Raw genomic sequence first — 57,671 nt, 5'->3', positions numbered from 1 at the left:
CCTGCGAACACGCGGAGTCGTTCCGGCATACGACGGGTGGCCGCGGTATCGGTGTTAAGCGGTCGGCGCGGGGGTTTATGCGGGATGAAAAGCGGGGGCCGACGACGAGGCTCCTACGCCACCCGAACCGTCCGCGTCGCCCGAACCGGCATCAGCGGCAGGTCCGGAAAGACGACCTCGACGACGAACTCCAGCTCGTCGGCGTCCGGCGGTCCGAACACGCCGACGGGGACCGTCGTCTCCCCGTCGAGGTACGTCGTCGTCGCGGTCATCTCCACGTCGTTGACGGTGACCCGGATCCCCGCGCGGGCGCTCCCGGAGACGGCGGCGACGGCGACCTCGCACATCTCGTTTTCGCCGACTGCGACGGCCTCGGGGAACTCTCCCCAGTCGACGTCGACGCGGGGGCAATCGCGGGCGGCGTCGACGATTCGGTCCGCCACGGAGCCGCTCATGCCGGCGTTCTCGAGTTCGCTCGCGCCGGCGTCGACGACGGCTGCGGGGGAGGTGAGCCCGGCGTCCGCGAGCCGCTCGGCGCGGCCGGAGCCGACCCCGTCGATCGCGGTGAGCGCGACGGCCTCGCGGGAGACGCCGTGCTCGACGCGCGCCTCGACCCGGCACGCGAGGTTGGCGGCGCGGGGACCGGCGAAGCGGTCGAGGAACTCCGAGAGCGCGGCGAGCAGCCGGAGCGCGTTCTGCCGGATCACCCACGCGTCCGAGCGCAGGTCCGAGGGGATCGAGTCGGCCATCCCGGCCAGCAGGATGGCGAACACCTTGCGGTGGCCGTCCTCCAACTCGGTGTCGCGGCCGTCGAGGATCCGGTCGATCGCGTCCGACTCGGCCGAGCGCGCCGAGACCGAGTCGAACTCGCCGGCCGACGCGACGGTCTCCAACACGGAATCGACCGTCAGCGTCTCGCGGTCGGCGAGCCGCCGGAATCGGCGGGCCGTGTCCAAGCGCAGGTAGTACTTCGAGGCGAGGCGACCGAGCGCCGTCGGCTCGATCGCGAGGTCGTCGTCGGCCGCGACGAACCCGTCCTCGACGAGCGAGTCGAGGGTGTCGCGGACGCGGTCCCGGAGGGTGGCAAACGCGTACTCGTCGGGCTTCGACTCGGCCCGGACGTAGTAGAAGGTGGTCTCTAACCACGCCATCACGTCCTCGAGGCCGCGGATGGTGCCCATCGCGATCTCGGCGTTGAGGTGCGATTCGAGGTCCGCCGCGAGCCGGGACTCGATCTCTTTGCCCTCCTTCAGCAGCGCACGGTACCTGTCGGCGTCTCCGCGGTCACAGACCACCCAGCCGTACCCCACGTCGTCGTAGCCGGGACGGCCCGCGCGCCCGAGCATCTGGAGCACGTCGAGCGGCGAGATGTCGGTCTCGCCCTCCAGCGGGTCGTGGTACTTGGTGTCGCGGATCACGACGCAGCGCGCCGGGAGGTTCACCCCCCACGCGAGCGTCGACGTCGAGAAGAGGAGCTTGATCTTCCCCTGCTTGAACCACTCCTCGACGCGGTCGCGGTCCTCCTTCCCGAGCCCCGCGTGGTGGAACCCGACGCCGTCGGTGACCGACTGGCGAAGCGTGTCGTTGGTGAGCTCTTTCGCCTCGTTGTGGAAGTCGTAGTCGCCCCGCGAGTCGATCGGGATGTCGCGCTCGGTGATCTCGTCGCGCGCCTTCTTGGCCGCCTGCACCGTGTCCTGCCGCGAGGAGACGAACACGAGCGCCTGCCCGTCCTCCCGCACGTGCGGCTCGGCCAGGTCGAGCGCGCGGTAGAGCCGCCGGTACTTGTCGGCGAAGGCGTTCGAGCCGTGCGAGTACGTCTTCACGCCGGTCTCCAGATCGACCGGACGGTACTCCTCGCCGAACTCGTAGGTCGTCTCCGCGGGCGCGTCGAGCCACTCGGCCACGTCCGCGACGTTCGGCATCGTCGCCGAGAGCGCGACGACGCGGGGGTCCTGCAGGCGGCGGAGCCGCGAGACGGTCACTTCGAGCACCGCGCCGCGCTTCTCGCTGTCGAGTAAGTGGACCTCGTCGATGACGACGCAGTCCACGTCGGTGATAAAGGAGTAGCGCCCGGAGTCGTGCTTTCGGGTGGCGCTGTCGGCCTTCTCCGGGGTCGTCACGAGCACGTCCGCGCGCTCGGCGCGGCGGGGGTTGAGGTCGCGCTCGCCGGAGACGACGTACACGGAGTAGCCGAGCTCCTCGAACCGCTCCCACTCGCTCTCCTTCTCGTTGGTGAGCGCGCGAAGCGGCGCGACGAAGAGCGCGGTCCCGCCCTCCGAGAGGGTCTTGCAGATCGCGAGCTCGGCGAGCGCGGTCTTCCCGGAGGCCGTCGGCGCCGACGCGACCACGTTGTGGTCTGTCTCTAGGACGCCCGGCAGCGCCTCGCGTTGCATCCGGTTGAACTCCTCGAACCCGAAGGCGTCGGCGAACTCCGGCACCGCGTCCGCGACCTTCACGCCGCACCACGCCCGTGGGCGACTCGACGGCGACCGAGAGTCGTTCGCATCACGTCGAACCGGGGGCTTCGAGAGCAAAGGCGTTTCTCATGCGGTCCGCGCGGCCGCGGCCGACGTAGGCGGCGCCGAACCGCCCCGCCGACCCCGAGCGTTTACGTGACAGCGGGTCGACCGCCCGGTATGTTACCGTCGTCGCCGGCCGTCATCGGTGCCGCCGCCGTGGTCGCCCTGCTCGTCCTGCTGGTGCTCGTGCGCCGCCTGCGCGCTCCGTCCTCGGACGCGCGCGAGTCGAAGCGCGCCCACGACGCCGCCCAGGAGCGCGAACCCCCGGTCGAGATCGGCGAGACGTACGAGTTCGGCGTCACCGAGCTCACCGAACACCACTCGGGCGAGGAGGTCGCCGTCGGCAAGGTCGAGGGGTTCGTCGTCTTCACCGAGGACATCCCCCGCGACGTGGGGAAAGGCGACGTGATCCGCGCGAAGGTGCTCTCGTTCAACGAGGGTCGCACCTCCGCCGACGCGACGTTCGTGACCAAGGCGTAGGCTACACCCGTCTCGCGCCGGTCGTCCCGTGCCGATCGCCTCACGCGGGACTCGCGGAGAAAAGCCGCCGTAGTGACGGCGCGCTCGCCGTCGACGCCTCAGTCGTTGGCCTGAACGTACCCGTCGATCGCCGATCCGATATGCCACACGGGTTCGAGGAACAGCATGAAGATCCCGATTCCGACGAACACCAGCATGACGGAGATCAGCATGTAGATCACGAAGCCGCCGAGCCAGTAGAGACCGCGGCCTTTCATCCCGCCGATGATATGTCCGACTCCAGGGATGAGAAAGGAGATAAGCGCTACTATTATCGGACTTCCAGTGTCATTTTCAGCTGACATGTACTTCAACCGTTAATTCAGAGTATTATAAATCCACATTGTTCAGAATGTATAAACTATGCACCGTTACAGCCGTCGATCTGCCCCACTGATTTCATCTGTACGATATTATTGAGACCGAATCAGGTGCGAAGCTGCGCGAGTACGAGCGGTCGATGGCGATAACCTCCGCTCCGAACATGAGGTTCATACGTGATGGCGACGAAGTGATTTCGTAATGGCCCAGGCCGGGAATCAGGACCTCACGGAGCGGTTCATTCAGTTCTACCGCAACTACTACCGCGAGGAGATCGGCACTCTCGCGCAGCGATACCCCAACGAACAGCGCTCGCTGTACGTCGAGTACGACGACCTCTACCAGTTCGACCGCGACCTCGCCGAGGACTTCCGCACGAAGCCGGAGCAGATGCGCGAGTACGCCGAGGAGGCGCTGCGGCTCTACGACCTCCCCGCGGACGTCAGTCTCGGCCGCGCGCACGTCCGGATCGAGAACCTCCCCGAGAGCATCGACATTCGCGGCATTCGCGTCCACGACGACCACATCGGCAAGCTCGTCTCGATCAAGGGGATCGTCCGCAAGGCGACCGACGTGCGCCCGAAGGTGACCGAGGCCGCCTTCGAGTGCCAGCGCTGCGGCACGATGACGTACATCCCCCAGAGCGACGGCGGCTTTCAGGAGCCCCACGAGTGTCAGGGCTGTGAGCGACAGGGCCCGTTCCGCGTCAACTTCGACCAGTCGGAGTTCATCGACTCCCAGAAGCTCCGCATCCAGGAGTCGCCCGAGGGGCTCCGCGGCGGCGAGACGCCCCAGAGCATCGACGTCGACATCGTCGACGACATCACCGGCGAGGTGAGCCCCGGCGACCACGTCACCTGCGTCGGCGTCCTCCACATCGAACAGGTCGAGCAGGGCAACGAGAAGTCCGCCATCTTCGACCTCTACATGGACGGCGTCTCCATCGGCATCGAGGACGAGGAGTTCGAGGACATGGACATCACCGAGGCGGACAAACGCGAGATCATCGAGCTCTCCAACCGCGAGGACATCTACGAGGCGATGGTTAATTCCATCGCGCCCGCCATCTACGGCTACGAGGAGGAGAAGCTCGCGATGATCCTCCAGCTCTTCTCCGGCGTCACCAAGCACCTCCCCGACGGCTCGCGCATTCGGGGCGACTTGCACATGCTCCTGATCGGCGACCCCGGTACTGGAAAGTCGCAGATGATCAGTTATGTCGAGAATATTGCTCCAAGATCAGTTTATACGTCCGGAAAAGGATCATCCGCTGCAGGCCTCACCGCCGCTGCTGTAAGAGATGATTTCGGAGACGGTCAGCAGTGGTCGCTGGAAGCGGGCGCGCTCGTCCTCGCGGACAAGGGGATCGCCGCGGTCGACGAGCTCGACAAGATGGATTGCGTCACTGGCGACACCCTCGTCACGCTCGCGGACGGACGCGTGGAGCGCATCGACGAGCTGGCGCGGGAGGCCGCCGAGGACGGCGAGATTGAGGAGCTCTCGAACGGCCGTCACATCCGCGATGTCGACCTCACGGTCTGGTCGATGGACGAGGACGGGCAGTTGGTCGAGCGTCCCGTCTCCGCGGTTCACGAGTACGACGCGCCCTCGGAGCTGACCCGCGTGACCATGGAGACCGGCGAGTCGCTGCGCGCGACGGCGGATCACCCGTTCTTCGTCCTCGACGACGGGGAACGAGTCGAACGCGAGGCGGCCGCGCTCGACGACGGCGACTGGGTGTACGTCCCCCGGGAGATTCCGACAAAGGCCGCGGACGGGGCGGGAGCGGTGGCGGCTCCGAGCGGTGGCGTCGACGCCGGGGTTCCCGGCGAAGACAAAGGGGTTTCTCCCGCGATGGCGAGCGTCCTCGGCTACCTCTCCGGGGACGGGAACGTCTACTACGACCGCGACGAGGGCGTCTACGGCGTTCGGTTCACCAACGCCGCCGCCGATCTGTTGGACGACTTCGAGCGAGCGGCGCGGGAGGCGTTCGACGCGGAGCCGACGCGCCCGCCGAGCGAGAAGCGAGACGGCGGCGTCGAGACGGTTCGCGTTCACGGAAAAGAACACGCCGACGCCGTCCTCGACGCGGGGATGAACCTCGGCCGGTACGACGAGAAGTGCTTCCCGACCGCGGTCTCGACGGGGAACCGGGCGGCGAAGGCCGCGTTTGTCCGCGCGCTGGCCGACAGCGAGGCCCACGTCGACGAGTCGGCGGGGAACGTCCGCGTGGCTTCCGCGAGCCGGGACCTGCTGCGGGGCACGCGCAACCTCCTCTTGCAGTTCGGCGTGTCGAGCCAGCTACAGCGTCGCGCCCGCGACGGCGGTCGAGACGTGTACTACCTCACCGTGACCGATTCGGAGTCGCTGGCCGCGTTCCGACGGTACGTCGGCTTCACGGCCGCCCGGAAGGCCGAGGCGCTCGACCGCGTCGTCGAGGCCGCGGACGGCGACCGCACGATCCTCGACGTGATCCCGGAGGTCGACGAGGTGCTTGCGGAGTATCGCGAGTCGCTCCGGCTCCATCAGAGCGAGTGCGGACTCGACGCCGGAACGTACTGCGACTTCGAAAACGGAGCGGCGAACGCGTCGCTTCACCGCGCGGAACGGGTCCTCGCCGCCTTCGAGGAGCGGCTGGAGGCGGCAACCGAGGACCGTCGCGTGCTCGACGACGACCCGTCGTGGGAACTCCTCGCCGAGATGCGCGATCGGTACCACGTCTCACAGTCCGAGATCGCCGAGGGGACGACGCTGTCACAACAGCAGATCTCCCGTCTGTGGGGCGGGCGCGACGACGTTCGACGAACGGTCGCCGAGCGGTTCCGAGACGTCCTCGCGGAGGTCACCGAGACCGACCTCGACGACCTCCGCGAGTTCGTGCGCGGAGACGTGAAGTGGCGACGTGTCGAGTCGGTCGAAACCGTGCCGCCGGAGTCGACCGAACACCGCAGTGAGGTACTCCGACAGCGGCTGGCGGACGTTATCGGCGGATCGATCGAGACGGTCGAACGACGGGCTCGCGACCTCCTCGAACGGGGGCCGGTCGGGGACACGCGGGAGGAACTGGCGGCGGCGCTCGACGCGTACGGCGTCAGCCAGACGGCCGTCGCCTCGTCGCTCGACGTGGATCAGGCGACCGTCTCGCGCTGGCTCTCCGGAACCGTCGAGACGGACCGGATCGACGACCTCCGGGAGGCGGTCGCAGAGGAACTGAGGGCCGTCGAGGACGAACTACGGTCGATTCTGTCCCGGATCGACGACGGTCGGCGCCCGAAGGTCTACGACCTGACCGTCGACGACACGCACAACTTCGTCGCGAACGGGCTCGTCGTCCACAACTCGTCGGACCGCTCCGCGATGCACGAGGGGCTCGAACAGCAGAAGATCTCCGTCTCGAAGGCGGGGATCAACGCCACCCTCAAGGCACGCTGTTCGCTGCTCGGCGCAGCGAACCCCAAGTACGGCCGGTTCGACCAGTACGAGCCGATCGGCGAGCAGATCGACCTCGAACCCGCGCTCATCTCGCGGTTCGACCTGATCTTCACGGTGACGGACAGCCCGGACCCGGAACACGACTCCCGGCTGGCCCAACACATCATCAAGACGAACTACGCCGGCGAGCTGAACACCCAGCGCGAGGAGCTGGCGAGCTCGGAGTTCACCTCGGACCAGGTCGCGGAGGTGACTCAGGAGGTCGCGCCGGAGATCGACGCCGAGCTGCTCCGGAAGTACATCGCCCACGCGAAGCGCTCCTGCTACCCGACGATGACGGAGGAGGCGAAGGAGCTCATCGAGGAGTTCTACGTCGACCTGCGCTCGAAGGGGGCCGACGAGGACGCTCCCGTCCCGGTCACGGCCCGGAAGCTGGAGGCGATGGTGCGGCTCTCGGAGGCGAGCGCGCGGGTCCGGCTCTCGGACACCGTCGAGCGCGAGGACGCCGACCGCGCGACCGACATCGTCGAGTCGTGTCTCAAGGACATCGGCGTCGACCCGGAGACGGGGCAGTTCGACGCCGACGTGGTCGAGACGGGGACCTCGAAGAGCCAGCGCGACCGCATCAAGAACATCAAGGGGCTCATCGCCGACATCGAAGAGGAGTTCGAGGAGGGCGCGCCCGTCGACGAGGTGCTCGACCGCGCCGGCGAGATCGGGATGGATCCCGGCAAGGCCGAACAGGAGATCGAGAAGCTTCGCACGAAGGGCGAAGTGTACGAGCCCAAGCAGGGCCACCTCCGGACGACGTAGATGGACCGCATCTCCGCCATCCGGAACGTCGAGGACGCGCTTCGCGCGTTCGAGAACGGCGACGCCGACCTCGCCGACACCGAGCGGCGCGTGGCGGCGGTCCTCCGGACGTACGCCACCGAGTTCGACGGCGACGACGACGTGTTCCGCGCGGTCGGCGAGGAGCCGGTCGACGGGACGGTCGTGGTCGCCCCCTCGGAGCCGGCCGCCCGCGAACGGCTCCTCGCGGCGAACGGACTCGACCCGGGCGACGGTGATGGTCCGGGCGACGCTGACGGCCCGGCCTTCGAGATCGAGCGCGTCTGAGTGGGGCGGAGTCGCCGAACGCGGCGTCGACCGCGTCGGAAAACGATGGACTGCACCGGCTTCGCTGAATGCGACTGAAACGTTCCGGTCCGGAACCGCTAAATGGCGAAACCGATCAGCCGCGTCCGTGCTGCTGGTCGTGACGTATTCGTCGGCGGCCCGCACCGGCCTCCGGAACCTGTGCCGCCGCCACGAGGGGGCGGTCGCGCGGCGGTTCGGCCGGGCGGCCCTGCTCGACGGGACGGTGTACGCCGCGTTCCTCGCGCTCCGCCTGCGCGAGTCGCACGGCGGAGACGTACAGATCGAGCGGACGGAGCCGTTCAACGAGTTCGTCGCGCTCGACGAGCCGGTCCGCGAGGCGGCGAGGGCGTACGCGAACCGCGACGCGAAGTCGACGCCGTACGCCGCGTTCGCCGCCGGGACGGACCACCCGGACCCCGACTCGATGCGGGGCGACGACCTGTGAGCGGGACGGACGGGCGGCGCGATCGGACGGAGGCAGACGAAACGCCCGGGAGCGACGGGATCGTCGCTACCGCTCCCGAGCCGGCGATCCCCGAACCGGCCGCCGTGATCGGTCGCGTTCCGACTGGGGCGGGACTTCGGCGCGAGCTCGCGGCGGCGGCTCGGACGCTCGGGTTGTCGTCGTCGATCGGCGACGAGCTGATAGAGATTCGGGACTCCATCGCGGCGATCGAGGTCGAACCGGTCGACCTCGACGCGGCCCGGCGCCGAGTCGCGGCCGCGAGCGGCGAGGAAGAGCGACTGAAAGAGCGCGTCGCGGCCCTCCGCGGGGGCGTGCGAGCGCGACGGGAGATCGAGTCTGAGACCGACGGGGTCCGGGCAGAGACCGACGAGGCCCTCGGCGATCTGGAGTCGGCGGCCGCGGAGCTGTCGGCCGCACAGAGCGATCGAATTGCGGCCGAGCAGGCGCTCGAACGCGCCCGCGAGCGGGCCTCCGACGCCCGGGACGCCCGGGAGCGACGCCTCGAACTCCGGGACCGGCTGCGGAACCGACGCCGGGACGCCCGTCGCGAGCTCGCGCGGGAGGTGTATTCGGAGTTCCGCGACGCGTTGGCGGTCGTTCCGGGCGCCGCTCCGACCGACGCCGGCGCGGAACCCGGGGCGTACGACGGGCCGTCCCTCGCGGCGTCGCTCGCGGCGGTCCGGATCGCGGACCTCGACGGGACGGTCGCGCTCGGTTCGGAGGCAGTCAGGTGGATCGCCGACCGCGGCGGCGCGGCACCCCAGGCTGTGATCGACGCGCCGGTGGTCCGACCGTGCAGACCGCCGCGAGGCTGACGGCGGTCGGTCGGAGCGAACGGCGGTTCAAAACGAGAGGTGGGAGGTCGACCCCGGTCCGTCGTCGCCGTCGTTCACGCCGCCGTCGTGCAGGTAGTCGTAGTGCTCGTCGGTGAGGAGGACGGCGTCGCCTTCGACCGTGATGTCGACGCCGGGAAGCGTGGTGCCCGACGCCTCTCCGTTGTCGCAGTCGCCGGAGCAGGCGTCGAACATCGACCCGTGTCGCGGACAGATGATCTCGCCGTCGCGGATCGCCGCGCCGCGGCCCGTGTCGAGGCGCTGGTCCTCGTGCGTGCAGTTGTTGACCCACGCCCTGACGCCGGGGTCCTCCTCGCAGGGGACGAGGATGACCTCCGTCTCGTTTCCGAAGGCGTCCTCGGCGGTGAAGCGGTACGACCCGCCCTCCGGGACCGCGGAGCGGTCGGCGATCGCGGTGGCGTCCGACATGGGATCGCGGTAGGGGCGTCCGGTCGAAAAGCCTGCCGACCGGTTCGGCCTCGGAGTCGGGTTGGTTCGACGAACTTTCTCCGTTCGATGGGTTTTATGCGGTCGTGCCGCGTGGATCCGGTGTGAGTCAGTTCGACCGGACCGCCGGCGCGGACGCGGGTGCGGAGACCGACGCGGCCGCGGATCTCGACGACGCCGACCGCGACCTGACTGCCGCCCTCCGGACCGAGTCCCGCGTGCTCCCCGCGGAGGTGTTCGCCACCCTCGGCAACGACACGCGCGTCGACATCCTGCGCGCCCTCCTCGAACTCGGCGCCGACGAGGATCCGGTGAGCTTCACCGACCTCTTCGAGCGGGTCGACATCGACGACAGCGCCAACTTCAACTACCACCTCCGGCAGCTCACCGGCCACTTCGTCAAGCGGAGCGACGACGGCTACGAGTTCCGGTACCCCGGCCGGAAGGTCGTCAGCGCCATCTTCACCGGGACCCTCACCGAGCGCGCGCAGGTCGGGTTCTTCCCGGTCGAGGGGTCGTGTTACGACTGCGACGGCGACCTCCACGGCTGGTACGTCGACGACACGCTCACCGTGGGGTGTGCCGACTGCGGCGCCATTCAGGTGAGCTACCCGTTCCCCTCGGGGGGGCTCGACGACCGCACGACCGACGAGCTGTTGCAGGCGTTCCACCACTACGTCCGCCACCACTACTGTCTGGCCGCTGACGGCGTCTGCCCCGAGTGCACCGGCGCGGTCGAGACGACGCTCGTCCGAGACCCCGACGAGGAGGACCTCGACCTCGCCGTCGAACACGTCTGCCGGCGGTGTAACTACCGACTGCGGTCGACGGTGGGCGTCACCCTGCTGGACCACGCCGAGACGCTGCTGTTCTTCTCCGAGCGCGGCGTCGACCTCAACACCGAGCCGTTCTGGACGTTCGACTGGTGCGTGAGCGACGAGCGGACGACGGTCGTCTCAGAGGACCCGCTTCGGGTGCGCCTCTCGCTCCCCTGCGGGGGCGACGAGCTCCGGGTGGTCGTCGACGAATCGGTGACCGTGGTGGAGACGACGCTGGTCGACTGAAGCGCCCCCGGACGGGCCGTCGCGCTCGCCTACTCGTCGACCGTCAGAACTATTCGTCGACCATCGGCGCCGGCACCCCGTCGTCGCCGCCGTCGAGCTCAAACGCGCGCCGCAGCTCCGCGATCCGGTCGCGGATGTCGGCCGCCAGCTCGAACTCCAGGTTGCTCGCGGCCTCGTCCATCCGCTCTTCGAGCGCCTCGATCTGGGCTTTCGCCTCGGCTTCGCTCTCCACGTCGCCGACGCTGACCGACGAGGTGTCCGTCTTCGCGCCTGGGAGGTTCGTCTCACCGACCGGTTTGTCGATGGTGGTCGCCTCGTAGCCGTGCTCGGCGTTGTACTCCAGTTGGATCTCGCGGCGCCGCTGGGTCTCCTCGATGGCCGCCTCCATCGAGTCGGTCACCCGGTCGGCGTAGAGGACGACTTCGCCGTTGACGTTGCGCGCGGCCCGCCCCATCGTCTGCACGAGGGTCGTCGTCGACCGGAGGAACCCCTCCTGGTCGGCGTCGAGGATCGCGACGAGGCTCACCTCCGGAATGTCGAGCCCCTCGCGGAGCAGGTTGATACCGACGAGCACGTCGATGTTGCCTAAGCGGAGGTCGCGGATGATCTCGTGGCGCTCGAGCGTGTCCGTCTCGTCGTGCATGTACGACACGTCGATCCCGGCCTCCTCGAAGTACTCCGTGAGGTCCTCGGCCATCCGCTTGGTGAGCGTGGTGACCAGGACGCGCTCGTCGCGCTCGATCCGGTCGTGGACCCGCTCTAAGAGGTCCTCGACCTGTCCCGTCGCCTCCGTCACCTCCACCTTCGGGTCGACGAGGTGAGTCGGGCGGACGATCTGCTCGACGATCCGGTCGGAGGTCTCGCGCTCGTAGTCGCCCGGCGTCGCCGAGACGTAGAGTGTGCGATCGGTCTTCGCCTCGAACTCGTCGAACGTCAGGGGGCGGTTGTCGTAGGCGGTCGGGAGCCGGAACCCGTTCTCGACGAGCGAGTCCTTCCGCGACTTGTCGCCCTCGTACTGGCCCTTGATCTGGGGGATCGTCTGGTGGGACTCGTCGACGACGGTGAGGAAGTCGTCCGGGAAGTAGTCCAGCAGGGTGTAGGGGGCGTCGCCGGACTCGCGGTCGTCCATGTGGACCGAGTAGTTCTCGATCCCGGAGCAGTAGCCGGCCTCGCGGAGCATCTCCAGGTCGAAGGTGGTTCGCTCCTCGATGCGCTGGGCCGCCACGAGGTCGCCCTGCCGCTCGAAGTAGCTCACCCGCTTCTCCATCAGGTCCTCGATCTCCGCGATCGCCTGCTCCAGTTGGTCGTCCGGGATCGAGTAGTGCTCCGCGGGGTGGAGCATGACGGCGGGCTCCTCCGAGACGACCTCGCCTTTCATCGGGTCGACCTTGATCATCCGGTCGATCTCCTCGCCCCACAGCTCCACTCGGACCGCGTACCGCCCGTACATCGGGTAGATCTCGACGGTGTCGCCGCGGACGCGGAAGGTCCCCTGCGTGAAGTCCACGTCGTTGCGCTCGTAGTTCAGGTCGACGAGGTCAGCGAGCAGCTGCTCGCGGCCCACCTCCTCCCCGACCTCCAACCGGAGCGCCATGTCCCGGTAGTTCTGGGGATCGCCCAGCCCGTAGATGGCGGAGACCGAGGCGACCACGATCACGTCGTCGCGCGTCAGGAGCGAGCGCGTCGCGGAGTGGCGCAGGCGGTCGATCTCCTCGTTGATCGACATCTCCTTGTCGATGAACGTGTCCGTCTGCTCGACGTACGCCTCCGGCTGGTAGTAGTCGTAGTACGAGACGAAGTACTCCACCGCGTTGTCCGGGAACAGCTCGCGGAACTCCTCGTACAGCTGGGCCGCGAGCGTCTTGTTGTGGGCCAACACGAGCGTCGGCTGGTCGAGCTCCTCGGCGACCCACGAGACGGTGTTCGTCTTCCCGGAGCCGGTGACCCCGAGCAGGGTCTGCTTGTCGGCGCCCGACTCGTATCCCTCGACGAGCTTCTCGATCGCCTCGGGCTGGTCGCCCGCGGGCTCGAACGGGGCGTCGACGCGGAGGGGACGGTCGACGGTCGGGCGGTCCTCCGAGAGGGGGGAGTCGGCGTCGCTCACGATACCCGTGGTTGGTCGGCGAGACACTTGAGCGGCGCGGATAGGGGGATTACAGCGAGGCATTCGGTCCGGTGTGGACGCTCGCAGGGATCACACTGATGACTCGCCCGACAGAAATCCGCCCGTGTCCCTCGCGTTCCCGCCCATCGTCGTGCTCGGGATGGCCCTCCTCCTGTTCGTCTTGATGGCGACCGGCGTCTGGATCAACTTCGACGCGCACGCTCGCGGAAGCGACTATCCGGCCTTCTGGGGCGTGGTCGCGCCGCTTTCGGGCGTCGTGTTACTGTACTACCTGCTGTGGTGGCGTCGCGGACGATCGCGCGAGCATCCGCCGTCTCGATGGGAGCGCTCCGCCGCCGCCGTCGCAGTCGCCGGAATCGGCGGGCTGATCGTGGGGAGCCTCGTGTCGCCGCCCGACCCGATCGCACAGATGATCGTCTGGCCATTCGCGTTCGTCTGCTGTCTCCCCGTCGCGTACTGGCTGGTTCGGACGAGGTTGGGCGCGACAGAGGGGTAATCCGCCGATCCGTTGGACTCGGGGTCTCTCGAAGTCTCAGCCGCTCGGCTAGACGTTGAGACTTATAAACTACTGACCGACACGAACTGCCCCGAAGCCCCAGTCGCGAGGCGGGCGCACGTTCGCTGCGGTCCTCGTCGGTCGCTCGCGCTGCTCGCTCCCTTCCTTGCGGTCCTTGCGTCACCTGCGCCCGCCTCGCGACTGCCCCTTCGAGTCCCACCCGCACCGCACTACCCCGCACCTCACACCTCCCCAGCCTCGCGGTTCGCGCTCTCCGAGCGCTCACCGCGTCCCTCGCGCGGCGCTCTCGCCGGCGGCTTCGCCGCCGGCTGTCAGAGGGACCGAAGGTCCCTCGCTACTCGCGGCCTACCGGCCGCTCGGAGGCGCGCGCCTCCGCACGAGGTCATTTATAAGTGGTCTCGTGTCGACGTCCGCCGCCGCTGTCCGGACGAAAACGTTTCCCCCTCCCCGCGCGACGCTCTCCGTATGCGCATCGCCGTCCCCAACAAGGGCCGCCTGCACGATCCGACGCTCTCGCTCTTAGAGCGCGCGGGGCTCCACGTCGAGGAGACCGCCGACCGCCAGCTGTACGCCGACACCGTCGACCCCGACGTGACGGTGCTGTTCGCCCGGGCGGCCGACATCCCCGAGTACGTCCGCGACGGGGCCGCCGACGTGGGGATCACGGGGCTCGATCAGGCCGCGGAGTCCGGCGGTGTCGCTGACTCCGCGAGCGCGGCCGAAGAGGGTGACCTCGTCGACCTCCTGGATCTGGGATACGGCTCGTGTAAGCTCGTCCTCGCGGCGCCGGAGGACGGCGACATCGAGAGCGTCGCGGACCTCGCCGGCGGGACGATCGCCACCGAGTTCCCGGCGGTCACCCGCGACTACCTCGACCGCGTGGGGGTCGACGCCGACGTGGTCACCGTAACGGGCGCGACGGAGCTGACCCCCCACGTCGACATGGCCGACGCCATCGTCGACATCACCTCGACGGGGACGACCCTGAAGGTGAACCGGCTCGCCGTGATCGACGACGTGCTCGACTCCTCGGTGCGGCTGTTCGCCCGATCCGACGTGGTCGACGACCCGAAGGTCGAGCAGGTGCTGACCGCCTTCGAGTCCGTCCTCGCGGCCGACGGTCGGCGGTACCTGATGATGAACGCCCCCAAGGAGCGGCTCGACGAGGTGAAAGACGTGATCCCCGGGCTCGGCGGCCCGACGGTGATGAACGTCGAGGCCGACGAGGACGGCAACGGCATGGTCGCGGTCCACGCCGTCGTCGAGGAGCGCGACGTGTTCGCGACGATCTCGGAGCTGAAGTCGGTCGGCGCGACCGGCATCCTCGTCACGGAGATCGAGCGACTCGTCGAGTGAGGCCGGAAGAAAGCGAGATGGAGAGCGAGAGCACGCTACGCGTCGCCGATCAGCCGATCCTTCTCGGCGCGCGTGAGCGATTTGATCGCGTGTTCACGCGACATCGCGGCCGACTTCGAGTCGAACGACTCGACGTGGCGCAGGGTCACGGGAGTCCGCCCGCGGGTGTACTTGGCGCCCTCGCCGGCGTCGTGTTCGGCGACGCGCCGCTCCACGTCGGTGGTGTAGCCGGTGTAGAGCGTGCCGTCGGCGCACTCGATGACGTAGACGTGATGGGACGAGTCTTGGCTCGGCGTCGACACGCCACCGGATCGGGTCGACCGAAACGAATAGCTGCCGGTCTCGACGCGGCTCGGTGGATCGGCTTCGCGGCGGGATCGGCGAGTCAGTCTCCGGTGCCGGCGCGTTCCCGGGAGACCTCGGCGATCCCGGCGTTCGCAGAGCAGTCCGGACAGGCGTTGAGGTCGCCGTGCTCGTCTGCGAACACGCGTGCGAAACGGTCCGAGACGTGCGACCCGCAGTGGTCACATCGTGGCATTCGGTACCGGTGTTCACCGGCGGCCGATGTAGGTGTTCGACGAACAAATACCCTTTCTCACCCCCGTCAGCTTCCGGAAAAGTGCTTATAAATGCCTGCGTCCAGTCGGGCGTCGGACTCGGCGGTCAGTCGCGCCCGGCCGCGTCGACCGCGCGGGCGATCAGGCCCGCCTGCGCGCCGGCGACGAAGCCGGCGTCGACGTTCACCGTCGTGAGCACCGAGCAGGACTGGAGCGCGCCCTCCAGGGCCGCGACTCCCTCGCCGCCGACGCCGTAGCCGGTCGAGACCGGGAGCGCGATCACCGGCGCGGCGACGAGCCCCGCGACGACGGTGGGGAGCGCCCCCTCGCGGCCGGCGGCGACCACGACCACGTCGGCCTCCCGGATGCGGTCGCGCTGATCCAGAATCCGGTCGAGGTTCGCGACCCCCACGTCGTCGATCCGATCGATCGTCGCGCCGATCTCGCGGGCGACGACCGCCGCCTCGCCCGCGACCGCCGCGTCCGCGGTGCCGGCGGCGACGACCGCGACGGTCGCGTCCAGATCCGGCCCCTCGAAGTCGCCGGCGTGGACGACGATCGTGCCGGTCCGCTCGTCGTGGTCGACGGTCGCGTCGAGCGCGTCGGCGGTGTCGAGTTCGAGGTCCGCCATCGCCGTCTCGATCGCGGCCGCGTCGTCCGCGTCCGTCCGGGTAACGAGCGCACGGCCGGTCGTCTCCACCGCGGTCGCCGTCAGCGCGGCGACCTCCGCCGGCGTCTTCCCCTCCGCGAGGATCGCTTCGGGGATCCCGCGTCTCCCCTCGCGGGCGGCGTCGAACCGCCCGGCCGCCGTCGTCGCGTAGCCCGCGAGCCGTGACTCCGCCTCCGCGACGCCGATCTCCCCGGCGTCGAGCGCCTCGAGCGTGTCGCGCATGGCCGATCGTGGGGGCCGAGCGGTGTCGTACCTATCGATCTCGACCGGATTCGGTCGCCGACCGTCTCCTGTTCTCACAAAGTTTATAAGGGAGCCCTCCGGGACACCGCCGCGAACCGCCGGCACGGCGTCCCTCGCGGTCGAATTCAGGAACTCTTATTAACGGTCGACGGATATCGTCGAGCGCATGGCAGACCTTATTGTCAAAGCGGCCGTCAAGGAAGCCCTGGACGACAAGAACGTCGCTTCGGACTTCTACGACGCGCTGGACGACGAAGTGGACGAGCTGCTCGAAGACGCCGCGCGCCGCGCCGAGGCCAACGACCGGAAGACGGTCCAGCCTCGCGACCTCTAAGACGGACGCGCTTTCAGCCCTTCATTTTTTGAGCGACCGCCGACCGGCGAGCGACGCGTCCGTCGGGCGGGCGTCGAGCGGCGGTCAGCGCTTGGCGACCCGAACGCCCGATTCGGTCCCGACGTGGACCTCGTCCGCGAGCCCGACGAAGATCCCGTGTTCGACGACCCCGGGCGTCGCCGACAGCGTCCGCGCCAGCGCGGCCGGATCGCCGATCTCGCCGAAGGCGCAGTCGAGCACGAGGTTCCCGTTGTCCGTGACGACCGGCCCGTCCTTCCGCTCCGCGCGCCGGAGGGTCGGCTCGCCGCCGGCCGCCCGCACCGCCTCGGCGACCGCGGAGCGACCGGCGGGGAGCACCTCGACCGGGACGGACCGGTCGAGGACCGGGACCTCCTTCGAGGGGTCGGCGACGACGAGGAAGCGGTCAGCGGCGGCGTCGACCAGCTTCTCGCGGGCGTGGGCGGCGCCGCCCCCCTTTATCAGGGGGCCGACCCCGGCCGCCGGTTCGTCGCTCCCCGTTCCCTCGCTCCCCGTTCCCTCGCTCCCCGTTCCCTCGCTCCCCGTTCCCTCGCTCTCCTCCCCGCCGACCGCGACCTGATCCGCCCCATCGATCGCGACGTCGATCCCGGGCGCGTCGGGTCCCACCGCCTCGTCGAGGTCGAGCAGGGGGATCCCGCAGTCGGTCGCGAGTTCGCGGCTCGCGAAGGAGGTGGCGACGCCTCTGACGTCGAGCCCCGAGTCGATCCGGTCCCCGAGCCGCCGGATCGCGTGGGCCGCCGTCGACCCGGTCCCCAGTCCGACCACGTCGCCGTCGGTCACCGCCTCGGCCGCCGACTCGCCGGCGCGTCGCTTCATCGCGTCGCTCCCGCCGCTCGTCTTCATGCAGTCGAGTGCGTACGGAGCCGTTGAAAAGGCGTCGGGGTCCGAGGCCGATCGGGTGGTGACGCGTCGGGCTACTCCAGCCGGTCTAACACCGCTTCGGCCTCGTAGGCCAAGGAGAGCTCCCGCGAGCGCCCGCGTCCCTCCACGTCGGCGTACTCCGCGTCGATCACGCCGAGCTGGTCGAGCTTGTTGATGATCTCCGAGTAGCGGGTGTAGCCGAGGTCCGTCTCGTCGTGGAACGACTCGTACACGGTTCCGGCGCGCTCGCCGTCGTTCTCGGCGAGCACGCGGACGAGGGCGCGCTCGGACTCCGAGAGCCCGCGGAGCGACCGGGAGAGGTGGACGTGCTTGGACTTGTCGTACGCCGACTCCACGTCCTCCTCGGCGATCGTCTTCGAGGCGCGCATCTCCGCGTTGAGCCCGGCCCGACGGAGGAGATCGATCCCGACCCGGAGGTCGCCGCTCTCGGCTGTGAGGTCGGCGACGCGCTCCAGTTCGGCGTCGCCGATGACGCCGTCGTGGAACCCGCGCTTCGCGCGCTCGTGGAGGATGTCGTAGATCTCGGTGGCGTCGTAGACGGGGAAGTACACCTCCTCGGGGCGGAACACCGACTGCACGCGGGTGTCGAGGTCGTCGATCACGTCGAGCCCCAGATCCGAGGAGACGACGATGACGCCGATCTTCGCGCCCGAGTGCGCCTCGTGGGCGCGCAACAGCGAGTAGAGGGTGTCCGACGCCTCGTTCTCGTAGAAGAGGTAGTTTACGTCGTCTAGGGCGACGACGAGCACGTCGTCTTCCTCAACGAGCCGGTCGGTGATCTGCCCGAACAGCTTCTTGAAGGAGATCCCGGAGGAGGGGGGCTCGTAGTCGAATATCCCCTCGAACAGCCGCGAGAACACCGCGTACCGCGTCGAGTCCACCTGGCAGTTGACGCGGACCGTTCGCACGTCGGTGCGGGCGCCGAGCTCGCCGAACAGCTTCTGGACCGCGGTGGTCTTCCCGGTACCCGGCGGGCCGCGCACCATCGTGTTGAGCGGCCGGGAGCCGCGGACGGCGGGGCGGAGCGCGTACTTCAGGCTCTCCAGCTGGCTCTCGCGGTGGCGGAACGTCTCGGGGACGTGGTCGATCTCGAACACCGACTCGTCGCGGAACACCGACTCGTCCCACGAGAGCATGTCGCCGCCGGCGTCCCCGGTCATGTGAACACCACGACAGGCCGCCCACTTAACCGTTGCCCGCCGGGAGGGTGAAACTGAAACTTGTCGCCTGCGACGCTCACGCCACGGGTATCGGCGACCGATCGTTCACTCTCGGGACGGTGGTCTCGGTGCGTTTTCGGGCCTCCTCGCTGCGGTTTCTCCGCCCTGCTCTCGTCACTCCCGGTCGAGCACGAGCACGTGCCGCGTCAGCGACCGGTGAACCCGGCGCTCGAAGGCGGCGTCGACGGTCCAGCCCCCCGCCCGCGCCTCCCGGCGCCAGTCGCGGTCGGCGACCACGACGGCTCGGGGCGCGACCCGCGCGGCCTCCGCGAGGGCACCCCCGACGAGGTCGGCGAGCTCGTGGCGGGCGATCTTCGACTGGCGGCCGTAGGGGGCGTCGAACGCGACCCCGTCGACCGCGTCGTCGCGCAGGGGGAGGTCCGTGGCGTCGCCGCGGGCGACGTGCCAGTCGGGGGCGGAGCCGTCGGAATCGCCGGAATCGACGCCGACGTACTCCCGGAGGTTCTCGCGCGTCCCGCGGACCATCTTCGCCTGCGCGTCGCACGCGACGGCGTCGCTCCCGACGATCCCCGCCTCCAGCGGGAGCCCGCCGGTGCCGCACATCGGGTCGAGGACGGTCCGGCCGGGCGCCGCGCCGGCGAGGTTGACGTACGCGCGGGCGTCGGCCGGCGCCATGCTCCCAGGCTGGAAGAAGGGCCGGTCGGTCGGCTTGGGCGCGAAGTCGCGGGCGGCCTCGACGGCGACCCACCCGAGCGCGCAGACCGCGGCGTCGCCGCCGTCCGCGCCCGGGACCGCCTCGTGGTCGTCGCGCTCGCCGGCCGCGAACAGCGCGCGCAGGACGTGGTTAGGGTCGTCGAGGTCGACCTCGAACCCGCGGTCGACGAGGACACCCCCCAGCTCGCGCTCGGCCGCGCTCGTCGAGACGTCGGCCGTGTTCCGGACGTTGCGGGCGCGGACCGCGACGGTCCCCGCCCGGTCCAGGGGCGCCGCGTCGAGGGCCGCTGCGGCGGCGTCGAGGTCGGCGTCGGTCCGGGCGATCGCCTCGTGGGCGGCGCGGGTGTACGCGAGCCGACGGATCGGGCTCACCCGACCGTCGGCGTCCCTCCCGCCCACGCTCCCGGCGCGCGCGATCCCCGGCGCGAGCAGCTCCACGCCCGTCGCCGCGACGGCGGCCTCGCGCGCGGCGAACGCGTCCTCCTCGCCGGCGAGTTCGAGCCAGTACACGCCGCGGAGTCGGACCGCCGGTCGCAAGAGGATAGCGGTTCCGACCAGCCACCTTTTTACGTGCTTCAAGTGTGTATCGATGTAAGAATGGCCGATCCGAAGGAGACGATCACGATAGAGAACGTCGTTGCCTCCACGGGGATCGGGCAGGAGCTCGATCTCCAGAGCGTCGCCATGGACCTCGAGGGCGCGGACTACGACCCGGAGCAGTTCCCCGGGCTCGTCTACCGCACCACGGACCCGAAGTCGGCCGCGCTGATCTTCCGGTCGGGGAAGATCGTCTGTACGGGCGCGAACTCCATCGAGGCCGTCCACGAGAGCCTCGACCTGGTGTTCGACGAGCTCCGCAAGCTCCAGATCCCGATCGAGGACCCCGAGATCACGGTCCAGAACATCGTCACCTCCGCCGACCTCGGCGAGAGCCTGAACCTCAACGCGATCGCGATCGGGCTCGGCTTGGAACACATCGAGTACGAGCCGGAGCAGTTCCCCGGCCTCGTCTACCGGATCGACGAGCCCGACGTGGTCGCGCTTTTGTTCGGCAGCGGGAAGCTCGTCGTCACCGGCGGGACGAGCCCCGACGACGCCGCGGCCGCCGTCGACGTGATCGTCGAGGAACTCGACGGCCTCGGCCTGCTGGCGTAGCGGTCGGCGCGCTCTCCGTCCCCTTTCCTCCCCGCTTCTTTACTTCCCTCTGCTTTACTTCCCTCTGTTTTTCCCCTCTACTCTCCTTCCCGTGCCGATTCCGCGACCACTTTTACCCGCCGTCCCGTAGGTCGCCCATGCTCCTGCAGACGGTGACGCCGATCACAGTTCTGGGGACGACGGTCGCGTTGGCGCTGTTTCTCTCCCTGACGGCACACCTCGCTGCGCGGAACGTCCTCGGCGACGTGGACCCGCGTCGTGCTCTTTATATCGGTCCGCTTCCGGCAGTCACCGCTATCGTTGGTGTCACGTATGCGCTACCGGAGGCCGTAGTTGTTCTCGTGGCACTCGTTCTCGATGGCGCCATGTTCGCGTGGAGCTACGACCAGCCGCGCCGACTTGTCGTCGGTATGACCGTGATCCACGCCGTGGTCACGACACTGCTCGGATTAGTGCTGTTCAGCGCCTCGCTCCTGCTTGCGACGATGCCCGGATGACCCCGCACTCGGGCGTGGCGTCGCCGCGGCTCTCGTAATAAGTCACGGCTCCGGCGGCGCCCCGTCGTACGCGTCGTGATCGCCGTAGAAGTTCAGCATCGCGAACTTCAGCTTCTCCGGGTCGAGATCGAGCAGCTCCCCGCGCTCCTCGGGTGGGAACGCGCCGCGGACGGAGTACTTCCCCATGTCCGCGGTCGTGTACCGCCGGTCCGCGAGGATCCGGACGCCGAAGTCCTCGGGGCCGCGGACGACCCGGCCGAGCGCCTGCCGCGTCTTGCGGATCGTCGGGATCTCGACCGCGTACGCCCAGCCGGGGTCGCGGGCGCGGTCGCGGTCGGCGAACGCCCGGTCGTAGGCGTCTTGGACCGCCTCCATCCGGTCGGAGAGGTGCGGGTACGGGACGCCGACGACCACCACGGTCCGGGCGTCGTCGCCGTCGAAGCTCACGCCCTCGGCGAGCGTCCCCCACAGGGAGGTAAAGAGGGTCGCGTCGTCGCTCTCGACGAACCGCCGGCGCAGGTCTTCCTCGTCTTCTCCCGGCCCGTCGAGGTAGAGGGTTCCGAGGCCGGCGCCTGCGAGCCCGGCGCCGGCGCCGGTGTCGCCCGCGCCGCCGGTCGACCCGCCGAGCCGCTCGTAGTAGCGCTCGGCCTCGGCGTAGGAGGGGAAGAAGGCGAGCGTGTTCCCCGGCGTGAAGCGGATCGCGTCACGCAGCAGCGACGCCACGGTCTCTTGGGTCGCCGGGTCGTTGCGCTCGGAGGCGAACAGCGGGGGCGTGTCGACCGCGAACGTCCGGCGGTTCTCCTCCGGGTACCCCATCTCGTACGCGAGCGACGCCACGTCCTCTAAGCCGAGCACGTCCTCGGTGACGTCGAAGGGGCGGAGCGTCGCGCTCATCAGCACCGAGGCGGCGACCTCGTCGAACAGCTCCCGGGTGACGCGGCGGGGGATGCAGGTGTACAGCTCCGCGCGGCCGTACACCTCCTCCGTGGCGCCGTCGCGGCGCACGGAGACGACCGGGTACTGGCCCAGCTCGGTCCCCTCCTCCATCCACGTCGAGACGAACCGGGCGACCTGCAGGGTCTGACACTCCGTGCGGGTCGTGGTCTCGCCCTCGCGGTAGCGCCGGTCGTACTCCTCGTCTAACGCCTGTCCGAGCTGGACCGCGAGCTCCGTCTCGGTGTCGATCCCCTTCCCCTCGTAGTTCCGGAGGAACGCGAGCGTGAGGTCGTCGCGGCGGTCGTCGTTGGCGACGGCGAGGTCCTCCCAGTTCTCGCCGACCGACTCGCGCTGGCCGGCACCGAGCGCGTCCTCGCGCGTCTCCACCAGCGCGTCGCGGAACGCGCGGACCACGTTCTCGGCGGGCTCGGCGCGGGAGTCGTCGCTCTCCGCGAGCTCGTCGAGGGCGGCGTCGAGCGTGTTCTCGGTGAGGGTGCGGGTGGCGTGGTCGCGGGCGGCGTCCTCGACGTTGTGGGCCTCGTCGAAGACGGTGATTATCTCCGAGGGGTCGCGGTCGATCCACCGGAAGAACTGTTCTCGAATCTGGGGGTCGAGCAGGTGGTGGTAGTTACACACCACCAGGTCGACCCCCTCCATCCCCTCCTTCAGCAGCTCGTAGCCGCACAGCTCGCGCTCGTCCGCGTACGCGTACACGTCCTCGGGAGTGCGAACGTCCTCGAACAGCCACCCGAAGAACTCGTCCGTGTCCTCGACGAGGTTGTTTCGGTAGTGGGCGCAGACGTTCGCGGTCTCGTACTCCTCGATCTCGGCTTCCAGCTCGTCAAGCTCCTCCATGACCGACTCGCGGGCCTCGGCGGCCCCCGCGTCGCCCTCGCGGCTCTCGGCCAGCAGCTCGCGCTGGCGGGCCTCCAGCTCGCGGACCTCGCTCTCCGTCTCGACCATCTCGCGGGTGGTGTCACGGAGGGTCTGACACTCCTGGTAGTCGACGTCGATGTGGCACATCGAGGACTTCCCCTTGAACACGACCGCGCGGATGGGCTCCTCGCGGGTGATCGCGCGGGCGTCCTCGACGAACTGCCGCATCTGCTGGTGGACGTTGGTCGTGATGACGACTGTGCGGTCGTGCTCGCGGGCGTGTTCCAGGGCGGGCACGAGCGCGGAGAGGGTCTTCCCCGTCCCGGGCGCGCCTTCGAACAGCACGTCCTGTCCGCGGTCCAGCGCGTTGGCGACCCTGTCCATCGCCTCGCGCTGGTTCGGGTACGGCTCCTCGTACGGGAAGAACCGCAGATGCGGCGCTTCTGACACGGGGGTGAGTTCGGCGTCACCGGCTAAAAGGGGTCGGGTGCCGGAGCGGAAGTGGTCGACAGGGGGAACGCCCCGGCGACGTCGTTTCAGCGATGATAACAGTTCTGGTCTTGTGCACCGTGAACACACGTTCCCGGAATTTATTACCGGTTCTCATCCGACCCACGACCTGCTATGGCGACCGAAACCGCGACGCCGACGGACGTATCGACGGACACCGCGAACTGGAAGGCCGGCGTGGCCGGCGGGCTGGTCGGCGGCCTCGTCTTCGGCGCGATGATGTCGATAATGACTCCCGGAGTCCTGCAGATGGGGATTCCGGCGATGTACGGCATCGAAGGCCCCGCCGGCACCGTCGGCTGGGCGATCCACGTGTCCCACGGCGCGGTCATCGGCGTCGGCTTCGCCGCAATCGGGGACCTGAAGCCGGATCTCGGCGGCTCGGTCGGAACGAGCCTCGGCGTCGGCGCGGGCTATGGCCTCCTCGTGTGGGCCGCGCTCGCGGTGATCGTGATGCCGATCTGGCTGGGCGCCGTCGGCTTCCCGGGGGCGCCGCCGCTGCCGAACGTCGGCGTCGAGAGCCTCGTCGGGCACGCCGTCTACGGGACGGTTCTCGGCGGCGTCTACGCGGCGCTCGCGAACTGAGGCCCGTAGTGCCCCGCTTTTTAACCCTCGGCGACGAGCACCGTAGCAACGAATGTTCGACGAGATCCTCGAGAAGTTCGAGGGGTCACCCAGCCAACAGGCCGTCATCCGGCTGTTCTTGGAGCGCGGCTTCTCCGTCAACGAGGAGGGACGGGTCGTCTCCGGCGGGATCGAGATCCCCTACACCGGGATCGCGCGCGAGCTCGACGTCGACCGGCGCGTCGTCGACTCGACGACGGACGCGATCCTGGCCGACCCGGAGCTGAAACGCATCTTCACCAACATCTCGTCGGTGCCGAGCCTGATGGACCTCGCCCCCGTACTGGATCTCACGGTGCTCACGATCGAGGTCGCGGCCGCCGACGAGGCCGGAATCGTCGCCGAGGTGACCGGTATCTTGGCGGACCACGACGTCTCGATCCGACAGGTGCTGAGCGAGGACCCGGAGTTCACTGACGACCCGAAGCTGTACGTGATCACCGACGCCGACGTCTCCGGCGACCTGCTCGTCGAGATCCGCGATCTGTCGTACGTCCGCCGCGTCGGGTTCTGAGTCGGCCAGGCGAGCCGGGTTCTGAGCCGGCCGGGTGAGCCGGGACGACCGCCGCCGGCGACCGGCGGGACCGATCAGTTCCGCCGCGGCGGCTCACCGCCGCGTCCGTACTGAGCCTTATATACGGAAGCGAGCCAGTCCGGAACGCCGTTCCCGCCGGATTTTCACTTTCACTCGGGTGTAAACCAGTCTTTATACGGGATGGCGAACAAGGGACGGGTACATGCCTGAAGACGAACTCGAGGACCTCCCCGGAGTCGGCCCCGCCACCGCAGACAAGCTCGTCGAGAACGGGTTCGAGAGCTATCAGTCGATAGCCGTCGCGAGCCCCGGCGAGATGTCGAACACGGCCGACATCGGCGAGTCTTCGGCCGCGGACATCATCAACGCCGCCCGCGACGCCGCCGACGTCGGCGGCTTCGAGACCGGCGCGAGCGTCCTGGAGCGCCGACAGGAGATCGGGAAGCTCTCGTGGCAGATCGACGAGGTCGACGACCTCCTCGGCGGCGGGATCGAGACGCAGTCGATCACCGAGGTGTACGGCGAGTTCGGGTCCGGCAAGTCGCAGGTGACCCACCAGATGGCGGTCAACGTCCAGCTCCTGCCGGAGAACGGCGGGCTCGACGGCGGCTGCATCTTCGTCGACACCGAGGACACGTTCCGTCCGGAGCGGATCGACGACATGGTCCGCGGCCTCGACGACGAGATCCTCGCCGAGGAGATGGAACGCCGCGAGATCGAGGGCACCCCGGACGACGAGGAGGCGATGGAGGCGCTGGTCGAGGCCTTCCTCGACCAGATCCACGTCGCGAAGGCGTTCAATTCCAACCACCAGATCCTGCTGGCCGAGAAGGCCAAGGAGCTCGCCGGCGAACACGAAGAGAGCGAGTGGCCGATCCGGATCGTCTGCGTCGACTCGCTGACGGCCCACTTCCGCGCGGAGTACGTCGGCCGGGGCGAGCTGGCCGAGCGACAGCAGAAGCTGAACAAACACCTCCACGACCTGATGCGGATCGGCGACCTGTTCAACACCGCCATCCTCGTCACGAACCAGGTCGCCTCTAACCCCGACTCCTACTTCGGCGACCCGACGCAGGCGATCGGCGGCAACATCCTCGGACACGCGTCCACGTTCCGGATCTACCTCCGCAAGTCGAAGGGGGACAAGCGGATCGTCCGGCTCGTCGACGCCCCGAACCTCGCCGACGGCGAGGCCGTGATGCGCGTGCAGGGCGAAGGCCTGAAGCCGGAGTAACGGGACACCGCTCGCGGATCGATCGGCCGAATTCGGCGGGAAATGCGAAAAATTCGCGGAGATCGGTCGATATCGTCCGTCCGGAATCCCCGGACGGGACGGCGGACTCGGGATCGGGTTGACAAACGTCATTTTCTCTGATCAGCCGCTGAGTCGCCCGATATCCGGACGGAGAGGGCAGATCGGTCGATTCGACCCGATCGGCGGGCCGGCAAGTATTTCCACTCTACACCGCGCACGGCGTTTTGCGCCCCGAAATCGCGGCCTGCGGCACTAAATGAAAATTAAACGACAAAACAAGCGTCCGATTTGAACGCAATGATTGCCAGATATCTCCCGACTATATGTCCTTATACAACACCAAGTTGGTCTAATATTGTACGTTTCTCGTATCATCAACCAAATTTATTGTGAAACTCAAGTCAAACGTTTATATATTCCCATTACCCCCTGTCGAAACGTGATTCAGCACATGAACACGAACGAAACGCGCTGTATGACGGACGAACGTTCACCCGAGGTGGTTGACGCGTGACGGCCGGCGTACTGGCGAGCATCGATCCGAGCGTGCTCGCCGAGGGCGTGAACCTGATGTGGGTCGCCGTGGTCTGTTTCCTCATCTTCTTCATGCACGCCGGCTTCGCGATGCTCGAGGCGGGGCAGGTGCGTGCGAAGAACGTGGCGAACCAGCTGACGAAGAACCTGCTCACGTGGAGCGTCGGCGTGCTCCTCTACTTCCTGGTCGGCTTCGGCGTCGAGGGGCTCGCCGCCGGCGGCGGCTTCTCGGCGGCGACCGCCCTCGGTGACGGCGGCTGGGTCAACAGCTGGCTGTTCGGCGCCGTCTTCGCGATGACGGCGGCGACGATCGTCTCCGGCGCGGTCGCCGGTCGCGCGAAGCTCCGCGCGTACGTGGCGTACACCATCGCCATCTCCGCGGTCATCTACCCCGTCGTCGCGGGGATCACGTGGGGCGGCGGCTTCCTCGGCGGGAGCGGCCTCGGTTTCACCGACTTCGCGGGCGGCATGATCGTCCACGGCATGGGCGGTATCGCCGGCCTCACGGCGGCGTACGTGCTCGGTCCGCGGATGGACCGCTACGCCGAGGACGGCACCACGAACGTCATCCCCGGTCACTCGATGACGTTCGCGGTGCTCGGCACGCTCATCCTCGCGTTCGGCTGGTACGGCTTCAACGTCGGCACGACCGCGACGGTGTTCGCGGTCGACGGCGGCGAACTCGTCTTGGACGGCTACGCCTCCGTCGGCCGCGTCTCGCTGGGCACGACGCTCGGCATGGCCGCCGGCGGCGTCGGCGCCGCGCTCGCCTCCGTGGCGCTCTCGAAGAAGGTCGACACGCTGTACGTCGCGAACGGACTGCTAGCGGGGCTCGTCGGCGTCACCGGTATCGCGAACCTCGTCACCTGGTGGGGCGCCATCGCGGTCGGGCTCCTCTGCGGGCTCCAGCTCCCGCTGGTCTTCGAGTTCGTCTCGGACACGCTGAAGATCGACGACGTCTGCGCGGTGTTCCCGGTCCACGGCTCCGCGGGCGTCCTCGGCGTGCTCGCGCTGCCGTTCGTGCACATCAACGGGTTCTCGGCCGACCTGCTCGTCTCGCAGGTGATCGGCGTGGTCGTCATCAGCGCCTGGACCGTGGTCGCGACCGCGCTCGTCTTCGGCGCCTTCAAGGCGGCCGGCCAGGCCCGCGTCACCCCCGAACACGAGCGCGACGGCCTCGACGTCAGCGAACACGGCGTCGAGACGTACCCCGAGTTCGGCAAGGCCAACGTGGCGACCGACGGCGGCCCCTCGGTCGTCGACACGACCGAGAGCCCCGACGGTACCCCGCGCGCCGACGGCGGCGAGGAGGCGGGCACGGAGATCAAGATGGTCACCGCGGTCGTCCGCCCCGACAAGCTCGGCGCGATCAAGCAGGCGCTCGCGGAGGTCAACGCGCCCTCGCTGACGGTGACGAACGTCTCCGGCCGCGGCAGCCAGCCCGCGAAGACCGGGCAGTGGCGCGGCGAGGAGTTCACGGTCGACCTCCACCAGAAGGTGAAGATCGACGTGGTCGTCGCCGACATCCCGGCCGACGAGGTCGCGGACGCGATCGCCGACGCCGCGAAGACCGGCGAGCCCGGCGACGGCAAGGTGTTCATCATGCCCGTCGAGGACGCGCTGCAGGTCCGCACGGGCGAGACCGGTCCGGAGGCGGTGTAAGCCGGCCACCGGACCGACACCGAACCGGCGAGGAATCGACCGACTGACCGATCGCTTTTCCGGGACGCCGACGGCCGAGCGGCGGCGCCGACTCGGCAACTACTTTCACCCCTCAAACCCTACCGCCGGCCATGAACCACGAGCGCTCGCGCGGACTGTACGACCGCGCGCTGTCGGTCATGCCGGGCGGCGTCAACTCCTCGGTCCGGGCGACGATGCCGCACCCGTTCTTTATCGAGCGCGGCGACGGCGGGCACGTGATCGACGCCGACGGGAACCGGTACGTCGACTGGGTGATGGGGTACGGCCCCCTCCTGTACGGCCACGACCTCCCGGAGCCGGTCGAGGCGGCGATCCAGTCACACGTCGCCGCGGGGCCGATGTACGGCGCGCCCACCGAGATCGAGGTCGAACACGCGGAGTTCGTGGCGCGACACGTCCCGAGCGTCGAGTCGATCCGGTTCGTCAACTCCGGGACGGAGGCGACCGTCTCGGCGGTTCGGCTCGCGCGCGGGCACACCGGCCGCGACAAGATCGTCGTCATGCAGGGCGGCTACCACGGCGCGCAGGAGTCGACGCTCGTCGAGGGATCGGCCGACGACCCCCACCCGTCGACGAAGGGGATCCCCGAGGAGTTCGCCGAGCACACCCTCCCGATCCCCTTCAACGACCCGCAGGCGGCCAAGGAGGTGTTCGCCGAACACGGCGACGACATCGCGGCGGTCCTCGTCGAGCCGATCTTAGCTAACATGGGCATCGTCACTCCGATCGACGGCTACCACGAGATCCTGCGCGACCTCTGTGACGACCACGGCTCGCTTTTGGTCTTCGACGAGGTGATCACCGGGTTCCGCGTGGGGGGGCTCGGCTGCGCGCAGTCGAAGTTCGGCGTCACCCCGGACGTGACCACGTTCGGGAAGATCATCGGGGGCGGCTTCCCGGTCGGCGCCATCGGCGGGAAAGCCGAGATAATCGAGGAGTTCACGCCCGCGGGCGACGTGTTCCAGTCCGGAACCTTCTCCGGGCACCCGGTGACGATGGCCGCGGGGAAGGCGACGCTGGAGTACGCCGCCGAGAACGGCGTGTACGAGCACGTCAACCGCCTCGGGCGGAAGCTCCGCGAGGGGATCGCCGAGATCTGCGCCGAGCGCGCGCCCGAGTACACCGTCGTCGGTACCGACTCGATGTTCAAGACGATCTTCACCCGCGAGGCGCCGGACGACCCGGACGCCTGCTGTACGGACGGCTGTCGGCAGGATCCCGACTGCGACCGCTACGACAGCTGTCCGAAAACCGGCGCCGACGTGGCTCGCGCCGCCACCGACCGGTGGGAGCGCGTGTTCTGGCAGGAGATGAAAGACCGGGGCGTGTTCCTCACGGCCAACCAGTTCGAGTGTCAGTTCACCTCCTATGCGCACACGGAGGAGGATGTCGAGGAGACGCTGGCGGCGTACCGGGAGGCGCTGTAAGCGCCGGCGGCGTGTAGGAAAGTCGGAAAGCGCCGTGACCGACGTTTTCGGGCGGCAAACGTTGCGATCGCCCGTCAGGTGCGGAATCTTTTTATACGGAAACTTGGGTAGGTACACGTGATGACCGCGGAGGCTCGTCTCGACGCCGCCCTCATCCGAGGCCGACGAGCCCCGCGACCGCGACGAGGCGTCCGACCGCCGCGACCGGCTTCCGGCGCGGCGCGACGACCGGCCCCTTCGGGCCAGTAATTTCCTCCCTCGTCGCGTTCGCGCCGTACCGTTCCGGAGAGTGACAGCTACGTCGTCGAATAGCGTCGCCGCCGCCACTTACTTACAGGATCTAAACCGGTGAATTTAAGGGTTAGAGTCCATTCTACTCCGGTAATGGCAACCGTTGCACTCGCGTTCAGTGGGGGACTCGACACGACAGTCTGCGTGCCGCTGTTGAAAGAGGAGTACGGCTACGACGAGGTCATCGGCGTCAACGTCGACGTCGGGCAGCCGACCGAGGAGTTCGACGAGGCGGAGGAGACCGCGGAGGCGCTCGGGCTCGACATCCACGTCGTCGACGCCAAAGAGGAGTTCGCGGACCTCTGTTACGACGCGGTGAAGGCGAACGCGACGTATCAGGGCTACCCGCTCGGCACCGCCCTCGCGCGCCCCGTCATCGCCGAGGCGATCCTCGGCGTCGCCGAGGAGCAGGGCTGTGACGCCATCGCGCACGGCTGCACCGGGAAGGGGAACGACCAGCTCCGGTTCGAGGCCGTCTGGCGCGGCTCCGATCTGGAAGTGATCGCCCCCGTGCGCGAGCTCGGGCTCACCCGCGAGTGGGAGATCGACTACGCGGCCGAGAAGGACCTGCCCGTCGAGGCCGGCGACGGCGGCGTCTGGTCCATCGACGAGAACATCTGGTCGCGCGCGGTCGAGGGCGGGAAGCTGGAGGACCCGAACTACGAGCCGCCGGAGGACATCTACGAGTGGACCGCGGAGCCGGAAGGCGAGACGACCATCGAGGTCGCCTTCGAGGAGGGCGTCCCGGTCGCCGTCGACGGCGAGGAGATGGACCCCGTCTCGCTCATCCAGCACCTCAACGAGTACGCCGGGGGCTACGGGATCGGCCGCACCGACGTGATGGAGGACCGCATGCTCGGGCTGAAGGTGCGCGAGAACTACGAGCACCCGGCCGCGACCGTCCTGCTGACGGCCCACCAGGCGCTCGAGGACCTCGTCCTGACGAAGAACGAGCGCTCCTTCAAGAAGGGGATCGAGCAGGAGTGGTCTGAGAAGGCGTACCAGGGGCTCGTGTTCGCGCCGGTCGTCGACGCGCTGAACGCGTTCGTCGACGAGACGCAGGACGTGGTGACCGGCACCGCGACGGTGAAGGTCTCCGGCGGCAACTGCCGCGTCGTCGCCCGCGACTCCGAGTACGCCGTCTACTCCGAGGAGATGGCCTCGTTCAACACCGAGGACGTGGCCGGCATCGCCCAGGAGGACGCCACGGGCGTCGCGAAGTACCACGGGCTCCAGGAGCGTCTCGCCAACGACGTGAAGGCGAACGTCTCGAAGCCTGAGCTCGCGACGGACGGGAGCGGAATCGACGACGAGTCCGAATAAATGACCGACGACGACCCCGGCACGGCCGTCCGCCGCGACCGCTTCAGCGGCGGCCCCGCCCGCGGGTTCCTGTCGAGCCTCGCCGCCGACGCGGCGATCTTCGAGGCCGACCTCGCGGTCGACCGCGCGCACACGGTGATGCTCGCCGAGCAGGGGATCGTCGACAGCGCGGTCGCCGGCGAGATCCTCGCCGCCCTCGACGACGTGGAGGCGGCCGGCCACGGCGACCTGCCAGACGGCGAGGACGTTCACGAGGCGATCGAGACGGCGGTCATCGATCGGATCGGCCCGGACGGCGGCCGGATGCACACCGCCCGCTCGCGCAACGACGAGGTGGCGACCTGCATCCGGTACCGCCTGCGCGAGGACCTGCTCGCGGCCGCCGAGGCCACGCTAACGCTCCGCGAGGCGCTCGTCGAGGTCGCGAGCGAGCACACCGAGACCGCGATGCCCGGCTACACGCACCTCCAGCCGGCCCAGCCGACGACGGTCGCGCACTACCTGCTCTCCTACGAGGGCGGGGTCGCCCGCGACACCGAGCGCCTGCTCGACGCGTACGACCGGGTCAATCGGTCGCCGCTGGGCGCCGCGGCGTTCGCGGGGACGCCCTTCGATATCGACCGCGACCGCACCGCGGAGCTGCTCGGGTTCGACGGGACGGTCCGGAACTCGACGGACGCGGCGTCCGCGCGCGACTTCCTCGCGGAGGGGTCGACCGCGTGCGCGACGCTCGCGACGACGCTGTCGGGGCTCGCGGAGGATCTTATCCTCTTCTCGAACAAGGGGTTCGTGGAGCTGTCGGACGCCTACTCCTCGACCTCCTCGATCATGCCCCAGAAGAAGAACCCCGACACGCTGGAGCTGACCCGCGGCGTCGCCGGCGACGCGATCGGCGAGGCGACCGGCACCCTGAGCCTGCTGAAGGGGCTCCCCCGCGCCTACAACCGTGACCTCCAGCGCGCCCACGCGGGCGTGTTCGAGATCGCCGACGACGTGCGCGAGGCGACCGCGGTCGCCGCGGGCGCGGTCGCGACCGCCGACTGGAACGAGGCCGCGCTCGCGGACGCCGCGGGCGAGGAATTCTCGACGGCGACGGGCGTCGCCGACCTGCTCGCGATGGGCGGAATGCCCTTCCGCACCGCCCACGAGATCGTCGCGACCGCCGCCGAGACCGTCTCCGACGCCGACTCGCCGGCGGCCGCGGCCGCAAAAGTTGACGAGGCCACTCGAAAGGTGACGGGCGAGCCCCTCTCGGCGCACGTGAGCCGCGAGGACGTGGAGTCTGCGCTCGACCCCGCAGCCAGCGTCGCGAGCCGCGACTCCGCCGGCGGGCCCGCCCCCGAGGCGGTCGCCGACGAGCTCGCGACCGCCGAGGCGGGGATCGAGGCCGACCACGCGGCGCTTGCCGACGAGCGGGAGTCGCTCGCGGCGGCGGCGGCGCTGCTGGACGCGGAGGTGGACTCATATGCGTGAGTCGCCGGTGCGCGTCCGCGACCCGACGACCGCCGCGGATCGGCGGCTTCGCCGGCCGCGACGACCGCGACCGCGGCCGGCGCCGTCGACGGTCGATCCGCGACCGCCGACGACGCCGCCGTCCCCGCGAGGGGACACACTAACTACTGAAATCTGACATCGGATTTCACACGGCGATTGTACGGCCGATTTTGCTCCGTTAGCGGGTAGTCTATTTATTGTAAACTAGATTACAAGTTCGAAGGGTTTATGCGGGTTCACGGTCGAGTAGGAGGTACGATGACGAGCGACACTGACCCGGTGCTGGCAGAGGACCCGATCACGGGCGAAGAGATCGAGCTTCCGGCCGACGTCGAGGTCGGCGAGATCATCGACAGCCCGGTCACCGGGACCGAGCTGGAGGTCATCTCGCTGGACCCCGTCGTGCTCGAAGAGGCTCCCGAACTCGAGGAGGACTGGGGCGAGTAGATGGCGACGACCGCCACGACCGCGACACGCGAGTGGTCGACATGCAAATAGGGATCCTCTACTCGCGGATCCGGAAAGACGAGAAGCTGCTGCTCGGCGAGCTCCGCGACCGTGGCCACGAGGTCACGAAGATCGACGTCCGCAAGGAGCGGTTCGGACTGGAGTCGACCACGGCCGACGTCGACGACCTCGATTTAGTCGTCGACCGCTGTCTGTCGACGAGCCGGTCGCTGTACGCGACCAAGTTCCTCGACAGCTACGGCGTCCCCGTGATCAACGCCCCCGAGACGGGCGACGTCTGCGCCGACAAGGCGAAGAACTCGCTCGCGCTCGCGGAGGCCGACATCCCCACCCCGGCGACGGAGGTCGCGTTCACGAAGGAGACCGCGATGGAGGCCATCGAGGAGTTCGGCTACCCCTGCGTGCTCAAGCCCGTCGTCGGCTCGTGGGGCCGGCTGATGGCGAAGATCGACACGCGCAACGCCGCGGAGGCGATCTTAGAGCACAAGGAGACGCTGGGCCACTACGAGCACAAGGTGTTCTACGTCCAGGAGTTCGTCGACAAGCCCGGCCGCGACATCCGCGTGCTGGCGGTCGACGGCGAGCCGGTCGCCGCGATGACCCGCTCTTCGAACCACTGGCTCACGAACGCCGCGAAGGGCGGCGAGACGGAGTCGTTCGACCTCGACGACCGCGCGCTCGACCTCGTCGAGCGCGCCTCCGAGGCGGTCGGCGGCGGCATGCTCGGCGTCGACCTGATGGAGGTCGGCGGCACCGGGTCCGGCGAGTACACCGTCCACGAGGTGAACCACACGGTCGAGTTCAAGGCGCTCGACTCAGCCACCGACGTCGACGTGCCCGCGAAGGTCGTCGACTGGCTGGAGGCGAAGGCGGCCGCGGCGGCTGCTGACGACGCCACGGAGGCGACGGCATGAGCGCAGACGACGCGACCGACTCGGCGGCTGACGTGAACGCCGGCGAGACGTACACCGCCAGCGTCGTTGGCGGCACCGGCTTCACCGGCGGCGAGCTGCTGCGGATCCTCTCGGGGCATCCCGACTTCGAGGTCGTGCAGGCCACGTCGCGGTCGGCCGACAACATGACCGTCGGTCGGTCGCACCCGAACCTGCGCGGGCTCGACTTGCGCTTCTCGGACCCCGACGACTTGGAATCCGTCGACGTGCTGTTCTCGGCGACCCCCCACGGCGTCTCGATGGGGCGGATCGACGAGTACTTCGAGGCGGCCGACACGGTCGTCGACCTCTCGGCCGACTTCCGCCTGCCCGAGGCGGCGCTGTACGACGAGTGGTACGACGGCCACGAGTCGCCCGAGTACTTAGAGCGCGCGGAGTACGCGCTCCCCGAACTCAACCGCGAGAACCTGCCCGGCGCCGACCTGATCGCCGGCGGCGGCTGCAACGCGACCGCGACGATACTCGGGCTGAAGCCCCTCGTCGACGCGGGCGCGCTCGGCCCCGACGCCGGCGAGGTCGTCGTCGACGTGAAGGTGGGCTCCTCGGAGGGCGGCGCCGGCGGCGGCGCGGCCTCCTCGCACCCGGAGCGGTCGGGCGTCGTGCGCCCCTACGCGCCCACGAGCCACCGCCACGAGGCGGAGATCGGCGCGTACCTCGGCCTCGACGTGTCCTTCACCGTCCACGCGGTCGAGATGGTGCGCGGCGCGAGCGCGACCTGTCACGTCTTCCCCGACGAGCCCGTCTCGAAGGCGGACCTGTGGCAGGCGTACCGCGGCGCCTACGCCGACGAGCCGTTCATGCGGATCGTCTCCGGCGGGGGCGGCGTCTACCGCTACCCCGAGCCGAAGGCGGTCGCCGGCACCAACCACGGCGAGGTCGGCTTCGAGCTCGACCCCGGCAACCGGCGCATCGTCGTCTTCTCGGCGATAGACAACATGATGAAGGGATCGGCCGGACAGGCGGTCCACGCGGCGAACGTCGCGCTCGGACTGCCCGAAGACGCCGGTCTGGAGTTCCAGGGGCTCCACCCCGTGGGATCGCCGTGACGGGGTTCGACACCGGCGGCGACGGCGCCGCGGCGGCCGCGGCGGACGCCGCGACGGACCCCGCGGACGAGCCGCCCATCGTCGTCAAGATCGGCGGCGCGAAGGCGGTCGACCCGGCCGGCGCGGTCGGCGACGTGGCCCACCTCGCCGCCAACGGGCGGCGGGTCGTCGTCGTCCACGGCGGCTCCACCGTCGTCGACGAGACCATCGAGCGGCTCGGCATGGAGCCCGAGTACGTCGAGTCCGCCTCCGGCGTCACGGGTCGGTTCACCGACGCGGAGACGATGGAGGCGTTCACGATGGCGATGGCCGGCAAGCTCAACACCGAGTTGACGGCGCTGTTCCGCGAGGCCGGCGTCGACGCGGTCGGCCTCTCCGGCGTCGACGGCGGGCTCCTCTCGGGGCCCCGCAAGTCCGCGGTCCGGGTGATCGAGGGCGGCAAGAAGAAGATCCGCCGCGGCGAGCACTCGGGGCGGATCGAGTCGGTCAACGCCGACCTCCTCTCCGGCCTCCTCGCCGACGGCTACACCCCCGTCGTCTCGCCCCCCATGGAAGGCAGAGAGGGCGACGGCGGCGTCACGCCCGTCAACACCGACGCTGACCGTGCGGCCGCCGCGGTCGCCGGTGCGCTCGGTGCCGACCTCGTCCTCCTGACCGACGTGGCCGGCGTGTACGCGGACCCGGACGACCCCGACACGCTGATCGAGTCGGCGGCGACGCCCGACGAGCTCGACGCGGTCGAGGACGCCGCCGAGGGGTTCATGGGCAAGAAGGTGATGGCCGCGAAGGAGGCGCTCTCGGGCGGATCCGGGCGCGTGATCGTGGCGGACGCCAACGTCCGCGACCCGATCGTCGCCGCGCTCGGCGGCGCGGGGACGGCGATCGAGCGGTCGGTGCTCGGCGACGCGGACGGTGACGATGCGGAACAGGCCGAAACGGAGGGCGAGACCGCATGAGTGGCTTCGTCTTCTCCGAGAAGCCGATCGAGATCGCCTCCGGCGACGGCGTCCACCTCACCGACACGAACGGGACCGAGTACCTCGACTTCGGCGCGAGCTACGCCTGCACGCCGGTCGGCCACTGTCACCCCGAGGTCGTCGACGCCGCGACGAGCCAGCTGGAGGAGCTCATGTACGTGCAGGCGTCCTACCCGAACGCGGCGCGGACGGGGCTGTACGAGCAGCTCTCCGCGGCCGGCCCGGGCGACGTGGACAACGTCTGGCTCTGTAACTCCGGCACGGAGGCCAACGAGGCCGCCCTGAAGTTCGCGCGCCACGCGACCGGTCGCGAGAAGATCGTCGCGACGACGCAGGGGTTCCACGGCCGGACGATGGGCGCGCTCGCCGCCACTTGGAAGCAGAAGTACAAGCAGGGGTTCGAGCCGCTCGCCGGCGGCGTCGAGTTCGTCGACTACGGCGACGCCGAGGCGATGCGCGAGGCGGTCGACGACGAGACCGCCGCGGTAATCTTAGAGCCCCTGCAGGGCGAGGGCGGGATCAACCCCGCCGCCACCGCGTACCTCGAAGCGGTCCGCGAGGCGACCGAGGAGGCGGGGGCCGCGATGGTCTTAGACGAGATACAGACCGGGCTCGGCCGCACCGGAACGCTCTGGGCGGCCGAGCGCCACGGCGTGGTGCCCGACGTGCTCACGACCGCGAAGGGGCTCGCGAGCGGGCTCCCGATCGGCGCGACGCTGTGTCGCGACTGGATCGCCGACGACGCCGGCAACCACGGCTCGACGTTCTCCGGCGGGCCCGTCGTCTCCGCGGCCGCCGGGGCCACCCTCGACGTGATCGAGCGCGAGAACCTCCCGGCACACGCCGCCGAGACGGGCGCGTACCTCCGCGGACAGATCGAGGAACGCCTCGGCGACGACGTCCGCGAGGTGCGCGGCGACGGCCTGATGATCGGCATCGAGGTGAAGCGTGGTTCGAACCGCCTGCTCCGCGACCTGGCGATCGAACACCAGGTGCTCGCGCTGCCGGCTGGCCGGACCGTGTTGCGCCTGCTCCCGCCGCTGACGATCGAGCGCGAGCACGCCGACGCCGTGGTCGATGCGCTCGCGGAGGTGATCGGGTGATGTCGACCGGGAAGGAGCGGGAATCGGAGGACGCGGCGACCGAGTCCACCGCCGCCGACTCCTCGTCGGCCGGGACCGACGTGGTCGCGGGCGGCGGCTACCCCGAGGCCTGCGACACGCCGGCCCGGAAGCTGCTGTACGACATGGTCTCCATCCCCTCGCCCTCGGGCGAGGAGGAGCAGGCGGCGAAGCGCCTCGTCGACTTCTTCGAGGCGAACGGGCGGGAGGCGTGGATCGACGAGGTCGGCAACGTCCGCGCGCCCGCCAGCGACGCCGTCCTGTTGACCTCGCACGTCGACACCGTCCCGGGCGACATCCCGGTCGAGGTGAAGCCGGCCGCCGAGGACGACGAGGTCGGCGAACCGGGCGAGCCCGTGCTCTGGGGGCGCGGGACCGTGGACGCCACGGGTCCCCTCGTCGCGATGGCGGTCGCGGCGGTGAAGACGGGCGTCTCGTTCGTCGGCGTCGCCGGCGAGGAGACGAACTCGCGGGGGGCCCGCCACCTCGTCGAAGACCGCGACGCGCCCGAGGCCGTGGTGAACGGCGAGCCCTCCGGCTGGGACGGCGTCACCCTCGGCTACCGCGGGTTCCTCGCGGGGACGTACGTGAACACGAGCGAGTCCGGCCACACCTCGCGGCCCGAGCCGAACGCGATCCAGCACGCGATCGACTGGTGGCACGGCGTCGAGGAGACGTTCGAGCCCGCCGACGCGGACACGCCCGTCTTCGAGCAGGTGACGACGAAGCCCGTCTCGGTCGACGGCGGGCTCACCGACGACGGGCTCGCGGTCGAGGCGACGATGGACGTGCAGCTGCGCGTCCCCCCGAACCGGACGGTCGACGAGATCCACGAGCTGGCGGAGACGGAGCTGTCGACCGGCTCGGTCCACTGGAAGGAGCCGATCCCGCCGGTGATGGAGAGCCCGCGGACGGAGCTGGCGCGGGCGTTCCGCGTCGCGATCCGCGGCGCCGGCGGCGACGTGCGCCTGCTGCGCAAGACCGGGACGAGCGACATGAACCTGTTCGCGGCCGCGTGGGACTGCCCGATGGTCACCTACGGCCCCGGGAACTCGGACCTCGACCACGCGCCCGACGAGCGGCTCCCCCTCTCCGAGCTGGACCGCGCGACGGCGGTGTTGAGCGACGTCTGCCGGGACCGACCGTAGGCGTCACGGCACCGGCCGTGACGCCGCCTCCTTTTGAACCGGCGTAACGACGCACGAGCACTCCGACACCACCACCGATCCGATCACCCACGACCCACCCATGCCACTCGCCACCGACGACTTCCTCGATATCGACGACGTGACGCCGGCCGAACTGGACGCCCTGCTCGACCGCGCCGCCGCGATGAAGGCGGGCGAGACCGACCCCCGACTCCCGGACGCGACGCTCGGGATGATCTTCGAGAAGCCCTCGACGCGCACCCGCGTCTCCTTCGAGACGGGGATGACCCGGCTGGGCGGCCACGCGATGTTCCTCGGCCCCGACGACATCCAGCTCGGCCACGGCGAGCCGCTGCGGGACACCGCGCGCGTACTCGGGCGCTACGTCGACGGCGTGATGGCGCGGCTGTTCGACCACGAGGACGTCGAGACCCTCGCCGAGCACGCCGACTGCCCCGTGATCAACGGGCTCACCGACGAGGCGCACCCCTGCCAGACGCTCGCCGACCTCCTCACGATCCGCGAGACGGTCGGCGAGGACGCCACGGTCGCGTGGGTCGGCGACGGCAACAACGTCGGGCAGTCGTTCGTGGTCGGCGCCGCGATGGCCGGGATCGACGTCGCGGTCGCCACCCCCGCGGAGTACGGGATGAACCCCGCCGTCTTCGACCGCGCCGCGGCGTTCGGCGCGGACGTGGAGCCGACCACCGACCCCGAGGTCGCGGTCGACGGCGCCGACATCGTCTACACCGACGTGTGGATCTCGATGGGACAGGAGGACGAGCGCGCGGAAAAGCTCGCCGCCTTCGAGGGGTTCCAGGTGAATCAGGAGCTGCTCGCCGGCACCGACGCGAAGGTGATGCACTGCCTGCCCGCGCACCGCGGCGAGGAGATCACGAACGACGTGTTGGAGTCGGACCGCGCGCTGGCCTGGGACCAGGCCGAAAACCGGATGCACGCGCAGAACGCGCTGCTCGTCGAGCTGCTCGGCGGGGAATAGGCGTCTGCCCCGGTTTTATACGGCTGCTCCGGCGTTCTCTCCCGTGACACTCCCGTTCATCGGATCGATCGCCTCGTTCGTCGTCGCGCTGCTCGTGGGCGGCCTCGCCATCTACCTCAGCGCGCGGGTCGTCGTCGACGTCGATGACTACGGCCACGCCCTGGTCACCGCGCTGCTCGGCGCGCTCGGCTGGGCGCTCACGTCGTGGGTCCCGCTCGTCGGCCCGCTCATCGCGCTGGTCGTGTGGGTCGGCGTCATCAACTGGCGCTACCCCGGCGGCTGGGTGAAGGCGGCGATCATCGGCGGCGGCGCGTGGGTCGCCGCGCTCGTCGTGCTCTTCGTCGTTAACTCCGTCTTCGGACTCGGCGTCGGCGCGTTCGGCGTCCCCGGCGTCTAGGTCGTCGAGATCGGTGAAGCGGAAGGCGACTCCGTAACCGAGCGGTTTCAAGGTGAAGACGCCGGAGGCGGCGTTCACTCTGCGGAGGCCGTCGCGTCGAGCCGATTGTTGATCGCCATCGGAACGACCGCCGCGACGAGAGCGAAGGCGCCTGCCGGAATCCCTGCCGGCGCACCCGTGTCTGCGAGCCAGAACGCCGCGACGGCCCCGACGATGACACAGCCGAACACGATCTCGTTCTCGCGAGAGACCATACCACCCGATCGGTGCCACTTGTCGATATTCTTTCTGGATGTCAATACGATGAGGCGGGAGAACAGCACGGAGTGTCGTTGCCGGCCCCCGGTCGCTGTCGACCGAGTCGCTCGCCGAGACGTCGCCTGAACGAGAGCGCTTCGACGAAGGAACCGGGGGATCGCCGCGTCCCGCCTAGTTCCCGGTCCAGCGCAGCACCGCCAGCGTCCCTTCGTACAGGACGATCATGGTGAGCGTCACGATGATCGGCGCCATCCCGGTCGGGTCGGGGCTGAACAAAAAGGCGATCCCGAGGAACGACCCCCAGAAGATCAGCCGCTTCGCCTCCAGCCACTGCCGGGTGACGAGGTTCATCATGATCGCGAGCATGATGAAAAGGGGGATCTGGAAGACGATCGCCATGAACGCGAGCATGATGACGATCAGGTTGAACGTCTCCGCAAGCCCGAACGCGATCGTCGCGGCGTCGGAGGTGTAGGTGGTGAAATACGAGAAGATCGCGGGCAACACGAGGAAGTGCGCGAACGCGATCCCGATCCCGCCGAGGACGAGGCTGGTCGGAACCGCCGCGAGGTAGTAGCGTCGCTCGTTCTCGTACAGCCCCGGCCGCATGAACCGATAGGTCTGGTAGACGAACGCCGGGAGCCCGACGACGACGCCCGCGAGCCCGGCGACCTTCAGCCGCGTGAGCGGGAGTTCGAGGGGCCCGTACAGCCGCGGCCGGTTCTCCATCGGCGCCGGGATGTGGTAGCTCCAGAAGTAGTTGATGAGCTCCGTCGACTCGGTGACGACGACCAGCGTCGCCAGCCCGCCGAAGACGAAGACGACCGCGAGCCGCCGCATCATCTCCTCGATGTGGGCCGCGAGCGGCATCTCCTCGTCCGTCTCGGGCGCCTCTAACCCCGCGAACTCCTCGTCGCCGCCGGTCGCCCCCTCGGCAACGCCGCCGTCCTCGACGGTCGGCGCGTCAGTGGTATCGTCGTCGGACGAAGCGCCCGAGAGGTCCGGCTTCTCGCTGTCGTCGAGGTACTTCGCGCTCCCCGGCTCGTGCGCGTCGAAAGTGTCGTTCTCGGCGTCGTCCTCGGTTTCGTCTTCGCCGCCGTCCTCGGTTTCGTCGTTCTCGGCGTCTGCGTCCGCGCCGGTCTCGCCCGCGGCCTCCTCGTTATCTTCGCCCGCGCCGACCTCGGGCGTGACCTCGGACGACACCTCGGGCTCCACGGACGCCGACTCGTCGGCGTCGCGGTCATCGCCGTCGGACCCGTCGTCGTGGGTATCATCGGCCGTCTCGGCCGATTCGGGCGATTCAGCACCGCCGGCGTCGGCGCTGTCGACCGAGCCGTCCTCGGGGGCCGAGGAGTCGTCGCGCGACCGGTCCGAATCGTCCATTCACTTCTTCTAGGCAACCGGGTGACTATAGGCCTTTTCGGATAGCGGCGAGCGTCCACCCGGGCGGCGGACGCGAGCGCGGTCGAAAAGGTTGATAACGGCGACGGACTTCCGGTCCCGTATGGCGAGTGCCCTCGACGAGGATACCCAGCAGTCGCTCGCGGAGGGACGCGAGTCTGCGAAGGCCTTCCTCCGGTCGGTTCAGAAAGACCTCCAGAAGGTGTTCGTCGTCTTCCTGCTGGGATTCCTCGCGACGTTCTGGGCGCTCCGCGTGTACGTCTGGGACTTCCTCTTTGCCGTCACGCAGGCGAACATGTCCCCCGAGGTCGCCGCGGCCTCCGACGTGATCGCGACGACCCCGTTCGAGGTGATCCTCCTGCAGGCGAAGATCGGGCTGATCGTGGGCGTGATCTTCGCGATTCCGCCCTTCATCTACGTCGCTCGCGACGAGCTCCGCGCCCGCGGGGCGTGGCCGCAGTCGCCGGTCCCGCGCTGGAAGCTCGCCGGGATCGCGCTCCTCGGGTTCGGGCTGTTCGGGGTCGGCGTCGCCTACGGGATCTACGCGTTCTTCCCGATCATGTTCTCCTTCCTCGCCGGCTTCGGGCTGGAGGCCGGACTCCAGCCCACCTACGGGATCGTGATGTGGACGGAGTTCATCGTCTTCCTCTCGCTCTCCTTCGGCCTCGCCGGCCAGATGCCGCTTCTGATCACCGGGCTCTCTTACTCCGGGATCGTTCAGTACGAGACGTTCCGCGACAAGTGGCGCTACGCGGTCGTCGCAATCTTCGTCTTCGGCGCCCTCTTCTCGCCGCCGGACCCGTTCACGCAGCTGATGTGGGCGTTCCCGCTGATCGCCTTATACGGCTTCAGCCTCTACCTCGCGAAGCTCGTCGTCACGGCCAAGCGGAGCTCCGACCGCATCGACGTGCTCGGCGCCGCGCGGAACCACTGGAACGTCGTGGGCGGGGCGGCCGTCCTCGGCGGCGGGATCGTGTACGCCTTCTACGAGTACGGCGGGCGCAGCGCCGTCAACGACCTCCTCCGGCTCGTCGGCAGCGACTGGCGCTTCCTCGAACCGGGCGCCGGGCTCGGCACCGACCCCGCGACGGCGGCCGGGATCTACGCCGTGGCGTGGGCGATCGCGTTTGTCGCGGTCGCGACGCTGTGGGCCGTCTACGCCGACCTCGACACGACGAGCGCGGGGTACCAGTACGGCGACCCCGCCGCCATCGACGTGAGCGAACTCGACGCGGCCGGCGTGCGCGCCGCCCCCGACGACGCCTTCGCGGAGATGGACGAGGAGGAGTCGCTCGCGCTCGCGCAGGCCGCGATCGACGACGACGAGCCCGAGAAGGCCCAGGCGATCCTCGACCGGTTCGACGCGGTACACGACGGTGACGGCGACGGCGGCGAGGCCGACCCCGACGCCGACGCGACCGGGTCCGGAGGCGGCGGCGCGGGCGGTGCCGGCGGCGACGGCCTGATGGGGACCGTCCAGGACCGGACCTCTCGGGCCAGTTCCACGTTCCTCTCCGAGCTCACCGACGGCGACGAGGACGAGGCCGAAGACGACATCGGCGGCTACTACAAAGACCTCAAGTTCATCTTCGACTCGCTGCGCTCGCGGTCGTTCCGGCTGGTCGCCGTCTTTGGCGGCGTGATGGCGGCCGCGTTCACGTGGCTCTACCTCGGCGGGCTCGCGACGGTGCGAAACGACTTGGAGTCCCGCGTCCCGGCCGAGATCGAGGGCGGGATCAACATCATCACACTCCACCCGGTGGAGGCGCTGATCTTCATGGTGAAGTTCTCGGTGCTGCTCGGGATCGTCGCCGTGTTCCCGGTCGCGCTCTACTACGCGTGGCCCGCCCTCCGCGAGCGCGGCTTCGTCGCCGGACGGATCTGGACGGTGTACCTCTGGACCGGAGCGCTGTTCGCCGGGCTGATCGGCGGCTTCGCGATCGGGTACTCCTACATCGCCCCCGGGATCATCGGCTGGCTCGTCACCGACGCCAAGCTGGCGAACATGATCATCACCTACCAGGTGAGCGACTTCCTCTGGCTCGTCATCTACACCACCGTCGGGATCGGCTTCCTCGCGGACATCCCGATCGCGATGCTCCTGTTGAACAACGCCGGGATCCCGTACCGGGTCTTCCGGAATCGCTGGCGCGAGGTCACCGTCGGGATCCTGCTGTTCGCGGCGGTGTTCACCCCCGCGGACGTGATCACGATGATCCTCGCGACGCTCCCGCTGATGGCGGCGTACGGCGTCGGCGTCGGGGTCCTGTTCCTCGTCACGTTCGGCGGCCGGCGGAACCTCTCGCCGCCCTCGGAGCTCGTCGGGCGCTGACGGGCGCTCGGGCTCCGATCCGGTCCACTTCCCTTCTCACCGCGCCGAAGACCGCCGTCCCGTCAGCCCCGCAGACCGCCGAGACCGACGGGTATTCCCGCGCGCGCACGCAACGGGGGCACAAGATGAGCAAGGACTACATCGAGGTCCGCGGCGCCGAGGAGCACAACCTCAAGGACCTCGACGTCCGGATCCCGCGCGAGGAGTTCACCGTCGTCACCGGGCTCTCCGGGTCGGGGAAGTCGTCGCTCGCGTTCGACACCGTCTACGCCGAGGGGCAGCGCCGCTACATCGAGTCGCTGTCGGCGTACGCCCGCAACTTCCTCGGGCAGATGGACAAACCGCAGGTGGAGTCGGTCGAGGGGCTCTCCCCCGCGATCTCGATCGACCAGAAGAACGCCGCGAACAACCCCCGCTCGACCGTGGGGACCGTCACCGAACTGCACGACTACCTCCGACTGTTGTACGCCCGGATCGGCACCCAGTACGACCCCGTCACCGGCGAGGAGGTCGGCGAGCAGTCCGCACAGGACATGGTGAACCAGATCCTCGACCTCCCCGAGGGGACCCGCGCGAAGGTGGCCGCGCCGGTCGTCCGCGACCAGAAGGGGGCCTTCGAGGAGCTGTTCGAGGAGCTTGTCGCCGACGGGTACGCCCGGGTCGAGGTCGACGGCGAGCCGGTCGACCTGACCTTGGACGACCCGGAGCTCGACGAGAACTATGACCACACGATCGACGTGATCGTCGACCGCGTGACGGTCTCGCCCGACGCGCGCTCGCGGATCACGGACTCCGTGGAGACCGCCCTGGAGGAGGCCGACGGCGCCCTCAAGCTGATCGTCCCCGACCCGCCCGAGGACGTTCCCTTCGCCTCGAACGCGCGCTCGACCGGGTCGCTGGCCGCGGACGCCGAGGGCGACGACCGGCTCGTCGTCGAGTTCTCCGAGGAGCTCGGCAACCCCAACTCCGACGTGCAGTTCTCCGCGATCGAGACGCGCTCGTTCTCCTTCAACAGCCCCTACGGCGCCTGTCCCGAGTGCGAGGGGATCGGCTCGACGAAGGAGGTCGACGAGGGCCTCGTGATCGAGGACCCCTCGAAACCCCTCAAGAACGTCTTCGAGCCGTGGAGCTACGACCGCACCTACTACTCCCGCCAGCTCGACAACGTCGCGGACCACTTCGGGGTCTCGCTGGACACGCCCTTCGAGGAGCTCGACGAGTCGATCCGGCGCCAGTTCCTCTACGGCACCGACGACCTGGTCCACTTCGAGTGGACGACGAAGAACGGCACCCGCGAGAAGACCGAGCGCTTCGAGGGGGTCATCCCGAACTTAGAGCGCCGTCACGTCGAGACCGACTCCGAGCGCGCCCGCGACCACATCGAGGAGTACATGGCCGTGACGACGTGCCCGGAGTGTGAGGGCACCCGCCTGAAAGAGCAGTCGCGGCACGTGCTCGTCGCCGGCACCGCGATCACAGAGGTCAACGAGATGTCGATCGCGGAGGCGCGCGAGCACTTCGAGGGGATGGAGGCCGAACTGAACGAGCGCGACACGACGATCGCCGAGGAGATCTTAAAGGAGATCCGCGCGCGGCTCGGCTTCATGGAGGAGGTCGGTTTGGAGTACCTCACGCTCGACCGGGAGGCGTCGACCCTCTCCGGCGGCGAGAGCCAGCGCATCCGGCTCGCGACGCAGGTCGGGTCGGGGCTCGTCGGCGTGCTGTACGTGTTGGACGAGCCCTCCATCGGGCTCCACCAGCGCGACAACGACCGCCTGCTGAACACCCTGGCGGGGCTCCGCGACCTCGGCAACACCCTCGTCGTCGTCGAGCACGACGAGGAGACGATGCGCCGCGCCGACGAGATCATCGACATGGGCCCCGGCCCCGGCAAGCGCGGCGGCGAAGTGGTCGCGCAGGGCGACTTCGACGACGTGATCGACGCCGACGAGTCGATCACGGGCGACTACCTCGCGGGCCGCAAGGAGATCCCGGTGCCCGACGAGCGCCGCGAGCCGGACGGGGAGCTGACCGTGCGCGGCGCCCGCCAGCACAACCTCAAGGACCTCGACGTGTCGATTCCGCTCGGCACGCTGACGACCGTCACCGGCGTCTCCGGCTCCGGGAAGTCGACGCTCGTCAACGACATCCTGTACAAGGGGCTCGCCCGCGAGATGAACGACAACACCTCGGTCGACCCCGGGGCACACGACGCGATCGACGGGGTGGACGAGATCGAGACGGTGCGGCTCATCGACCAGTCGCCGATCGGGCGGACGCCGCGCTCGAACCCCGCCACGTACACCGACGTGTTCGACTACGTCCGGGAGCTGTTCGCGGAGACCAAGCTCGCGAAGCGCCGCGGCTACGAGAAGGGTCGCTTCTCCTTCAACGTGAAGGGCGGGCGCTGCGAGGAGTGCGGCGGCCAGGGGACCGTGAAGATCGAGATGAACTTCCTCTCGGACGTGTACGTCCCCTGCGAGGAGTGCGGCGGCGCGCGCTACAACGACGAGACGCTCGACGTGGAGTACAAGGGCGCGACCATCTCCGACGTGCTCGACATGAGCGTCGACGAGGCGTACGACTTCTTCGAGAGCCACCAGGGGCTCCAGCGCCGCCTGAAGCTGCTGAAGGACGTGGGGCTCGGCTACATGGAGCTGGGCCAGCCCTCCACCACGCTCTCCGGCGGCGAGGCGCAGCGCGTGAAGCTCGCCGAGGAGCTGGGCAAGAAGGCGACCGGCGACACCCTCTACCTGCTCGACGAGCCGACGACGGGGCTCCACAAGGCGGACGAGCGCAAGCTGATCGACGTGCTCCACCGGCTCGTCGACGCCGGCAACACGGTGGTCGTCATCGAACACGAGCTCGACCTCGTCAAGAACGCCGACCGCGTGATCGATCTGGGTCCCGAGGGCGGCGACGGCGGCGGCGAGCTGGTCGCGAGCGGGACGCCGGAAGCGGTCGCCCGCGAGGAGGACTCGCACACCGGGCGGTACCTGCGGGACCTGCTTCCGGACGTCGACCTCGAAGGCCCCCGCGACGACCGTCGGAAGCCGGCTGTGGCCGACGACGACTGAGCCCGGCGCTCGGCGGCGACCGCGAGACGCGCGATGCCGCCGTCCGGCACCGTTTAGTGCGACTCTCGTGACGGCCGCGTATGAGCAGCCAGACGACCGACGTACAGGAGGCGATCGCGATGTCGCCGGAGCCGGCGGCGGAGTTCGCGTCGCTGCCGCGACGCGAGCGACGGGACGTCTTCTTCGCGCTCTCGGAGAGCGCGCGCGAGGCGGTCGCGACCGGCATGACCCCGGAACAGCTGGAGTCGTTCGTCGACCCGCTCGACCCGGACGAGATAACCGACGCGCTCGGCTACGTCGACGAGGAGACACGCGAGGCGGTCCTCACCAGCCTCGACAACAGTCGACGCGAGAAGGTCGACTTCCTGTTGTCGTTCGATCCCGAGAGCGCCGCCGGGGTGATGACGCTCGATTACGTCACCGTCGACGCCGGTCGGTCGTTCTCCGAGGTGACCGAGCGGGTGCGTCGCTTCGAGGAGCGGACCGGGAAGGTGCCGACGATATTCGTCACCGACGGCGACGAGCTGCTCGGCGAGCTCCCCGGTGCGGCGCTCTCCGTCGCCGACGCGGCGTCGGAGTCGATACCCGACCACGTCCGGGAGACGCCGTCGGTCAGGTACGACCGGGAGGACGAGGAGGTGCTGGAGGTGTTCCGGCAGAACAGCGAGCGGACCGTGGCCGTGCTCGACGAGGAGAACGACATCCTCGGCGTTATCCACGCCGAGGACCTGCTGCGGCTGATCGACGAGGCGGCGGGCGAGACGCTCTACGAGTTCACCGGCGTCGCCGAGGAGGAGAGCGTCCTCGACGGGCCGGTCGAGAAGGTCCGGCGGCGGTACAAGTGGCTCATCCTCAACCTCGGCACCGCGTTCATGGCCGCCGCGGTCGTCGGGCTGTTCGAGTCGACGATCGCGGCCGTCGCCATCCTCGCCGCCTACATGCCGGTCGTCGCCGGGATGGGCGGGAACGCCGGCACGCAGTCGATGGCGGTCACCGTCCGCGGCATCTCGCTCGGGCAGGTGTCGCTTTCGACCGGGAAGCGGGTCATCGCGAACGAGGCGATCGCCGGCGCGGTCAACGGGCTCATCACCGGCGCCCTGGTCGCGGTCATCGCGACCGCCTTCTCGTACGGTGAATTCGGAATCCTGCTCGGCGCCGTGATCGGCGTGTCGATGGTCGCGAACCTCGTCATCGCCGGCTTCTTCGGCGCGCTCACGCCGCTCGTCCTCGACAAGCTCGGGTACGACCCGGCGACCTCGGCGACGATCTTCATCACCACCGCGACCGACGTGCTCGGCTTCTTCGTCTTCCTCGGGCTGGCCGGGGCGGTGCTGCTGTAGGCCTCTGTCACCCGGCGGCCGGGCTCGTCTCGCGTTGTCCGCCGACGGCGGCGAGGGCGAGCGCGAGCAGGTCGAACAGGACCATGCCGACGATCCCGAATCCGAGCAGCGCGGCAACGCCGAGCGCCGCGACGGCGAGGGCGACGAGCGCGCGGGCGACGCGGGAGAGACCGGTGACCGACAGCGAGACCCGGTGGCCGACGACGAGCTGGACCGCGCCGAGGAGGACTGCGAGCGGGGTGACGGCCGGCATGGGAGCCGTTTCGCGGGACCGACACCTGAAGCTGGTGGTGGTCGCGCGCGGTCGCACGGCGGTCGTCGTCGGTGTGACCCACTCACCGCCTCAGAACTTCTCCAGGAGGTCCCCGTAGAAGTCGCCCCCGCGGTCGTCCGCGAGCTTCTCGACGATGAGCTCCGGGGTCGACCGCGCGAGGTGCCCCTTCTTCGGCGAGCGGTTCACCCGGAGCTCGCCGTCGACGAGCCCGGCCGCCTCGATCCCGTCGACGGCGACCTCGAAGTCGGCGGCGTCCCGGATCTCGCGGGCCAGGTGGGAGACGAAGACGGCGGTGGCGTCCTGCTCGTCGAGCGCCTCTAGGATGCCGGCGATGATCTTCGCGGAGGCGCCCGGCTCCGTGATCGACTCCAGCTCGTCGACGAGGACGAGCCGCCCGTCGGCGCCCTCGACGAGGTCGCCGAAGTCCCGGAGCGTCGCCTCGAACGCGCCGGCGTCGAGGGTCCCCTGCGATTTCGCGTAGTAGTGGACCTCCTCGAAGCGCTCGACGGTCGCCGACTCGGCGGGCACCGGCATCCCCATCTGGGCCAGCACGACGACGAGCGCCACCAGATCGAGGGTGGAGGTCTTCCCGCCGGAGTTGACCCCCGAGAGGAGCGTCGCGCCCGACACCGCGTAGTCGATCGGCTCCACGTCCGCGAAGTCGACGTCGAGGAGGGGGGAGCGCCCGCCCTCGATGCGGAACCCCTTCGCGTCGCCGGCGGCGGTCCCCTCCGGTCCGACGACCTCCGGCATGACGCAGTCGAAGTCGCGCGCGAACCGCGCGATCGCCAGCTCCACGTCGAGTTCGAGGGCGTCGCGCACGAGCGTCTCCACGGGCTCCCGCAGGTCGCCGAGGTCGCTCGCCAGTTCGGACTTGAGCCGGGCCGCCCGCCGGTCCCGCGCCGCCGAGAGCTCGGTCCGGAGCCGGGAGACCGCGCTCTCCTCGTGTTCGACCGGGAAGGAGGGGTCGCCGCCGAAGACGCGGTCCGCGAGCTCCGCCTCCCCGGGCTCCAAGCGGAGCGCGTCCGCGAGGTGCTCGCGGGCGCGCTCGATCGCCTCGTCGTACTCGTCGGCCAGCTCGCGGTCCAGGAGGGAGTCGACGCGGGCGCCCTGCTCGACCAAGGAGAGGAAGTCGGTCCCCTCGATCGTCACGTCGCGCTCGCGGATCGCCTCCCTGAGCCGGTCGTCCGCGACCGATTCGGCGGTCGACACCGCGGCGTCGAGGTCGTCGACGGCGGCCGTCAGCCGGTCCAGCTCCGCGTCGCCGACGACCGTCCCGTCGTCGTCGAGCCGCGCGAGCGCGTCGCGGAGGCGGTCGAGGTCGGCCGCTGGCGAGAGGTCCGCCGCCTCGTGGACCGCCGCGGCGGCCTCCAGCCGCTCGCGGTTCGCGGCGAAGAAGGCGAGCAGTCGCTCCGGAACCGTCTCTGCGGGGGTCTCTAAGGCGTCCGGGCGGACGTGCACGTCGCCCTCGACGTCGAGCCCGGCGAACGCCTCGTCTAAGACGATCACGGTCGCGTACGACCGCGCGAGCTCGGAGACGTCGCGTGCCTCCTCGACCGTCTCGACCGACAGCTCCGGAACCGCCGACTCGGCACGGGCGAGGGTCTCGGCGTCGGCCGTCGCGAGACAGCGGTCTCGCACCCGAACCGTCGGCGGGTCAGTCAGGGGTTCGACCCCGGCGAGCGCCTCCCGGACCGCGGGATCCGGCTCTTGCTCCGTCGCCGCCGCGGCGAACGACTGCGCCTCCTCGATCCGCGAAGCCGAGCCGCTCGGGTAGAACGTCTCCAGCCGCTTGGCGGCGTAGTCGGTGACGGTGCGCTCGCGCAGCAGGTCGATCGCCTCTCGATACACCTCGCGGGCGCGGTCGGTCGCCAGCACGCGCCCGTCATCGCCGTGTCGCCGGCGGATCGCGCCGCGCGCGATGCGGGCCGCGCGGGCCTCGTTGACGCCGGGCGCGCGGGCGATCGCGGCCACGTCGCCGGACTCGACTGTCGCGACCGGGTCGTCGAGCTCGCGCAGCGCCGCGGCCGTCTTCGCGCCGACGCCGGGGATCGCCTCCAACTCCATCTGTCCGCGGATATCGCGGCAACGCGCAAAAGGATAGGGGGTGTCGGCGCGCGCCTGCGCGGTCGCCGGCGGCTTGCCGCCGGCCGGGGCTTTGCGGGGTTCGCCGTCGATCCGCAGTCAGCCGGTTATCGCTCACCACGGAGGTCGAAAATCGCCCGCGCCCCACCCACTCGATCGCTTATAACCGGTTCTCGCGGCCGGGATCGACGTCGATCGCGTCGACCGGGCAGACGTCGACGCAGAGCATGCAGTCGATACACTGGTCCTCGTCGGCGGGGTTCGCCTTGCGCTCGGACTCCGGATGTCCCGGCGTGTCCACCCACTCGAAGACGTCGACCGGACAGTCCTCAAGACACGCGCCGTCGGCGAGGCAGATGTCGAAGTCGACGGCGACGTGGGTGCCGCGGATCCCCTGCTTCTCGGGCGGCTCGACGGGTCCCCAGACGGCGACGCCGTCCTCCTCGCCGACTTGCTCCCGGTTCTGTTCGAAGTTCGAGTCGATGGCCATCTTGCCCGTGATTCGGTGCTCGGGGGTTTAAACTCCGCGACGCGGTCCGGAAGACGGAGACCATTCAGCGCGACGACGACCCGACTCAGGGGTGCGCGTAGTACGCCAGCAGGTCCTCCTCGCCGTTGGGTCCGTCCGGCTCGTCGGTCGCCGCGGGACCGAACGCGTCGATCCGGGCGAAGCCGACGCGCACGAACTGGACGACCGTGTCGGGATCGATGTCGGCGAGCGCGGGCTCCGCGATCCCCCGCACGTCGCCGTCGACGGTGCGGAGGAGCGTGTCGAGCCCCTCCTCGACCGGCGCCCAGTGGATCACGTCCACGCCGCCCTCGCGGACCACGTCGATGTCGGCGTCGACGAAGACCAGCTCGTCGCCCTCGTACCGGACGCAGCCGTACCCCTTGAGCCAGACGCGCTCGCCCTCGCTCGGGAGGTCCGGGGACTCGATCGCGACCCGGCCGGCGGGCACCTCGCGGTCACCGCGGTCGGCGTGCTCGGGGTGGAGCGGCGGGTGGCCCGCCTCGGGCGCGGGCGCGTCGCCGTCGACGATCGGCAGCTCCACGGCGGGCGCGTCGTCGCGGTCGCGCACGAGGAAGTAGCGGTTCGCCCCGTCGTCGACCAGGTCGCGGTTGTTCGCGTAGACGGAGGACATCGCCAGGTCGACGTCCGAGGTGGACATCCCCAGTTCGGTCATCGAGTCGACGAGGGCCTGCCCCTGAATGCCGCGGCGGCGCATCGACCGAATGGTCGGCGCGCGCGGGTCGTCCCACCCGGTCAGCTCGCCGGTCTCGATCAGCTCCTTGATCGTCGAGGTGGAGAGCTTCACGTCGTACTCGTCGACCTGCACGTGGCCCCAGTGGAGCACCTCGGGGTACTCCCAGCCGAAGTAGTCGTAGACGAACCGCTGGCGCTTCGCGGAGTCCTGGAGGTCGATCCCGCGGATAATGTGCGTGACGCCCGTGAGGTGGTCGTCGACGCCCGACTGGAAGTCGAGCATGGGCCAGCACCGGTACTCCGCCGCCGCCTCGCGCGGGTGCGGCGTGTCGATCATCCGGAAGGCGACCCAGTCGCGCAGGGCGGGGTTCTTGTGTTCGATGTCGGTCCGGACGCGGAGGACCATCTCGCCGGCCGAGTACTCGCCGTCGATCATGGCGTCGAACTCCTCGCGGACCGTCTCGGCGTCCTTCTCGCGGTGCGGGCACGGCTCGCCGTCGTTCTTCAGCGCCGAGAACGCCTCGCCGGAACACGAGCAGGTGTACGCGCCGCCGGCGTCGATCAGCTCGCGGGCGTGGTCGTAGTAGGTCTCCAGCCGGTCGGAGGCGCGGAGCACCCGGTCCGGCTCGAAGCCGAGGTACTCGATGTCCCCTAAGATGGCGTCGTACGCGTCCAGATCGGGTCGTTTCGTCTCGGGGTCGGTGTCGTCGAACCGGCAGATGAACTCGCCGTCGTAGCGCTCCTTGTACGTCCCGATGACCGCGGGCATCCGCGCGTGGCCGACGTGCCACGGGCCGTTCGGGTTCGGCGCTGCGCGCATCACGACCTCGCCAGCCTCGGCGTTCGGGAGGTCGGGGAGGACGTGTTCGTCCGCCTCGTCGTCGGCCTCCAGCTCCGCGAGCTTGTCGGGCGCGAGCTCGCCGAGCCGCTCCCGGCGCTCCGCCTCGTCCATGCCGGCGACCCGGTTCACGATCGGCGCGACGACGCCGGGGATCTCGTCGCCGTGCGGTCGGAACTCGGGGTTCTCGCCCATCAGCGGGCCCATGATGGCGCCCACGTCCGGGTCGCTGCCGTGTTTGAGCGCGTTGAACAGCGCGGCGGCCTCGCCGGCCGCCGCGACGCGCTCGCGGAGTTCGTCGTCCATGCGTCCCGCTTGTCGGGGTCGGCTCAAAAGCGCCGCGGAACGGCGCCCGAAGGAGCGGCTCCCGCGAAACGGGGCCGTCGGGACCGCGGGTAGGGGTGTCGGAGACGTGGACCCGGATCGGCTTAAACAGTCGAGACCGTTCACGGCGGTAGCCCACCGTTACCGGCGTGAACGGTCGAGAGGCTTATCAGGACGCGACGACGTAGGTGTGCGGATCGATCGCAAGGTCGCGCTCGTCCGCCCTCAACTCCGCAGTCGCCCGACCGGCTCCGCCGGGTTGATATCGGGGCGAGCCGTGGGTGGCCCATGGACACGGGAGCGATCGAGGCCCGAGCGCGGACCGCGGGGGGATCGGCGTGGTAGGGCCCATGTCGGAGGCGGAGCGCGACGCCGGAAACCGGCGGATAAAGGCGGTTATCCTCCTCGTCGTGGCGGTGTCGCCGCCGCTCATCTCGCTCCAGTTCGACCCCTCCCCGATCGAACTGCTCGCCGCGCTCGGCGTCGGCGTCGCGTTGGGACTGGTCGTCGTGTGGTACCTCGGCCGGTTGGGGAGGGAGTTCACCGGCGGTTCGCGGCGGCCGGGCCGGCGGCGCTGAGGTCGGGGGAGCACCGAGAAATTTTCCTCCGTCAGTCCTGTTCGATCCGCGAGGCCGCCGATTCGGGCGCCGCCCGCTCGACGACCTCGCCCGCGCGGTCGCCGGCGATCGACCGCGACGACGACAGCGGGGAGATGCTCACCTCGCCCTCGACCGCCGCGAGCCGGTCGGAGCCGGGATCGTCGGCGACGTCGCCGCGGAGGAACTCCCGCCAGAAGCGGTCGCGGAGCTCCATCCCCATCTCCCCGCGCCGCTCGCTGAACTTCCAGTCGTCGGGGACGTTCTCGTCTTCCGGGGCCTCGTCGCCCGGCCGGAACTCGATCACGTCGAAGCCGCGCGCGGGTTCGGTCAACCGGTAGGTCGGATCCGCGGCCGCCTCGTCGTCGGCCGCGGGCACGTTGACGTTCAGCACGTCGGCGCCGAACGGGAGCGCGAGGGGAGAACCGTCGGCGTTCGCGTCGCCCCCGACCTCGGCGCGGGCGAGCAGGTCGGCGACGACCTCGCCGGCGACCGCGAAGTCGTCGTTGTCGAGCGTCGGCGGAACGGGGAGGTTGCCGCGGTCGTACAGCGACACCGCGATCGCCGGCGTGCCGAGGAACGACGCCTCCATCGCGGCCCCGACCGTCCCCGACTGGCCGAGGATGTGCGCGCCGATGTTCGGCCCGTGGTTACAGCCGGAGACGACGACGTCCGGGTCGAGCCCGAGCGCCACGTCCGCGACGGCGACGCAGTCCGCGGGCGTCCCCTCGACCGCGTAGCCGAGGTCGGTCTCGGCGTACTCAACCGTCGTGTCCCACCACGAGCGCGCGCCGCCGACGCCGGACTGGTTGCTCTCGGGCGCGACCACCGTCACGTCGTACTCGCGCGAGAGCGCGTCGGAAAGCGCCCGGAGCCCGACGGCGTCGATGCCGTCGTCGTTGGTGAGGAGGATCTCCGTCGTCATGGCCGTCACTGCGGGGGGACGGCGGAAAACGTCGCCGGTCGCGGGCGGAGAGAGTCGACGGGCGGGAGTGACGGATGAGCGAACGGGGCCGCGAACGTCGGCCGGGTGGTACTCTGGTGGTCAGCGGGAGGGCCCGGAGAGCGGGGCGGGTCGTGCGCGGGGCCGAAGCCGCCGTCAGTCGGCGGCGACGGACGGCGCCGAGCGCGCCAGCTCCAGCACCTCGTCGAAGAAGCCGAGCGAATCGTGCGGCCCGGGGTTCGCCTCGGGGTGGTACTGGCGGGTGATAACGTCGAGCTCCTCGCTGTCGAGCCCCTCGACGGTGTCGTCGTTGACGTTCACCTGCGTCACCTCGAGCGGGCCGGTGTCGTCGACGGTGTAGCCGTGGTTCTGCGTCGTCATCACGACCTTGTCGGTGCGGAGGTCCTTCACGGGCTGGTTGACGCCGCGGTGGCCGAACGCCATCTTCTCGGTCGAGCCGCCGAGCGCGCTCGTGATCACCTGCTGGCCGAGACAGATGCCGGCCAGCGGGAGGTCGCCCGCGAACTCGTCGACGACCGTCTGGGCGGCGACGAAGTTCTCCGGGTCGCCCGGGCCGTTCGAGACGAACAGCACGTCGGGGTCCACGTCGGCCACGTCCTCGGGGGTCGCGTCGTACGGGAGGACGTGGACGTCGGCGCCGCGCTCGGTGAGCGAGGAGATGATCGAGCCCTTCGCGCCGCAGTCGAGGAGCGCGACGGTGGCGTCTCCGCCGCCCTCGTGGACGGTCGGCTCGGTCACCGACACCTGCGCGCCGATGTCGACGTGGTCGCTCATCGGCTCGCACGCCTCCATCTCCGCGACCGCGTCCTCGGGGGTCGCGTCCGGGCCGGCGGCGATCCCGCAGGCCATCGCGCCCTCCTCGCGGACGGTCGTGACGATCTCGCGGGTGTCGACGTGGTCGACGGCGGGCACGTCCTCGCCGGCGAGCCACTCGGCGACGTCGTCGGTCAGCTCGCGGGCGATCGCCGCGTTCGGCCGGACCGAGTCGGACTCGAACCGTTCGCTTCGGACGCCGTAGTTCCCGATCAGGGGGTACGAGAAGGTGAGGATCTGTTCGGCGTAGGAGGGGTCGGTGAGCGACTCCTCGTAGCCGGTGTACGCGGTCGTGAACACCAGTTCGCCACGGGTGCGCCCCGGCGCACGAGCGCGCGCTTCGAGCACGCGTCCGTCGGCCAGCGCGATGTAGGCGTCCGACATTACGAGAAACGTACGCGCAAAGGGTAATAAATGCGTCGTTCGTAGATTCGTTACGATATTCGTAACGAGTAAGTCGACGGGGCGAAAGGGTCTGGTATGGACGACCTCGATCGCCGGATCCTCTCGATACTGCGACGGGACGCGCGGACCCCCTACACGGAGATTGCGGACCGGGTCGGCACGTCGGAGGGGACGGTCCGCAACCGCGTCGACCGCATGACCGAGGAGGGGATCATCGAGCGGTTCACCGTCACGACCCGCACCGGCAACGTGAAGGCGATGATCGAGATCTCGGTGGAGATGAACGTCGACACCGCCGCCGTCGGCGAGCGCATGGTCGACTGGGAGGAGGTGGACTTCGTCTGGCAGGTCTCCGGCGAGGACGACATCGTCCTCGTCGTCGACGCCGTCGACACGCGCGCGGTCAACGAGCTCATCTCGCAGGCGAGGGAGATGGACGAGGTCAAGTCGACGAAGACGCGGCTGATCCTCGACGAGCGGCTGGGGTAGACGAGCGGCGATTCCCTATAAATCGATCTGCGGCGGCGCGTGCCGGTGAGCGCCGCAACGCGGCGCGAACCGCACGCGCGAGGGAGTCGCGGCCGCTTAAAAGCGGCCGCGGCGAGGCTGGGGAGGCATGAGGTGCCGTGCAGCCCCGGACGGGTGTGGCTTTGGAGGCGCTCTCCGGCGATTTGTTGTCAACTATTCATAAGTGAGCAGCCGGAGCTTTGGAGGTGTTCGCCGCCGATCCGCGATCGGGGGTTGTCCATATACGGCGATGTCTCTCGCGCTCGAAAAAGAATGGAAAACGGCGTCGCGATGACCGCGCTTAGGCGAGCGTTTCGATGTCTCCGGCCGGCGGCCGGAGGCCAGAGAACCCGTCTACGACAGGTTCTCGATGTTTTCGACGACGGCGTCGGCGAACTCGCTGGTGGCGAGCTTTTCGCCGCCGTCGATCTGGCGGTGGAGGTCGTAGGTGACCTTCCCCGAGGAGATCGTCTCTTCGACGGCGTCACGCACCAGGTCGGCGGCGTCGTCCCAGCCGAGGTAGTCGAGCATTTCGCGGCCTGAGAGGATCATGGCGGTGGGGTTGACCTTGTCCTCGCCGGCGTACTTGGGCGCGGAGCCGTGGACGGGTTCGGCGAGACAGCGGCCGTGGCCGCGGTTGATCCCGGGCGCGATGCCGAGTCCGCCGATCTGGGCGCCGGCCGCGTCCGAGAAGTAGTCCCCGTTGAGGTTCATCGTCGCCACCACGTCGTACTCGCTCGTCCGCGTGAGCACCTGCTGGAGCATGTTGTCGGCGATGCGGTCTTTGACGACTACGGTGCCGTCGGGCTGCTCGCCGTCGTGTTCCTCCCACAGCTCGTCTTCGGTGAGGACGTCTTCGCCGTACTCCTCGTCGGCGAGCTCGTAGCCCCAGTCGCGGAAGGCGCCCTCGGTGAACTTCATGATGTTGCCCTTGTGGACGAGGGTGACGGAGTCACGGTCGTTGGCGAGCGCGTAGTCGATCGCTTCACGGATGAGGCGTTTCGAGCCGAACTCGGAGATGGGCTTGACGCCGATCCCGACGGGACCGTCGTGGATGATGTCGTCGATGCCCATGTCGTCTTCGACGAACTCGCGGACCTGTTCGACCTCGTCGGTGCCGGCCTCCCACTCGATGCCGGCGTACACGTCCTCGGTGTTCTCCCGGAACGTGACCATGTCCATCGCCTCGGGGTTTTTGACGGGTGACGGCACGCCGTCGAGGTGGTAGGTCGGCCGGACGTTCGCGTACATGTCGAGCGTCTTGCGCAGCGCGACGTTCAGCGAGCGGAAGCCCGCGCCCACGGGCGTGGTGAGCGGGCCCTTGATCGCGACGCGGTGGGTCCGGATCGCAGACACCGTGTCCTCGGGCAGGTTCTCGCCGTACTTGTCGCGGGCGCTCTCGCCCGCGTAGACGCGCATCCACGCGATCGACCGGCCCGTGGCCTCGGCGGCCGCGTCCAGTACCTTCTGGGCGGCCGGTCCCACGTCCGACCCGATCCCGTCGCCGTAAATGATCGGGATAATCGGGTTCTCCGGCACCGTCAGCTCTCCCGTCTCCTCGTCCGCCAGCTCGATCGCCTCGCCGTCCGCAGGGACGTCGACCTTCTCGTAGCTCATGAACGT

General features: G+C 69.4%; 52 protein-coding genes (1 of these 52 running past the window's edge). 31 read left to right on the top strand and 21 right to left on the bottom strand.

All coding sequences use genetic code 11. The features are described from left to right. On the bottom strand, positions 1-29 hold the 5' end (the start) of the coding sequence (locus tag CK500_RS08305; protein WP_095636777.1) for a topoisomerase DNA-binding C4 zinc finger domain-containing protein. 727 nt of this gene lie to the left of the window's left edge; 29 of the gene's 756 nt are visible here — the first part of the coding sequence; it begins with the start codon at positions 27-29; its stop codon lies off the left edge, out of view. Positions 30-113: 84 nt separating this feature from the next. Continuing rightward, complete coding sequence (locus CK500_RS08300; protein WP_095636776.1) at positions 114-2,456, bottom strand: DEAD/DEAH box helicase; 2,343 nt, start codon at positions 2,454-2,456, stop codon at positions 114-116. A gap of 180 nt (positions 2,457-2,636) precedes the next feature. On the opposite strand from CK500_RS08300, the gene CK500_RS08295 reads away from it, so the two are divergent. Further along, positions 2,637-2,999 (top strand): hypothetical protein, encoded by a 363-nt coding sequence (locus CK500_RS08295; protein WP_095636775.1) that lies wholly within the window; start codon positions 2,637-2,639, stop codon positions 2,997-2,999. A 98-nt stretch (positions 3,000-3,097) separates the two neighbouring features. Here CK500_RS08295 and CK500_RS17195 read toward each other — a convergent pair whose 3' ends face one another. Then, on the bottom strand, positions 3,098-3,256 hold the full coding sequence (locus CK500_RS17195; RefSeq protein ID WP_158224034.1) for a hypothetical protein: 159 nt from the start codon (positions 3,254-3,256) through the stop codon (positions 3,098-3,100). Between the two features lie 304 nt (positions 3,257-3,560). Here CK500_RS17195 and CK500_RS08290 point away from each other — a divergent pair, with 304 nt between their 5' ends. The 4 genes from CK500_RS08290 (at position 3,561) to CK500_RS08275 (ending at position 9,212) form a co-directional block, all read left to right on the top strand. Continuing rightward, positions 3,561-7,604, top strand: a complete 4,044-nt coding sequence (locus CK500_RS08290) for an LAGLIDADG family homing endonuclease (protein ID WP_095636774.1) — start codon at positions 3,561-3,563, stop codon at positions 7,602-7,604. After that, positions 7,605-7,910 carry a DUF7854 family protein gene (locus CK500_RS08285; protein ID WP_095636773.1) on the top strand — a complete coding sequence of 102 codons (306 nt, stop codon included), beginning with the start codon at positions 7,605-7,607 and terminating at the stop codon, positions 7,908-7,910. 127 nt (positions 7,911-8,037) lie between these two features. Further along, positions 8,038-8,376 (top strand): DUF7855 family protein, encoded by a 339-nt coding sequence (locus tag CK500_RS08280; RefSeq protein WP_095636772.1) that lies wholly within the window; start codon positions 8,038-8,040, stop codon positions 8,374-8,376. Then, on the top strand, positions 8,373-9,212 hold the full coding sequence (locus tag CK500_RS08275) for a DUF7856 family protein (protein ID WP_095636771.1): 840 nt from the start codon (positions 8,373-8,375) through the stop codon (positions 9,210-9,212). The genes CK500_RS08280 and CK500_RS08275 overlap by 4 nt, the downstream gene beginning before the upstream one ends. A gap of 27 nt (positions 9,213-9,239) precedes the next feature. Here CK500_RS08275 and CK500_RS08270 read toward each other — a convergent pair whose 3' ends face one another. Then, a complete protein-coding gene (locus tag CK500_RS08270) occupies positions 9,240-9,659 on the bottom strand; it encodes a Rieske (2Fe-2S) protein (RefSeq protein WP_095636770.1) in 420 nt (139 codons plus the stop codon). A gap of 122 nt (positions 9,660-9,781) precedes the next feature. Between CK500_RS08270 and CK500_RS08265 the strand changes: the two genes are divergently transcribed. After that, positions 9,782-10,741, top strand: a complete 960-nt coding sequence (locus tag CK500_RS08265) for a winged helix-turn-helix domain-containing protein (protein WP_095636769.1) — start codon at positions 9,782-9,784, stop codon at positions 10,739-10,741. Between the two features lie 49 nt (positions 10,742-10,790). On the opposite strand, the gene uvrB is transcribed toward CK500_RS08265, so the two are convergent. Beyond that, positions 10,791-12,845, bottom strand: coding sequence for an excinuclease ABC subunit UvrB (uvrB, locus tag CK500_RS08260; protein ID WP_095636768.1), 2,055 nt, complete (start codon positions 12,843-12,845; stop codon positions 10,791-10,793). Positions 12,846-12,969: 124 nt separating this feature from the next. Here uvrB and CK500_RS08255 point away from each other — a divergent pair, with 124 nt between their 5' ends. Next, positions 12,970-13,362 carry a hypothetical protein gene (locus tag CK500_RS08255; protein ID WP_233138984.1) on the top strand — a complete coding sequence of 131 codons (393 nt, stop codon included), beginning with the start codon at positions 12,970-12,972 and terminating at the stop codon, positions 13,360-13,362. A gap of 486 nt (positions 13,363-13,848) precedes the next feature. Further along, the gene (gene hisG, locus CK500_RS08250; protein ID WP_095636767.1) at positions 13,849-14,739 is read left to right on the top strand and encodes an ATP phosphoribosyltransferase; all 891 of its coding nucleotides are present in this window, start codon (positions 13,849-13,851) and stop codon (positions 14,737-14,739) included. A 35-nt stretch (positions 14,740-14,774) separates the two neighbouring features. Here the strand turns inward: hisG and CK500_RS08245 are convergent, their stop codons facing one another. The 3 genes from CK500_RS08245 to larB form a co-directional block, all read right to left on the bottom strand. Continuing rightward, complete coding sequence (locus tag CK500_RS08245) at positions 14,775-15,041, bottom strand: GIY-YIG nuclease family protein (RefSeq protein ID WP_095636766.1); 267 nt, start codon at positions 15,039-15,041, stop codon at positions 14,775-14,777. An 83-nt stretch (positions 15,042-15,124) separates the two neighbouring features. Then, the gene (locus tag CK500_RS17370) at positions 15,125-15,277 is read right to left on the bottom strand and encodes a DUF7563 family protein (protein ID WP_198951533.1); all 153 of its coding nucleotides are present in this window, start codon (positions 15,275-15,277) and stop codon (positions 15,125-15,127) included. A 125-nt stretch (positions 15,278-15,402) separates the two neighbouring features. Then, a complete protein-coding gene (gene larB / locus CK500_RS08240) occupies positions 15,403-16,188 on the bottom strand; it encodes a nickel pincer cofactor biosynthesis protein LarB (protein WP_095636765.1) in 786 nt (261 codons plus the stop codon). 187 nt (positions 16,189-16,375) lie between these two features. Here larB and CK500_RS08235 point away from each other — a divergent pair, with 187 nt between their 5' ends. Continuing rightward, positions 16,376-16,543 (top strand): DUF1931 family protein, encoded by a 168-nt coding sequence (locus CK500_RS08235; protein WP_004047560.1) that lies wholly within the window; start codon positions 16,376-16,378, stop codon positions 16,541-16,543. 84 nt (positions 16,544-16,627) lie between these two features. On the opposite strand, the gene rpiA is transcribed toward CK500_RS08235, so the two are convergent. The 3 genes from rpiA to CK500_RS08220 all read right to left on the bottom strand — a co-directional run bounded on the left by rpiA (position 16,628) and on the right by CK500_RS08220 (position 19,869). Continuing rightward, the gene (rpiA, locus tag CK500_RS08230; protein WP_095636764.1) at positions 16,628-17,425 is read right to left on the bottom strand and encodes a ribose 5-phosphate isomerase A; all 798 of its coding nucleotides are present in this window, start codon (positions 17,423-17,425) and stop codon (positions 16,628-16,630) included. Positions 17,426-17,496: 71 nt separating this feature from the next. Further along, positions 17,497-18,624 (bottom strand): ORC1-type DNA replication protein, encoded by a 1,128-nt coding sequence (locus tag CK500_RS08225; RefSeq protein ID WP_095636763.1) that lies wholly within the window; start codon positions 18,622-18,624, stop codon positions 17,497-17,499. Between the two features lie 174 nt (positions 18,625-18,798). Then, positions 18,799-19,869, bottom strand: coding sequence for a THUMP domain-containing protein (locus tag CK500_RS08220; RefSeq protein ID WP_095636762.1), 1,071 nt, complete (start codon positions 19,867-19,869; stop codon positions 18,799-18,801). Between the two features lie 87 nt (positions 19,870-19,956). Here CK500_RS08220 and CK500_RS08215 point away from each other — a divergent pair, with 87 nt between their 5' ends. Beyond that, entirely contained in the window at positions 19,957-20,514 is a 558-nt protein-coding gene (locus tag CK500_RS08215; protein WP_008005776.1) for a TATA-box-binding protein, read from the top strand. Between the two features lie 137 nt (positions 20,515-20,651). Next, complete coding sequence (locus CK500_RS08210; RefSeq protein WP_095636761.1) at positions 20,652-21,011, top strand: DUF7473 family protein; 360 nt, start codon at positions 20,652-20,654, stop codon at positions 21,009-21,011. Positions 21,012-21,053: 42 nt separating this feature from the next. Here the strand turns inward: CK500_RS08210 and CK500_RS08205 are convergent, their stop codons facing one another. Further along, positions 21,054-23,273, bottom strand: coding sequence for an ATP-dependent DNA helicase (locus tag CK500_RS08205; protein ID WP_095636760.1), 2,220 nt, complete (start codon positions 23,271-23,273; stop codon positions 21,054-21,056). Positions 23,274-23,447: 174 nt separating this feature from the next. On the opposite strand from CK500_RS08205, the gene CK500_RS08200 reads away from it, so the two are divergent. The 15 genes from CK500_RS08200 to CK500_RS08130 all read left to right on the top strand — a co-directional run bounded on the left by CK500_RS08200 (position 23,448) and on the right by CK500_RS08130 (position 39,630). Further along, positions 23,448-23,918 carry a histidine kinase gene (locus CK500_RS08200; protein ID WP_095636759.1) on the top strand — a complete coding sequence of 157 codons (471 nt, stop codon included), beginning with the start codon at positions 23,448-23,450 and terminating at the stop codon, positions 23,916-23,918. A gap of 52 nt (positions 23,919-23,970) precedes the next feature. Further along, the gene (locus tag CK500_RS08195; RefSeq protein ID WP_095636758.1) at positions 23,971-24,471 is read left to right on the top strand and encodes an ACT domain-containing protein; all 501 of its coding nucleotides are present in this window, start codon (positions 23,971-23,973) and stop codon (positions 24,469-24,471) included. A 223-nt stretch (positions 24,472-24,694) separates the two neighbouring features. Next, entirely contained in the window at positions 24,695-25,726 is a 1,032-nt protein-coding gene (gene radA / locus CK500_RS08190) for a DNA repair and recombination protein RadA (protein ID WP_095636757.1), read from the top strand. A gap of 531 nt (positions 25,727-26,257) precedes the next feature. Next, the gene (locus CK500_RS08185) at positions 26,258-27,943 is read left to right on the top strand and encodes an ammonium transporter (RefSeq protein ID WP_095636756.1); all 1,686 of its coding nucleotides are present in this window, start codon (positions 26,258-26,260) and stop codon (positions 27,941-27,943) included. A 131-nt stretch (positions 27,944-28,074) separates the two neighbouring features. Next, entirely contained in the window at positions 28,075-29,412 is a 1,338-nt protein-coding gene (gene hemL, locus CK500_RS08180; protein WP_095636755.1) for a glutamate-1-semialdehyde 2,1-aminomutase, read from the top strand. Between the two features lie 384 nt (positions 29,413-29,796). Continuing rightward, on the top strand, positions 29,797-31,026 hold the full coding sequence (locus CK500_RS08175) for an argininosuccinate synthase (RefSeq protein ID WP_095636754.1): 1,230 nt from the start codon (positions 29,797-29,799) through the stop codon (positions 31,024-31,026). Then, the gene (argH, locus tag CK500_RS08170; protein WP_095636753.1) at positions 31,027-32,499 is read left to right on the top strand and encodes an argininosuccinate lyase; all 1,473 of its coding nucleotides are present in this window, start codon (positions 31,027-31,029) and stop codon (positions 32,497-32,499) included. Between the two features lie 279 nt (positions 32,500-32,778). Beyond that, positions 32,779-32,967, top strand: coding sequence for a lysine biosynthesis protein LysW (gene lysW / locus CK500_RS08165; protein WP_008001778.1), 189 nt, complete (start codon positions 32,779-32,781; stop codon positions 32,965-32,967). Positions 32,968-33,008: 41 nt separating this feature from the next. Next, positions 33,009-33,902, top strand: a complete 894-nt coding sequence (gene lysX / locus CK500_RS08160) for a lysine biosynthesis protein LysX (RefSeq protein WP_095637057.1) — start codon at positions 33,009-33,011, stop codon at positions 33,900-33,902. Next, positions 33,899-34,987 (top strand): N-acetyl-gamma-glutamyl-phosphate reductase, encoded by a 1,089-nt coding sequence (gene argC / locus CK500_RS08155; RefSeq protein ID WP_095636752.1) that lies wholly within the window; start codon positions 33,899-33,901, stop codon positions 34,985-34,987. The genes lysX and argC overlap by 4 nt, the downstream gene beginning before the upstream one ends. A gap of 77 nt (positions 34,988-35,064) precedes the next feature. Then, a complete protein-coding gene (locus CK500_RS08150) occupies positions 35,065-35,943 on the top strand; it encodes an acetylglutamate/acetylaminoadipate kinase (protein WP_095637056.1) in 879 nt (292 codons plus the stop codon). Continuing rightward, positions 35,940-37,067, top strand: coding sequence for an aspartate aminotransferase family protein (locus tag CK500_RS08145; RefSeq protein ID WP_095636751.1), 1,128 nt, complete (start codon positions 35,940-35,942; stop codon positions 37,065-37,067). Before CK500_RS08150 ends, CK500_RS08145 begins: the two co-directional genes overlap by 4 nt. Beyond that, positions 37,067-38,233, top strand: coding sequence for a [LysW]-lysine hydrolase (locus tag CK500_RS08140; protein WP_198951532.1), 1,167 nt, complete (start codon positions 37,067-37,069; stop codon positions 38,231-38,233). The genes CK500_RS08145 and CK500_RS08140 overlap by 1 nt, the downstream gene beginning before the upstream one ends. Before the next feature lie 100 nt (positions 38,234-38,333). Next, positions 38,334-39,233: an ornithine carbamoyltransferase gene (argF, locus tag CK500_RS08135; protein WP_095636750.1), complete on the top strand. Its 900-nt coding sequence runs from the start codon at positions 38,334-38,336 to the stop codon at positions 39,231-39,233. A gap of 43 nt (positions 39,234-39,276) precedes the next feature. Further along, positions 39,277-39,630, top strand: a complete 354-nt coding sequence (locus CK500_RS08130) for a hypothetical protein (RefSeq protein ID WP_095636749.1) — start codon at positions 39,277-39,279, stop codon at positions 39,628-39,630. Positions 39,631-39,704: 74 nt separating this feature from the next. On the opposite strand, the gene CK500_RS08125 is transcribed toward CK500_RS08130, so the two are convergent. Both CK500_RS08125 and CK500_RS08120 read right to left on the bottom strand, forming a co-directional pair. Beyond that, the gene (locus CK500_RS08125) at positions 39,705-39,884 is read right to left on the bottom strand and encodes a hypothetical protein (protein ID WP_095636748.1); all 180 of its coding nucleotides are present in this window, start codon (positions 39,882-39,884) and stop codon (positions 39,705-39,707) included. Between the two features lie 175 nt (positions 39,885-40,059). Next, complete coding sequence (locus CK500_RS08120) at positions 40,060-41,271, bottom strand: twin-arginine translocase subunit TatC (protein ID WP_095636747.1); 1,212 nt, start codon at positions 41,269-41,271, stop codon at positions 40,060-40,062. Between the two features lie 121 nt (positions 41,272-41,392). Between CK500_RS08120 and tatC the strand changes: the two genes are divergently transcribed. The 3 genes from tatC to CK500_RS08105 all read left to right on the top strand — a co-directional run bounded on the left by tatC (position 41,393) and on the right by CK500_RS08105 (position 48,038). Next, positions 41,393-43,621: a twin-arginine translocase subunit TatC gene (gene tatC, locus CK500_RS08115; RefSeq protein ID WP_095636746.1), complete on the top strand. Its 2,229-nt coding sequence runs from the start codon at positions 41,393-41,395 to the stop codon at positions 43,619-43,621. A gap of 125 nt (positions 43,622-43,746) precedes the next feature. After that, positions 43,747-46,698 carry an excinuclease ABC subunit UvrA gene (gene uvrA, locus CK500_RS08110; protein ID WP_095636745.1) on the top strand — a complete coding sequence of 984 codons (2,952 nt, stop codon included), beginning with the start codon at positions 43,747-43,749 and terminating at the stop codon, positions 46,696-46,698. An 80-nt stretch (positions 46,699-46,778) separates the two neighbouring features. After that, a complete protein-coding gene (locus CK500_RS08105) occupies positions 46,779-48,038 on the top strand; it encodes a magnesium transporter (protein WP_095636744.1) in 1,260 nt (419 codons plus the stop codon). Positions 48,039-48,045: 7 nt separating this feature from the next. On the opposite strand, the gene CK500_RS08100 is transcribed toward CK500_RS08105, so the two are convergent. From CK500_RS08100 to CK500_RS08085, 4 genes are all read right to left on the bottom strand, one after another. Next, entirely contained in the window at positions 48,046-48,291 is a 246-nt protein-coding gene (locus CK500_RS08100; protein ID WP_095636743.1) for a hypothetical protein, read from the bottom strand. A 90-nt stretch (positions 48,292-48,381) separates the two neighbouring features. After that, positions 48,382-50,379, bottom strand: coding sequence for a MutS-related protein (locus CK500_RS08095; RefSeq protein WP_095636742.1), 1,998 nt, complete (start codon positions 50,377-50,379; stop codon positions 48,382-48,384). 178 nt (positions 50,380-50,557) lie between these two features. After that, complete coding sequence (locus CK500_RS08090) at positions 50,558-50,887, bottom strand: 4Fe-4S dicluster domain-containing protein (RefSeq protein ID WP_095636741.1); 330 nt, start codon at positions 50,885-50,887, stop codon at positions 50,558-50,560. 85 nt (positions 50,888-50,972) lie between these two features. Further along, complete coding sequence (locus tag CK500_RS08085) at positions 50,973-52,745, bottom strand: glutamate--tRNA ligase (RefSeq protein ID WP_095636740.1); 1,773 nt, start codon at positions 52,743-52,745, stop codon at positions 50,973-50,975. Positions 52,746-53,113: 368 nt separating this feature from the next. Between CK500_RS08085 and CK500_RS08080 the strand changes: the two genes are divergently transcribed. Next, complete coding sequence (locus CK500_RS08080) at positions 53,114-53,341, top strand: hypothetical protein (protein ID WP_095636739.1); 228 nt, start codon at positions 53,114-53,116, stop codon at positions 53,339-53,341. A gap of 31 nt (positions 53,342-53,372) precedes the next feature. Here the strand turns inward: CK500_RS08080 and surE are convergent, their stop codons facing one another. Next, the gene (gene surE, locus CK500_RS08075) at positions 53,373-54,284 is read right to left on the bottom strand and encodes a 5'/3'-nucleotidase SurE (RefSeq protein WP_095636738.1); all 912 of its coding nucleotides are present in this window, start codon (positions 54,282-54,284) and stop codon (positions 53,373-53,375) included. Positions 54,285-54,458: 174 nt separating this feature from the next. Further along, complete coding sequence (gene carA, locus CK500_RS08070) at positions 54,459-55,520, bottom strand: glutamine-hydrolyzing carbamoyl-phosphate synthase small subunit (RefSeq protein WP_095636737.1); 1,062 nt, start codon at positions 55,518-55,520, stop codon at positions 54,459-54,461. A gap of 96 nt (positions 55,521-55,616) precedes the next feature. On the opposite strand from carA, the gene CK500_RS08065 reads away from it, so the two are divergent. Further along, complete coding sequence (locus tag CK500_RS08065) at positions 55,617-56,030, top strand: Lrp/AsnC family transcriptional regulator (protein WP_050026908.1); 414 nt, start codon at positions 55,617-55,619, stop codon at positions 56,028-56,030. A 372-nt stretch (positions 56,031-56,402) separates the two neighbouring features. On the opposite strand, the gene icd is transcribed toward CK500_RS08065, so the two are convergent. Next, the gene (gene icd / locus CK500_RS08060; protein WP_095637054.1) at positions 56,403-57,665 is read right to left on the bottom strand and encodes an isocitrate dehydrogenase (NADP(+)); all 1,263 of its coding nucleotides are present in this window, start codon (positions 57,663-57,665) and stop codon (positions 56,403-56,405) included. Positions 57,666-57,671 lie beyond the last annotated feature (6 nt).

It is taken from the genome of Halorubrum salipaludis (genome assembly GCF_002286985.1).
In the GTDB taxonomy this organism is placed as follows: Archaea; Halobacteriota; Halobacteria; order Halobacteriales; family Haloferacaceae; genus Halorubrum; species Halorubrum salipaludis.
This window is presented reverse-complemented; position numbering and strand designations above follow the sequence as displayed.

Bases quoted from the DNA above. Each gene is read 5' to 3' on its own strand.
- CK500_RS08235 (WP_004047560.1), top strand. From the start codon at position 16,376: ATGGCAGACCTTATTGTCAAAGCGGCCGTCAAGGAAGCCCTGGACGAC.
- CK500_RS08295 (WP_095636775.1), top strand. From the start codon at position 2,637: ATGTTACCGTCGTCGCCGGCCGTCATCGGTGCCGCCGCCGTGGTCGCC.
- lysW (WP_008001778.1), top strand. From the start codon at position 32,779: ATGACGAGCGACACTGACCCGGTGCTGGCAGAGGACCCGATCACGGGC.
- CK500_RS08125 (WP_095636748.1), bottom strand. From the start codon at position 39,884: ATGGTCTCTCGCGAGAACGAGATCGTGTTCGGCTGTGTCATCGTCGGG.
- CK500_RS08195 (WP_095636758.1), top strand. From the start codon at position 23,971: ATGTTCGACGAGATCCTCGAGAAGTTCGAGGGGTCACCCAGCCAACAG.
- surE (WP_095636738.1), bottom strand. From the start codon at position 54,284: ATGACGACGGAGATCCTCCTCACCAACGACGACGGCATCGACGCCGTC.
- CK500_RS08210 (WP_095636761.1), top strand. From the start codon at position 20,652: ATGCTCCTGCAGACGGTGACGCCGATCACAGTTCTGGGGACGACGGTC.
- CK500_RS17370 (WP_198951533.1), bottom strand. From the start codon at position 15,277: ATGCCACGATGTGACCACTGCGGGTCGCACGTCTCGGACCGTTTCGCA.
- icd (WP_095637054.1), bottom strand. From the start codon at position 57,665: ATGAGCTACGAGAAGGTCGACGTCCCTGCGGACGGCGAGGCGATCGAG.
- CK500_RS08270 (WP_095636770.1), bottom strand. From the start codon at position 9,659: ATGTCGGACGCCACCGCGATCGCCGACCGCTCCGCGGTCCCGGAGGGC.
- CK500_RS08145 (WP_095636751.1), top strand. From the start codon at position 35,940: ATGAGTGGCTTCGTCTTCTCCGAGAAGCCGATCGAGATCGCCTCCGGC.
- rpiA (WP_095636764.1), bottom strand. From the start codon at position 17,425: ATGAAGACGAGCGGCGGGAGCGACGCGATGAAGCGACGCGCCGGCGAG.
- CK500_RS08105 (WP_095636744.1), top strand. From the start codon at position 46,779: ATGAGCAGCCAGACGACCGACGTACAGGAGGCGATCGCGATGTCGCCG.
- lysX (WP_095637057.1), top strand. From the start codon at position 33,009: ATGCAAATAGGGATCCTCTACTCGCGGATCCGGAAAGACGAGAAGCTG.
- CK500_RS08140 (WP_198951532.1), top strand. From the start codon at position 37,067: ATGTCGACCGGGAAGGAGCGGGAATCGGAGGACGCGGCGACCGAGTCC.
- larB (WP_095636765.1), bottom strand. From the start codon at position 16,188: ATGCGCGACACGCTCGAGGCGCTCGACGCCGGGGAGATCGGCGTCGCG.
- hisG (WP_095636767.1), top strand. From the start codon at position 13,849: ATGCGCATCGCCGTCCCCAACAAGGGCCGCCTGCACGATCCGACGCTC.
- tatC (WP_095636746.1), top strand. From the start codon at position 41,393: ATGGCGAGTGCCCTCGACGAGGATACCCAGCAGTCGCTCGCGGAGGGA.
- CK500_RS08285 (WP_095636773.1), top strand. From the start codon at position 7,605: ATGGACCGCATCTCCGCCATCCGGAACGTCGAGGACGCGCTTCGCGCG.
- CK500_RS08085 (WP_095636740.1), bottom strand. From the start codon at position 52,745: ATGGACGACGAACTCCGCGAGCGCGTCGCGGCGGCCGGCGAGGCCGCC.
- CK500_RS08225 (WP_095636763.1), bottom strand. From the start codon at position 18,624: ATGACCGGGGACGCCGGCGGCGACATGCTCTCGTGGGACGAGTCGGTG.
- CK500_RS17195 (WP_158224034.1), bottom strand. From the start codon at position 3,256: ATGAAAGGCCGCGGTCTCTACTGGCTCGGCGGCTTCGTGATCTACATG.
- argC (WP_095636752.1), top strand. From the start codon at position 33,899: ATGAGCGCAGACGACGCGACCGACTCGGCGGCTGACGTGAACGCCGGC.
- radA (WP_095636757.1), top strand. From the start codon at position 24,695: ATGCCTGAAGACGAACTCGAGGACCTCCCCGGAGTCGGCCCCGCCACC.
- CK500_RS08200 (WP_095636759.1), top strand. From the start codon at position 23,448: ATGGCGACCGAAACCGCGACGCCGACGGACGTATCGACGGACACCGCG.
- CK500_RS08080 (WP_095636739.1), top strand. From the start codon at position 53,114: ATGTCGGAGGCGGAGCGCGACGCCGGAAACCGGCGGATAAAGGCGGTT.
- CK500_RS08090 (WP_095636741.1), bottom strand. From the start codon at position 50,887: ATGGCCATCGACTCGAACTTCGAACAGAACCGGGAGCAAGTCGGCGAG.
- hemL (WP_095636755.1), top strand. From the start codon at position 28,075: ATGAACCACGAGCGCTCGCGCGGACTGTACGACCGCGCGCTGTCGGTC.
- CK500_RS08120 (WP_095636747.1), bottom strand. From the start codon at position 41,271: ATGGACGATTCGGACCGGTCGCGCGACGACTCCTCGGCCCCCGAGGAC.
- carA (WP_095636737.1), bottom strand. From the start codon at position 55,520: ATGTCGGACGCCTACATCGCGCTGGCCGACGGACGCGTGCTCGAAGCG.
- uvrA (WP_095636745.1), top strand. From the start codon at position 43,747: ATGAGCAAGGACTACATCGAGGTCCGCGGCGCCGAGGAGCACAACCTC.
- CK500_RS08100 (WP_095636743.1), bottom strand. From the start codon at position 48,291: ATGCCGGCCGTCACCCCGCTCGCAGTCCTCCTCGGCGCGGTCCAGCTC.
- argH (WP_095636753.1), top strand. From the start codon at position 31,027: ATGACCGACGACGACCCCGGCACGGCCGTCCGCCGCGACCGCTTCAGC.
- CK500_RS08215 (WP_008005776.1), top strand. From the start codon at position 19,957: ATGGCCGATCCGAAGGAGACGATCACGATAGAGAACGTCGTTGCCTCC.
- CK500_RS08095 (WP_095636742.1), bottom strand. From the start codon at position 50,379: ATGGAGTTGGAGGCGATCCCCGGCGTCGGCGCGAAGACGGCCGCGGCG.
- CK500_RS08290 (WP_095636774.1), top strand. From the start codon at position 3,561: ATGGCCCAGGCCGGGAATCAGGACCTCACGGAGCGGTTCATTCAGTTC.
- CK500_RS08065 (WP_050026908.1), top strand. From the start codon at position 55,617: ATGGACGACCTCGATCGCCGGATCCTCTCGATACTGCGACGGGACGCG.
- CK500_RS08175 (WP_095636754.1), top strand. From the start codon at position 29,797: ATGGCAACCGTTGCACTCGCGTTCAGTGGGGGACTCGACACGACAGTC.
- argF (WP_095636750.1), top strand. From the start codon at position 38,334: ATGCCACTCGCCACCGACGACTTCCTCGATATCGACGACGTGACGCCG.